Origin of the sequence: Schaalia vaccimaxillae DSM 15804 (genome assembly GCF_000420425.1) — a bacterium.
Taxonomy (GTDB): Bacteria; Actinomycetota; Actinomycetes; order Actinomycetales; family Actinomycetaceae; genus Pauljensenia; species Pauljensenia vaccimaxillae.
Window position 1 is genome coordinate 173,015 of sequence record NZ_ATUX01000005.1, and the last position, 57,671, is coordinate 230,685.

General features: G+C 58.8%; 51 protein-coding genes and 6 tRNA genes (1 of these 57 cut by a window edge). 38 read left to right on the forward strand and 19 right to left on the reverse strand.

Annotation, left to right across the window (positions count from 1 at the left end; genetic code table 11):
* The 13 genes from G439_RS0100810 to G439_RS0100870 all read left to right on the forward strand — a co-directional run.
* Positions 1-7: the 3' end of an AGE family epimerase/isomerase gene (locus G439_RS0100810; protein ID WP_022867294.1), read on the forward strand. Its footprint begins 1,331 nt before the window's first position; only the last 7 of its 1,338 coding nucleotides appear in the window; its start codon lies beyond the left edge, outside the window; it ends in the stop codon at positions 5-7.
* A 115-nt stretch (positions 8-122) separates the two neighbouring features.
* Positions 123-212: transfer RNA gene (locus G439_RS0100815), tRNA-Ser, on the forward strand.
* A 66-nt stretch (positions 213-278) separates the two neighbouring features.
* Positions 279-368, forward strand: a tRNA-Ser gene (locus tag G439_RS0100820).
* 151 nt (positions 369-519) lie between these two features.
* Entirely contained in the window at positions 520-1,551 is a 1,032-nt protein-coding gene (locus tag G439_RS0100825) for an iron-siderophore ABC transporter substrate-binding protein (RefSeq protein ID WP_022867295.1), read from the forward strand.
* Between the two features lie 5 nt (positions 1,552-1,556).
* Entirely contained in the window at positions 1,557-2,639 is a 1,083-nt protein-coding gene (locus G439_RS0100830; RefSeq protein WP_022867296.1) for a FecCD family ABC transporter permease, read from the forward strand.
* Positions 2,636-3,718 carry a FecCD family ABC transporter permease gene (locus G439_RS0100835; RefSeq protein ID WP_022867297.1) on the forward strand — a complete coding sequence of 361 codons (1,083 nt, stop codon included), beginning with the start codon at positions 2,636-2,638 and terminating at the stop codon, positions 3,716-3,718. The genes G439_RS0100830 and G439_RS0100835 overlap by 4 nt, the downstream gene beginning before the upstream one ends.
* The gene (locus tag G439_RS10630) at positions 3,715-4,593 is read left to right on the forward strand and encodes an ABC transporter ATP-binding protein (protein WP_022867298.1); all 879 of its coding nucleotides are present in this window, start codon (positions 3,715-3,717) and stop codon (positions 4,591-4,593) included. The genes G439_RS0100835 and G439_RS10630 overlap by 4 nt, the downstream gene beginning before the upstream one ends.
* Before the next feature lie 11 nt (positions 4,594-4,604).
* Positions 4,605-5,528, forward strand: a complete 924-nt coding sequence (locus G439_RS0100845; RefSeq protein WP_026459251.1) for a siderophore-interacting protein — start codon at positions 4,605-4,607, stop codon at positions 5,526-5,528.
* Between the two features lie 43 nt (positions 5,529-5,571).
* The gene (locus G439_RS0100850; protein WP_026459252.1) at positions 5,572-7,017 is read left to right on the forward strand and encodes a GuaB1 family IMP dehydrogenase-related protein; all 1,446 of its coding nucleotides are present in this window, start codon (positions 5,572-5,574) and stop codon (positions 7,015-7,017) included.
* Positions 7,018-7,136: 119 nt separating this feature from the next.
* Positions 7,137-9,995, forward strand: a complete 2,859-nt coding sequence (locus G439_RS0100855) for a DNA polymerase III subunit gamma and tau (protein ID WP_022867301.1) — start codon at positions 7,137-7,139, stop codon at positions 9,993-9,995.
* 3 nt (positions 9,996-9,998) lie between these two features.
* Positions 9,999-10,592, forward strand: coding sequence for a recombination mediator RecR (gene recR / locus G439_RS0100860; protein ID WP_022867302.1), 594 nt, complete (start codon positions 9,999-10,001; stop codon positions 10,590-10,592).
* A 126-nt stretch (positions 10,593-10,718) separates the two neighbouring features.
* Complete coding sequence (locus G439_RS0100865; protein ID WP_022867303.1) at positions 10,719-11,456, forward strand: response regulator transcription factor; 738 nt, start codon at positions 10,719-10,721, stop codon at positions 11,454-11,456.
* Positions 11,453-13,096, forward strand: a complete 1,644-nt coding sequence (locus G439_RS0100870) for a sensor histidine kinase (RefSeq protein WP_022867304.1) — start codon at positions 11,453-11,455, stop codon at positions 13,094-13,096. The genes G439_RS0100865 and G439_RS0100870 overlap by 4 nt, the downstream gene beginning before the upstream one ends.
* Before the next feature lie 209 nt (positions 13,097-13,305).
* Here G439_RS0100870 and G439_RS0100875 read toward each other — a convergent pair whose 3' ends face one another.
* From G439_RS0100875 to G439_RS0100890, 4 genes are all read right to left on the reverse strand, one after another.
* Positions 13,306-14,106 (reverse strand): ABC transporter ATP-binding protein, encoded by an 801-nt coding sequence (locus G439_RS0100875; RefSeq protein WP_022867305.1) that lies wholly within the window; start codon positions 14,104-14,106, stop codon positions 13,306-13,308.
* Positions 14,106-15,053 (reverse strand): ABC transporter permease, encoded by a 948-nt coding sequence (locus tag G439_RS0100880; RefSeq protein WP_022867306.1) that lies wholly within the window; start codon positions 15,051-15,053, stop codon positions 14,106-14,108. The genes G439_RS0100875 and G439_RS0100880 overlap by 1 nt, the downstream gene beginning before the upstream one ends.
* A gap of 106 nt (positions 15,054-15,159) precedes the next feature.
* Complete coding sequence (locus G439_RS0100885) at positions 15,160-16,167, reverse strand: ABC transporter substrate-binding protein (protein ID WP_022867307.1); 1,008 nt, start codon at positions 16,165-16,167, stop codon at positions 15,160-15,162.
* 172 nt (positions 16,168-16,339) lie between these two features.
* Positions 16,340-18,040 (reverse strand): phosphoenolpyruvate--protein phosphotransferase, encoded by a 1,701-nt coding sequence (locus G439_RS0100890; RefSeq protein WP_022867308.1) that lies wholly within the window; start codon positions 18,038-18,040, stop codon positions 16,340-16,342.
* Positions 18,041-18,381: 341 nt separating this feature from the next.
* Here G439_RS0100890 and G439_RS0100895 point away from each other — a divergent pair, with 341 nt between their 5' ends.
* From G439_RS0100895 to G439_RS10635, 3 genes are all read left to right on the forward strand, one after another.
* Entirely contained in the window at positions 18,382-19,698 is a 1,317-nt protein-coding gene (locus tag G439_RS0100895) for an aspartate kinase (protein WP_022867309.1), read from the forward strand.
* Positions 19,699-19,796: 98 nt separating this feature from the next.
* On the forward strand, positions 19,797-20,846 hold the full coding sequence (locus G439_RS0100900) for an aspartate-semialdehyde dehydrogenase (protein WP_022867310.1): 1,050 nt from the start codon (positions 19,797-19,799) through the stop codon (positions 20,844-20,846).
* A gap of 95 nt (positions 20,847-20,941) precedes the next feature.
* Positions 20,942-21,562 carry an HAD family hydrolase gene (locus G439_RS10635; protein ID WP_022867311.1) on the forward strand — a complete coding sequence of 207 codons (621 nt, stop codon included), beginning with the start codon at positions 20,942-20,944 and terminating at the stop codon, positions 21,560-21,562.
* A 90-nt stretch (positions 21,563-21,652) separates the two neighbouring features.
* Here the strand turns inward: G439_RS10635 and trxA are convergent, their stop codons facing one another.
* From trxA to G439_RS0100920, 3 genes are all read right to left on the reverse strand, one after another.
* The gene (gene trxA, locus G439_RS0100910) at positions 21,653-22,033 is read right to left on the reverse strand and encodes a thioredoxin (protein ID WP_022867312.1); all 381 of its coding nucleotides are present in this window, start codon (positions 22,031-22,033) and stop codon (positions 21,653-21,655) included.
* A gap of 142 nt (positions 22,034-22,175) precedes the next feature.
* Positions 22,176-22,901 (reverse strand): TetR/AcrR family transcriptional regulator, encoded by a 726-nt coding sequence (locus tag G439_RS0100915; RefSeq protein ID WP_022867313.1) that lies wholly within the window; start codon positions 22,899-22,901, stop codon positions 22,176-22,178.
* Positions 22,902-22,934: 33 nt separating this feature from the next.
* Positions 22,935-23,414 carry an NUDIX domain-containing protein gene (locus tag G439_RS0100920; protein ID WP_243442527.1) on the reverse strand — a complete coding sequence of 160 codons (480 nt, stop codon included), beginning with the start codon at positions 23,412-23,414 and terminating at the stop codon, positions 22,935-22,937.
* Between the two features lie 172 nt (positions 23,415-23,586).
* Between G439_RS0100920 and G439_RS0100925 the strand changes: the two genes are divergently transcribed.
* The 4 genes from G439_RS0100925 (at position 23,587) to G439_RS0100945 (ending at position 27,766) form a co-directional block, all read left to right on the forward strand.
* A tRNA-Gly gene (locus tag G439_RS0100925) sits at positions 23,587-23,657 on the forward strand.
* Positions 23,658-24,520: 863 nt separating this feature from the next.
* The gene (locus tag G439_RS10640; RefSeq protein ID WP_022867316.1) at positions 24,521-25,615 is read left to right on the forward strand and encodes an efflux RND transporter periplasmic adaptor subunit; all 1,095 of its coding nucleotides are present in this window, start codon (positions 24,521-24,523) and stop codon (positions 25,613-25,615) included.
* A gap of 1 nt (position 25,616) precedes the next feature.
* Positions 25,617-26,402, forward strand: a complete 786-nt coding sequence (locus G439_RS10645; RefSeq protein WP_022867317.1) for an ABC transporter ATP-binding protein — start codon at positions 25,617-25,619, stop codon at positions 26,400-26,402.
* Positions 26,399-27,766 carry an ABC transporter permease gene (locus G439_RS0100945; RefSeq protein ID WP_022867318.1) on the forward strand — a complete coding sequence of 456 codons (1,368 nt, stop codon included), beginning with the start codon at positions 26,399-26,401 and terminating at the stop codon, positions 27,764-27,766. The genes G439_RS10645 and G439_RS0100945 overlap by 4 nt, the downstream gene beginning before the upstream one ends.
* 19 nt (positions 27,767-27,785) lie before the next feature.
* Here the strand turns inward: G439_RS0100945 and G439_RS0100950 are convergent, their stop codons facing one another.
* The gene (locus G439_RS0100950) at positions 27,786-28,658 is read right to left on the reverse strand and encodes an HhH-GPD family protein (RefSeq protein WP_026459255.1); all 873 of its coding nucleotides are present in this window, start codon (positions 28,656-28,658) and stop codon (positions 27,786-27,788) included.
* 337 nt (positions 28,659-28,995) lie between these two features.
* Here G439_RS0100950 and G439_RS12080 point away from each other — a divergent pair, with 337 nt between their 5' ends.
* The 7 genes from G439_RS12080 to G439_RS0100985 all read left to right on the forward strand — a co-directional run bounded on the left by G439_RS12080 (position 28,996) and on the right by G439_RS0100985 (position 35,125).
* Positions 28,996-29,433 carry a TM2 domain-containing protein gene (locus tag G439_RS12080; RefSeq protein ID WP_022867320.1) on the forward strand — a complete coding sequence of 146 codons (438 nt, stop codon included), beginning with the start codon at positions 28,996-28,998 and terminating at the stop codon, positions 29,431-29,433.
* Positions 29,434-29,631: 198 nt separating this feature from the next.
* Positions 29,632-30,066 carry a TM2 domain-containing protein gene (locus G439_RS12085; RefSeq protein ID WP_022867321.1) on the forward strand — a complete coding sequence of 145 codons (435 nt, stop codon included), beginning with the start codon at positions 29,632-29,634 and terminating at the stop codon, positions 30,064-30,066.
* A gap of 91 nt (positions 30,067-30,157) precedes the next feature.
* Positions 30,158-30,739 (forward strand): dCTP deaminase, encoded by a 582-nt coding sequence (gene dcd, locus G439_RS0100965; RefSeq protein ID WP_022867322.1) that lies wholly within the window; start codon positions 30,158-30,160, stop codon positions 30,737-30,739.
* Between the two features lie 68 nt (positions 30,740-30,807).
* Positions 30,808-32,028 (forward strand): hypothetical protein, encoded by a 1,221-nt coding sequence (locus tag G439_RS0100970; RefSeq protein WP_243442528.1) that lies wholly within the window; start codon positions 30,808-30,810, stop codon positions 32,026-32,028.
* A gap of 312 nt (positions 32,029-32,340) precedes the next feature.
* Entirely contained in the window at positions 32,341-33,108 is a 768-nt protein-coding gene (locus tag G439_RS0100975; RefSeq protein ID WP_022867324.1) for a hypothetical protein, read from the forward strand.
* Between the two features lie 210 nt (positions 33,109-33,318).
* Positions 33,319-34,233, forward strand: coding sequence for an ABC transporter ATP-binding protein (locus tag G439_RS0100980; protein WP_022867325.1), 915 nt, complete (start codon positions 33,319-33,321; stop codon positions 34,231-34,233).
* A gap of 25 nt (positions 34,234-34,258) precedes the next feature.
* Positions 34,259-35,125: an ABC transporter permease subunit gene (locus G439_RS0100985; protein WP_022867326.1), complete on the forward strand. Its 867-nt coding sequence runs from the start codon at positions 34,259-34,261 to the stop codon at positions 35,123-35,125.
* 101 nt (positions 35,126-35,226) lie between these two features.
* On the opposite strand, the gene G439_RS0100990 is transcribed toward G439_RS0100985, so the two are convergent.
* Entirely contained in the window at positions 35,227-37,809 is a 2,583-nt protein-coding gene (locus tag G439_RS0100990) for a (Fe-S)-binding protein (RefSeq protein WP_022867327.1), read from the reverse strand.
* Between the two features lie 126 nt (positions 37,810-37,935).
* Here G439_RS0100990 and G439_RS10660 point away from each other — a divergent pair, with 126 nt between their 5' ends.
* From G439_RS10660 to purM, 8 genes are all read left to right on the forward strand, one after another.
* Positions 37,936-40,875: a Na+/H+ antiporter subunit A gene (locus G439_RS10660; RefSeq protein WP_022867328.1), complete on the forward strand. Its 2,940-nt coding sequence runs from the start codon at positions 37,936-37,938 to the stop codon at positions 40,873-40,875.
* Positions 40,872-41,348 (forward strand): Na(+)/H(+) antiporter subunit C, encoded by a 477-nt coding sequence (locus tag G439_RS0101000; protein WP_022867329.1) that lies wholly within the window; start codon positions 40,872-40,874, stop codon positions 41,346-41,348. The genes G439_RS10660 and G439_RS0101000 overlap by 4 nt, the downstream gene beginning before the upstream one ends.
* Positions 41,345-43,096 (forward strand): Na+/H+ antiporter subunit D, encoded by a 1,752-nt coding sequence (locus G439_RS10665; RefSeq protein WP_022867330.1) that lies wholly within the window; start codon positions 41,345-41,347, stop codon positions 43,094-43,096. Before G439_RS0101000 ends, G439_RS10665 begins: the two co-directional genes overlap by 4 nt.
* A complete protein-coding gene (locus tag G439_RS0101010; RefSeq protein ID WP_022867331.1) occupies positions 43,093-43,632 on the forward strand; it encodes a Na+/H+ antiporter subunit E in 540 nt (179 codons plus the stop codon). Before G439_RS10665 ends, G439_RS0101010 begins: the two co-directional genes overlap by 4 nt.
* The gene (locus tag G439_RS12090) at positions 43,629-44,015 is read left to right on the forward strand and encodes an MrpF/PhaF family protein (protein WP_022867332.1); all 387 of its coding nucleotides are present in this window, start codon (positions 43,629-43,631) and stop codon (positions 44,013-44,015) included. The genes G439_RS0101010 and G439_RS12090 overlap by 4 nt, the downstream gene beginning before the upstream one ends.
* On the forward strand, positions 44,008-44,376 hold the full coding sequence (mnhG, locus tag G439_RS0101020) for a monovalent cation/H(+) antiporter subunit G (RefSeq protein WP_022867333.1): 369 nt from the start codon (positions 44,008-44,010) through the stop codon (positions 44,374-44,376). Before G439_RS12090 ends, mnhG begins: the two co-directional genes overlap by 8 nt.
* Before the next feature lie 30 nt (positions 44,377-44,406).
* Positions 44,407-46,167 (forward strand): RNB domain-containing ribonuclease, encoded by a 1,761-nt coding sequence (locus tag G439_RS0101025; protein ID WP_022867334.1) that lies wholly within the window; start codon positions 44,407-44,409, stop codon positions 46,165-46,167.
* A 143-nt stretch (positions 46,168-46,310) separates the two neighbouring features.
* Complete coding sequence (gene purM, locus G439_RS0101030) at positions 46,311-47,519, forward strand: phosphoribosylformylglycinamidine cyclo-ligase (protein WP_022867335.1); 1,209 nt, start codon at positions 46,311-46,313, stop codon at positions 47,517-47,519.
* A gap of 126 nt (positions 47,520-47,645) precedes the next feature.
* Here the strand turns inward: purM and G439_RS0101035 are convergent, their stop codons facing one another.
* The 7 genes from G439_RS0101035 to G439_RS0101065 all read right to left on the reverse strand — a co-directional run bounded on the left by G439_RS0101035 (position 47,646) and on the right by G439_RS0101065 (position 50,593).
* Positions 47,646-47,900 (reverse strand): DUF3073 domain-containing protein, encoded by a 255-nt coding sequence (locus G439_RS0101035; RefSeq protein WP_022867336.1) that lies wholly within the window; start codon positions 47,898-47,900, stop codon positions 47,646-47,648.
* A 258-nt stretch (positions 47,901-48,158) separates the two neighbouring features.
* Positions 48,159-48,470: a DUF3618 domain-containing protein gene (locus G439_RS0101040; RefSeq protein WP_022867337.1), complete on the reverse strand. Its 312-nt coding sequence runs from the start codon at positions 48,468-48,470 to the stop codon at positions 48,159-48,161.
* Positions 48,467-48,922 carry a phage holin family protein gene (locus G439_RS0101045; RefSeq protein WP_022867338.1) on the reverse strand — a complete coding sequence of 152 codons (456 nt, stop codon included), beginning with the start codon at positions 48,920-48,922 and terminating at the stop codon, positions 48,467-48,469. The genes G439_RS0101040 and G439_RS0101045 overlap by 4 nt, the downstream gene beginning before the upstream one ends.
* Positions 48,923-49,031: 109 nt before the next feature.
* Positions 49,032-50,057, reverse strand: coding sequence for a hypothetical protein (locus tag G439_RS0101050; RefSeq protein ID WP_022867339.1), 1,026 nt, complete (start codon positions 50,055-50,057; stop codon positions 49,032-49,034).
* A gap of 219 nt (positions 50,058-50,276) precedes the next feature.
* Positions 50,277-50,352 (reverse strand) — tRNA-Phe (locus G439_RS0101055).
* Positions 50,353-50,379: 27 nt separating this feature from the next.
* Positions 50,380-50,453, reverse strand: a tRNA-Asp gene (locus G439_RS0101060).
* Between the two features lie 67 nt (positions 50,454-50,520).
* Positions 50,521-50,593, reverse strand: a tRNA-Glu gene (locus tag G439_RS0101065).
* A 147-nt stretch (positions 50,594-50,740) separates the two neighbouring features.
* On the opposite strand from G439_RS0101065, the gene G439_RS10675 reads away from it, so the two are divergent.
* The 3 genes from G439_RS10675 to G439_RS0101080 all read left to right on the forward strand — a co-directional run bounded on the left by G439_RS10675 (position 50,741) and on the right by G439_RS0101080 (position 53,848).
* On the forward strand, positions 50,741-52,417 hold the full coding sequence (locus G439_RS10675; protein WP_022867340.1) for a mechanosensitive ion channel family protein: 1,677 nt from the start codon (positions 50,741-50,743) through the stop codon (positions 52,415-52,417).
* Between the two features lie 97 nt (positions 52,418-52,514).
* The gene (gene msrB / locus G439_RS0101075) at positions 52,515-52,931 is read left to right on the forward strand and encodes a peptide-methionine (R)-S-oxide reductase MsrB (RefSeq protein ID WP_022867341.1); all 417 of its coding nucleotides are present in this window, start codon (positions 52,515-52,517) and stop codon (positions 52,929-52,931) included.
* Positions 52,932-52,987: 56 nt separating this feature from the next.
* Positions 52,988-53,848 (forward strand): EamA family transporter, encoded by an 861-nt coding sequence (locus tag G439_RS0101080; protein WP_022867342.1) that lies wholly within the window; start codon positions 52,988-52,990, stop codon positions 53,846-53,848.
* Here G439_RS0101080 and G439_RS0101085 read toward each other — a convergent pair.
* The 3 genes from G439_RS0101085 to G439_RS0101095 all read right to left on the reverse strand — a co-directional run bounded on the left by G439_RS0101085 (position 53,807) and on the right by G439_RS0101095 (position 57,657).
* Positions 53,807-54,262, reverse strand: a complete 456-nt coding sequence (locus G439_RS0101085) for a hypothetical protein (protein ID WP_022867343.1) — start codon at positions 54,260-54,262, stop codon at positions 53,807-53,809. The genes G439_RS0101080 and G439_RS0101085 overlap by 42 nt on opposite strands.
* Positions 54,263-54,367: 105 nt before the next feature.
* Positions 54,368-55,633, reverse strand: coding sequence for a multidrug effflux MFS transporter (locus G439_RS10680; RefSeq protein WP_022867344.1), 1,266 nt, complete (start codon positions 55,631-55,633; stop codon positions 54,368-54,370).
* Positions 55,630-57,657, reverse strand: coding sequence for a PfkB family carbohydrate kinase (locus tag G439_RS0101095; RefSeq protein ID WP_022867345.1), 2,028 nt, complete (start codon positions 57,655-57,657; stop codon positions 55,630-55,632). Before G439_RS0101095 ends, G439_RS10680 begins: the two co-directional genes overlap by 4 nt.
* Between the last annotated feature and the right edge of the window lie 14 nt (positions 57,658-57,671).

The following is a 57,671-nucleotide window of genomic DNA, read 5'->3' on the forward strand; positions in this document are numbered from 1 at the left end:
TCACTGAGGGTTGATGGCCGTCGCCGAAGTCCTGTGGAGCTAGCAGCAGACCATATTGAGATGGACTGCATTTTGTGTGGATGTGCCCACGGGGCGGTGATTCAGGTACCATCAGTGAGTCCGGAGGGCTGACCGAGTGGCCGAAGGTGGCGGTCTTGAAAACCGCTGTGTCAGCAATGGCACCGGGGGTTCGAATCCCTCGCCCTCCGCCAAGCCGGTCGAATGAGGCCTTAGTGTGTTTGGAACAACGCGCGAAGTACCTTATTCTGGGCGGCACTGGAGACGTCGCATAGTCCGGTCGAGTGCGCCTCCCTGCTAAGGAGGTAGGGGTGCATAGCCCCTCGCGGGTTCAAATCCCGCCGTCTCCGCATTGGGAACCCCGCCATCCTTGTGATGGCGGGGTTTTCTGTGTTTAACGGGGGCTCAGGTCAAAGTGAAAGATTTCGCACAGTGCAGGCAACCTAAATTAGGTTAGCCTATGCATTGTTAACACTTTCTTTTTGCGAAAGGCATGATCGAATGCGTCTCCGAAACACCATCGTGGCAGGCATTGCCACCCTCTCTGTTGTGATGCTGTCCGCCTGCTCTAGCGGTTCAGCCAATCAGAGTACCGAGTCCAGTGCCAGCCACGACACGGCGGTTGCCACCACCATTGAGCACGCATTCGGAACCACACAGATCCCAGAAAAAGTCGAACGAGTCGCTACCGTCAACTGGGCAAACCAAGATGTTCCCCTGGCCCTAGGCGTTATGCCCGTTGGCTTCGCAGCTCAAACATGGGGCGTCGAAGACGACTCGCAAATGCTCGAATGGACCAAGAAAGCCGTTGAAGAAATGGGGGCAGAAGAAGCCCCCGTCCTCTTCGATGAGACCGACGGAGTCAACTTCGAAGCAGTCGCAGCCACCAACCCCGACGTCATCCTTGCTTCATACTCTGGCCTGACCAAAGAGGACTACGACAAGCTCTCAGCTATCGCCCCGACCGTCGCCTACCCGACAGTGGCATGGGGGACCCCCTGGCGTGAAATGATCACCATGAACTCCAAGGCCATTAATAAGGTCGAAGAGGGCGACAAGCTTGTGGCCGACCTCGAAAAACAGATCGCTGACGAGGTCGCCAAGTACCCCGAACTTGAAGGCAAAACTGCAGCCTTCTTCTACGGATCTTCAGCAGACATGTCGCAGATCGGCTACTACACCACCACTGACCCGCGCACTGCATTCCTGGCAGACCTCGGCCTTGGTGTGCCCGAATCCGTCAAGACAGCTTCCGAGGCCGACCCCACCTCCTTCTATGTCCAGGTGTCAGCAGAGAACGTCGACCAGCTCAGCGATGTTGATGTCATCGTCATGTACGGCGAAGAATCCGAACTAGCCGCATATCAGGGAGACGCGCTGATCGGCACCGTTCCAGCCATTAAGAATGGCGCGGTCGTGTTCGTCGGAAATGGCGCATACGCAGCATCGACCAACCCCACCGCCTTGTCGATTCCGTGGGGAATCTCCACCTACGTCGCTGACATCGCCAAGGCAGCAGCCAAGGTCAAGTGAAGCCAATGGCAGCCGGTGAGCCGCCCTCGACCCGTATAGAAAATGTTGAGGGCGGTTTCGCCGCGCCCACAGGCGTGCTACCGCGGCAACCAAAGAGACGAGGGCAAGGCCAAGTAGGCGCCGTTGCTCTTCTCCTCCTAGTTCTGGCATCCGCGCTCGCTTCACTTGCATTCGGAGCCAGAACAGTGTCCGTAGGTGAACTTCTTGAAGGCCTGCGAGCCACCGGCTCTAGCATCGGTGCGTTGGCGGTTCAAGAACGCATCCCGCGCACCGCAATCTGTTTGACTTGCGGTCTGGCGCTAGGCATTTCGGGCGCATTGATGCAATCCATTACTCGTAACCCGGTAGCTGACCCCGGCATCCTGGGAATTAACACGGGGGCATCACTGGCCGTCGTTATCGGCATCGCCTTCTTTTCAGCCTCGGGCCTATTCACATTCTTGTGGTTGGCGCTCATTGGTGGGATTCTCACCGCGATCTTTGTTGAGTCCATTGGGTCGGCTGGGCCAGGTGGACAAACTCCCATCAAACTAGCTCTCGCGGGGGTTGCCACCACGGCAGCTTTGTCCAGCGTCGTCAGCGCAATAATGCTGCCTCGGGCGCAGAGCCTGGACGCGTTCCGTTTCTGGCAGGTGGGCTCACTTGGTCGAGGTACATGGGAATCTTTAGGAACGATTGGCCCCTTCGTCCTCGTGGGAGTGATGCTGGCAATGCTGGTTGCGCGTCCGCTTGACTCCCTTGCCTTAGGGGACGAGGCCGCGGTCGGCTTGGGAGTCAATGTTCCCCTTGTCAAAGGGATTGCTGCCCTTGCTGGCGTGCTTTTATGTGCAACGGTTACCGCAATCGCAGGGCCTATTGGTTTTGTTGGTCTTATGGTTCCTCACGCTGTGCGGATGCTAGTGGGCCCAGGACACGTGTGGCTGCTGGTGCTGTCGGGTTTGGGCGGGGCATTACTACTTACCGTCGCAGATGTCTTGGGGCGTGTCCTCATCGCCCCGTCGGAAATCCCTGTCGGGGTGATCACCGCTTTCGTGGGTGCCCCAATGCTCATCGCGATTGCTCGAGGAGCGAAGGTGAGGTCCCTATGACCATGCACTCACCTGTGTCGTTGTCAGCATCGCCGATAGGAACTCAGGCGCTGAAGCAAGGATTTACTGAGCCGGGGCGGCGCCGTCGGCGTATACGCCTGGCCTGCATTACGGGCGCCTTAATCGTGCTGGTCGTCGTCCTCTTCGGATTGGACGTGATGATCGGAGACACCTGGTACACGCCGACTCAAGTGTGGGCGGTCATCTTGGGCAGTGATGTACCGGGCGCGTCCTATGCAGTGGGGACATTGCGTCTACCCAGAGCAATTCTTGCGTTGCTTGCGGGCTTGGCTTTTGGCATCTCGGGTCGGGCTTGTCAGACCATGTTGCGAAACCAACTGGCCAGCCCTGACATTGTTGGAATCACCTCAGGTGCGTCTACTGCCGCCGTCGTCTGCATACTGATCTTCAACATGTCGGGAATGTCCGTCAATTTCATCGCACTGGCCGCAGGCTTAGCCACCGCTCTGGCAATTTTCTGGTTGTCAGGATCAGGCAATGCCCAAGGTGGCAGGCTCATTCTCATTGGTATTGGCGTATCCGCAATGTTTACTGCCGTGACCAACTACGTGCAATTACGCGCCTCAATTTATGACGTCACGGATGCGATGCGGTGGCTGTCAGGTTCGCTGTCGAGCGCCTCATGGCAACAGGTTCCCTTGCTTGGAGTAGCGGTTGTCCTCCTGGGGGGACTGCTGGTGTCTCGGGGGCGTGACTTGCGCATCCTCGTACTGGGAGACGAGGCCGCCGCCGGACTGGGAATCAATGTAGCGCGCACTAAACTTGTTGCTCTTTTAGCGTTGGTGGGGCTGTCAGCATTTGCCGCTGCGGCTACAGGGCCCATCGCTTTTGTGTCTTTCTTGGCGGGGCCTATTACGGCACGCGTTGTGGGGTCTACTGATTCGACACTGTTGGGACAGTCTGGCCTCATGGGCGCCATCCTCGTTCTTGGGGCTGACCTTGTGGGGCAACATGCTTTCTCAACGATGCTGCCCGTGGGTGTGGTCACGGGCATTGTTGGTGCCCCGTATCTTCTCTTCCAATTGTTCAAACTCAATCGTTCAGGAGCCACCGCATGAGTGCCACTATTCCTGCAGGCAATGCTCCCGCAGGTGTCGAGCTAGAGAGGGCAAAAGCCCGGACTCTTCAAGCCCGCCAACTTAGCGCCGGCTACGCGAATCGCACCGTTGTAGACAGGGTTGATCTACTCATTCCTCCGGGCAAAATCACTGTCATTATCGGTGCGAACGCATGCGGAAAGTCCACGACCTTAAAATCATTGGCCCGAGTCTTGGCACCTATGGATGGTCAAGTGCTTCTCGATGGTGTCGATATCCGCCAGATTGGGACGCGCCGAGTGGCCCGCAGGCTTGGTCTATTACCGCAACAACCTATTGCTCCGGAAGGAATCACTGTTGCTGATCTTGTAGCCAGGGGACGCCACCCGCACCTGGGGATGTTTAAACCCACGTCATCTACGGACCACCAGATCGTTGAAGAAGCGTTGATAGCTACCCGTACGGATCAACTTGCCGACCGTCCGATCGATGAGTTGTCAGGTGGACAGCGCCAGCGGGTGTGGATTGCAATGGCATTGGCTCAACGCACGGATGTGCTGCTTTTGGACGAACCAACAACATTCCTCGATCTTGCCAATCAGATTGAAGTACTTGATCTCTTGCGCGATCTCAACGAGCGTCGTGGAACAACTGTGGTGATCGTGCTCCATGACATTAACTTGGCGGCTCGATATGCGGACCACATTGTTGCGATGAAAAAGGGGCGCATTGTTGCGTCGGGAGCACCCACCGACATTGTCGATGAGGCGTTGATCCGCCAGGTGTTTGATCTTCAATCGCGTGTGATTGCTGATCCTGTGTCGCTTACGCCGCTGGTGGTTCCTGTGGGCCGCCACCATTCACGTGGTGGCTCTGAGACGGCAGGCCCGCGATGAGTAGTGTGGAAGTGGCCGAGACACAGCCTCAGCCTTTTGGTTTCTTCCATGTCAGCGTTGCAGGTATTTGTGACGTTACTGCGAGCATGCGCCGTGTGACTTTCACAGGCCAGTCCCTGGAGCATTGGGCTGATCCGGGATGGGATCAGCGTATTAAGTTGGTGTTACCTGCTGACGAGGGTGGCTATGCGCATTTGCCGATGGGTCCCAACTGGTATCGAGACTTTCAAGCCCTTCAACCCCGGCAGCGGTGCACGATTCGCACTTACACAACCCGGGCTGTGCGCCACGAAGCTGCCACCGGCCTGGTTGAAGTGGATGTCGACATGGTTCGTCACGGGATCGTAGGTCCGGCATCGCGGTGGATTGAATCAGCGCAAGCGGGCGACGAAGTGGTTCTGTTGGGGCCGGATTCTCGTTGGGAGGGGATTAGCGGGGGAATCGATTTTGTTCCGCCTGCTCGCACCGGGGCCTATCTCATTGGGGGTGATGAGACTGCTGCTCCTGCGATCGCGCGCATCCTTGAAGACCTTCCAGCCTCGGCCACCGGCATCGCGGTGGTTGAGATGCCTTCGCAGGCTGACGTTGCCTATCTGCCTTCCCACCCGGGCTTTGACGTCCGTGTCGTATGGCGTCGGTCAGAAGCAGAGCGTGGGCTGATGGTAGACGCGGTGATTGAAGCCGCTCAGGAATTGTGCTCGCACGGTATCCCCCAAGACCTGGAAGAAATTGATGTTGATCAGAGTCTTTTGTGGGAAGTGCCTCGTCATGCCAAAGGAGGAGCGGCTTTGAAATCTGCGAGCCACTACGCGTGGCTAGCAGGTGAGGCTGGTTCAGTTAAAGCGATCCGCCGCCACCTGGTCTCTGAGGTCGGATGGGATCGTCGGTGTGTGGCGTTCATGGGGTATTGGCGTATGGGGCGGGCCGAAAACTAAGACTGCTTGTGTGCGCTGGCGCACAGTCGCGTATGCTGTTCCAGTGAAATTCTTGAACGGTTTAATGCCCACCTTTGACCTGACCTATGACGACGTCTTCATGGTTCCATCGCGTTCTGCGGTTGGCTCTCGCAACGCCGTCGACCTGACAACGCAGGATGGCTCTGGGACCACAATCCCCCTGGTTGTCGCCAACATGACCGCCATTGCCGGCAAGCGCATGGCCGAAACGGTGGCGCGCCGCGGCGGTCTCGTCATCATCCCCCAGGACATCCCCGTCGACGTCGTGATCGAAACGGTCAACCAAGTCAAAGCCAGCCACCTCGTCTACGACACCCCCGTTGTGGTCAAACCTCACCACACCTGCGGCTACGCGCTGGGTCTGCTGCCCAAGCGCTCCCACGGTGCCGCCGTGGTGGTTGAACCAGAAACGGGCGTCCCGGTTGGCATGGTGAACGAAAAGGATGTGACCGGCGTTGACCGCTTCACTCAAGTCCGTGAAGTCATGTCCACCGAATTACTCACTCTGCCCGAAGGCATTGATCCGCGTGAAGCCTTCGACATTCTCAAAACCCATCACCGCCGCCTCGCTCCAGTTGTTGACGAGGACGGGCGCCTCGTTGGTCTGCTCACTCGCTCCGGTGCTGTGCGCTCCACTATCTATCGGCCGGCCGTTGATGCGAATGGGAAGCTGCGTATTGGTGCGGCTATCGGAATGAACGGCAATCCTGCGGATAAGGCCGCTCGTCTTGTTGGAGCAGGTGTCGACCTAATTGTCGTGGATACGGCTCACGGCCACCAGGACAAAATGATCGAAGCGGTGAAGTCTGTGCGCGCGGTGGTGCCGGAAGGCTTTCCGATTGTTGCGGGCAATGTTGTGGCGGCTGACGGAGTGCGCGACCTCGTCGAAGCTGGAGCGTCAATTGTCAAGGTTGGTGTGGGGCCGGGCGCGATGTGCACGACCCGCATGCAAACGGGTGTGGGCCGACCTCAGTTTTCTGCCGTTCTTGAATGCGCGCAAGAGGCTGCCAAGTATGGAGCGCACGTGTGGGCTGACGGGGGAGTGCGCCACCCGCGTGACGTCGCCCTGGCGTTGGCTGCTGGGGCGTCCAATGTCATGGTGGGTTCGTGGTTTGCTGGCACCTATGAATCGCCTGGTGACCTGCAATATGACGCCAATGGGCGTGCCTACAAGGAGTCCTTCGGTATGGCGTCGAAGAGGGCGGTGAGCCACCGAACCGCAGACGAATCGGCCTTTGACCGCGCCCGCAAAGCTCTCTTTGAAGAGGGAATTTCTGTGGCACGCATGTATATCGACCCGGAACGTCCCGGGGTTGAAGACCTGATTGATCAGATTGTGTCGGGTGTGCGTTCCTCCTTCACTTACGCGGGGGCGGCGTCGATTCCGCAGTTCCGTGAGCGGGCGATTGTTGGTTTGCAGTCCGCGTCGGGGTATCGCGAGGGCGCGCCCGTGCCGACATCTTGGTGAGGTTGCGCAGCTGACTTTGGCCCGTCCTCGTTCCTTATGACGAGGGCGGGCTGAAGTTTTGAACGTGATCTTGGAAGAACGGGTCCGCAAATGGGGGCGGGGCCACGTAGGGTAAGGGGGTGACGACAGCTCTTTACCGCAGGTACCGTCCCGACACCTTCGACCAGGTGATCGGGCAAGCTCACGTGACCGATCCTTTGAAGGCGGCTCTTCGCGCCAATCGGGTGACTCATGCGTACCTGTTCTCTGGGCCTCGCGGATGCGGTAAAACCACCTCAGCTCGCATCCTTGCACGCTGTTTGAATTGTGCGCAGGGGCCCACCGATACGCCGTGTGGCCAGTGCGATTCCTGCAAGGAATTAGCCACGGGCGGTTCAGGGTCTTTGGATGTGGTTGAGATTGACGCGGCGTCGCATGGCGGCGTTGATGATGCGCGTGACCTGCGTGAGCGCGCCACCTTTGCCCCGGTGCGTGACCGCTACAAAATCTTCATCATCGACGAAGCCCATATGGTGACGAACCAGGGCTTTAACGCGCTGCTCAAACTCGTTGAAGAACCCCCCGAACACGTCAAATTTGTTTTTGCCACAACTGAACCCGAACGCGTTATTGGCACGATCCGTTCGCGCACCCATCACTATCCTTTCCGACTCGTTCCCCCCGATGTTCTTGAGCCGTATTTACATGGCCTGTGCGATGAAGAATCTGTTGATGTTGGAGATGGCGTCCTCGGTTTGGTGATGCGCGCGGGCACAGGTTCTGTGCGTGACACTTTGTCTGTTTTGGACCAGCTGATGGCGGGGTCGGTTGATGGCCGCGTGGACTATCAGACCGCCGTGTCTTTGCTGGGCTACACGGACAATGCCTTGTTGGATCAGAGCGTTGATGCTTTGGCCGGTGGGGATGGAGCTGCCGCCTACAGGGTGGTTGAAAGAATGGTCGAATCCGGCCACGACCCGCGTCGTTTCGTTGAGGATCTTCTTCAACGGCTACGTGACCTGCTCATTATTGCTGTCGCCGGTGACGGTGCGAGTGAAGTTTTAGCTGGAACTCCGGTGGATCAATTTGAGCGCATGCAACATCAGGCGCGCAATTGGGGTCCCCGTGGGCTTTCGCGTGCGGCGGATCTGACTGATGAGGCTCTGCGCGCCATGACGGGAGCCACTTCGCCCAGGCTCCAACTTGAGTTGTTGATCGGGCGCATCCTTGTTCCCGCTGACGTAGCTGCACCTGCCCAAGCTGGTGGCCCGGCAGTTCAGAATGCTCCAATGCCTGGAGCGGTTGGAATGTCTGGAGGAGGGGCTCCCGAAGAGGGCCGTTTTGGCGCGAGGGAAGCTCGCGAGGCTCTCAAACGTCGTCGTGAATCGCAAAACTCGACCCAAGCACCAACGCGTCCGCAGGAGGGTACTTCTTCAGCGGCTTCGGCATCGGCCGGGGCACCTAGCCAGCCTGCTACGCCACCAGCTGGTGACACTGTTGGTCAGCGTCCGGAACAACCTGTGGCTCCGCGTCAAGAAACTTCCGTTCCTAGTGCAGACGCCGCGGCGCCGACCAACCAGGGGTGGCCCGAAGCGTCAATCCCCGGTAGGGCTGCATCTCAGCCGGATACGGCCTCCTCGCCATCGACTGATCAACAACCAGCAGTTGATACTGCCCAGGCTCCGGTGGCGCCCCCTGCCCCACCGGAAGTAGCTTCCCAGGACACTTCGGCTCCACCAGCTCAGGCGCAAGGCTCCGAACAGCCACAGACCGTGAGCGCTGCGGCCGTATCAGGCCGCGAAGCCGACATGATCCGAGGCCGTTGGAATGAGATCGTTGAAAGACTTTCCTCCATTAGTCGCGTGACCTGGTCCCTGGTGGGTGGCAACGCTCAACTCGGTGCTGTCGATGGAACCCAGGTTGTCCTGCTCTTCCCCGTTGACCATATGGCCGCTAACTTCGTGCGAGGCAATCGTGGCGCCGACGTTGAAAAAGCCATTCAGGAAACAACCGGTCTAGTAGTGCAAGTGAGTGCACAGGTAGGACAAGCCTCTGGCGGCAGCGCCGTCACCGCCCCTTCGGCTCCTGCATCCCAGCCGCAGGCTGCTGCGTCCTCGGCACCACAACCTGAACCGGCCGCCGCTCCCTCTGCCCCCGCGCAACACCCAGATCCCACACAAGGATGGGTTTCGGAGCCGCCCCCTTTTGAGCAAAGCGAGTATTCGCCTCGGCCAGAACCCGCCCCAGAATATGAGCGTGACAACCAGGGCGAAGCATCTGATTCACCTCAAGAAATTGAAGACACCAGCCTAGGCGTTGAACCCGAGGCTGTGGGCGGACAAGAAGAACCGAAAGCCCCGCAAGGTGAAGATGTGCGGCCAAGCGAGCCGGTTATTCATCGTTCAGGCTTTAGCGTCTTCACCTACCCAGGTGACGACGACAATCACGACAGTCAATCTCAATCAGACAACACGGCAGAAGTGGCAACGCAACAACACGCATCCGCTGTGGCTGAACCGGCAGCGCCAAGGCCCCCTGCCGTTGAGTTTGACGACGAACCCGAAGACGATGACACGGACGTGCCCGCCTACCAAAGCGATGACCCCACTGAATCAGATGCCACCGCATCAAGCGAACTGAACGCCAGCACAAATCTTTCAGGCTGGGATGTTCCCGTGGCAGTCCCCGGGGGCCAAAACTCTGTCACTTTCCAATCCGATCACAGTGACTGGTTCCAACCTGAGCCCGTTACTGAGCCAAGTGCTGTCCCCGAGGTTCCACGACCCTCCGGTCGTCTGGCTGCCATACAAGCCCTGCGTGAGCAACAACAGGACCATGCTCGTGACAATGCTGCCCCCCGTTCATCCGTCCTCGATGATGACACCGCCAGTATTGATGACGAAGACATTGAAAACTCCGCCTTTTTTGGCCTGCCAGCAGTCCTGGAGATTCTCGGAGGTAAAGTTATCGAAGAAAAGTTTGACGAAGGAAACCGCTGACCCGTGTACGAAGGCGCCCTACAAGACCTCATAGACGAATTCGGCCAACTCCCCGGAATCGGACCTAAATCGGCCCAACGCATGGCCATGCACGTCCTCGACTCCGAACACGAAGACGTTGCGCGACTCGTCGATGCCATCAACGCCGTGCGTCACCGCGTCAAACACTGCGAAATCTGCGGCAACCTCACCGAAGACACCACCTGCACCATCTGCCAAGATGTCCGCAGGGATGACACTGTGATCTGCGTGGTCCAAGAACCCAAAGATATCCAAGCCATTGAAGGGGCGCGGGTATTCCGCGGCCGCTACCACGTCCTCGGCGGTGTTATCGACCCCATCCACGGGATCGGGCCAGAACAGCTGCGCATCAGCCAACTGATGAGTCGCCTTGGAAACGGGCAGATCAACGAAGTCATCCTGGCAACCAACCCCAATGTTGAAGGCGAAGCTACCGCCGCCTACCTGGCGCGAATGCTCGGCACGATTGGAGTTGCCACCTCGCGCCTCGCTATGGGTTTGCCTATGGGCGGAGACCTCGAATATGCCGACTCCGTGACATTGGGGCGAGCCCTCGAAGGCCGTCGCCAAATGTAAAGCGGGTTTCGCACTAGGCCGATCCCTCCGTGGAGGTGATTGGGGACCACCTGGCGGCGAACATCCACAGTAAACCCACAGCCCCCAGACGGTGACCCGGCCACGTCCTCGTGGCAGAATCACTATGTGAACTCAGCAGCCCACGCCACCTTCGTCCGCGCCGACGGCACACCCGCACGCATCCTCGTGGTTGATGACGAGGCCGTCCTCGCCGAACTTCTTGCCGCCTCGCTGCGCCACCAAGGATGGGACACGAAAACTGCGGGAAACGGTTGGGAAGGTCTCGACCTAGCAGACGACTTCGACCCCGATATTGTCGTCCTAGACATTCAGATGCCCGGACTTGACGGCATGGAAACCCTGAGTCGCCTACGCAAGAAGAACCCGCACCTGCCCGTCCTTTTCCTCACAGCGCGCGACGCCGTGGCAGACCGTGTGGCAGGCCTGCGAGCAGGCGCCGATGACTACGTCACCAAACCTTTCGACCTTGACGAAGTGACCGCCCGAATTGATGCGCTCCTACGCAGGTCCGGCATGGCCTCGGCTACCGTCTCCCACGTGCTGACCGTGGGCGACCTCGTCCTGGACGAAGACTCGCACGACGTCACTCGGGACGGCGAACCCGTGTCGCTGACCAACACCGAGTTTGAACTGCTGCGCTACCTCATGGAAAATCCCAACGTCGTTTTGTCGAAGTCTCAGATCCTCGACCGCGTCTGGTCCTACGACTTCGGTGGACAAGCCAATGTTGTCGAACTCTATATTTCCTACCTGCGCAAGAAACTTGAAACGGATCGGACTCCGATGATTCACACCGTACGCGGGGCAGGCTACATCCTGCGACCCGGCGAGGACATCAGGTGAGACGCACCAGTCGAGGTTGCGTTCGACGCAAACCACTATCAACGCGTGTCAGCGTATTCCTGGCAATCATCGTCACTTTGGCACTGCTAGCGATGGTAGCCAGCTCGGGTTTCGCGATGCGTACCTGGATGACCAACCAGGTCGAACACAGCCTGATCGACAGCCTTCGGCGTGCAACCCAGGACAAGAGCAGTACCGATCAGGTTGCGCCCCTGACTCAAGCAGCCCAATCAGGAAGCCAACTTGGAGCCAACAAGCTCGACGAGGATCACGGGCCGGGCGCAAACGGCAAGGGTGTCCCGGAAGGGCTCAACGGCCCCGGACTGGCGGAAGGATCTCTGCGCGCCTCCGAAATCAACGGGCAGTTAACTGGCGGGGTGATCCATGACTTCGACATCGTCGCACTGTCAGACCGAGCCCTCCAAGAACTCACTGAACTGCCAGACGGCAAGCGACCACACACCGTGGATATTGACGGCTTGGGTTCTTTCCTTGTGCGTGTCGGCCAGGACACCAATGGTCAGCGCGTCATTGTTGGCCAGTCAACCGCCCAGATTGACACGACAACACTGGCTCTTATGGCGGTTGAATCTGCGCTCGCCCTCGTCATCATTGTTGCGGCGTCGATTATTGGTAGACGCTGGGTGGTTCGCGAAATGCGTCCGCTTGGTTCTGTTGCCGCCACTGCCCGCCACATTGGCGCTCGCGATCTTGCCTCTGAAAAGGTTGAGCCTTTCGACCGTGTCCCCGCCGACGTGGCGGTACCTGGAAGCGAAGTTGGCGATGTTGGCCAGGCTTTGAACTCCATGATCGACAACGTTGAAGGAGCTTTGCAGGCCAGAGCCGAGTCGGAGCAGAAATTGCGCCAATTCGTTGCCGACGCATCTCACGAGTTGCGCACGCCATTGGCTTCCATCCAGGGGTACACCCAGTTGTTGCAAAAGGACTCCATCGAGGAAGAACTTGCGCTGTCGCGTATTGCTTCCGAGTCGAAGCGTATGTCGGGGTTAGTTGAGGACTTGCTGCTCTTGGCCAGGCTTGACGCTGGACGTGAGCTGGTCAGCGTACCAGTAGATGTTCTGCCCTTGGTGTTGGATGCGTTGTCCGACGGGCACGCGGCTGGCGGAGACCACGAGTGGAGTCTGGATATCGACGAAGATATTGCAGACGAGGGAGGGTCTTTCATCGTCATGGGTGACGAGGCTGGCCTGCGTCAGATCCTGGCAAATCTTGTGACGAATGCGCGGGTGCATACCCCTGCAGGAACTCGCGTCACAGTGGGAGTCCGGGCGATTCCTGTTGGCGAGGGCGATGTGGTTGCTGATGCTGGATCCAAACGACACGCGTGGAGGCCTGGGGCAGGCCCGGCAGGCTCGATTCGACTCAGTGTTGCCGATTCTGGCCCCGGAATCCCCGAACATCTGCGATCCACGGTGTTCGACCGATTTGTTCGTGGAGACTCGTCGCGCACGCGTAGTTCCCAGGCGGGCGTAACCGCCACAGGTTCGTCAGGTTTAGGCCTGTCGATTGTGGCGTCTCTTGCCCAAGCTTTGGGCGGGCGAGTAGATATGACGACATCTTCAGACGGGACAACTTTCGAGGTCTACCTGCCCCGTGCGGTGACAGACGCTGATAGCTGATTGAGGATCCAGCGTCGCGGCTGGCTATGGCTTTTGCGAGTTGTACGCCCGGATCCGCCGTTGTGCGCGGAGCCCCACCGTTATACGTCGGTGCCTGTTCGTAGACGAGCCGACGTCGGTGCATAACGGTGGGTTTCGGCGAACGACTGTGGGTCTCGGCGAGGGCGGGTGGCCGAGACCGAAGCTCAAGCAACGGTTCCAGTGCGCGTCTACGCCAGCAGAGACCGATCGGACAATCCTGCGCCCAGCCCCCCTCGCAGACGGTCAAACTCAGAGAGCAGAGAGTCAACCGTTGCGGCGGCTTTTGCGAGTCCCGATAGTTCGAACATAATGCGGCCTTCATGCATCATGATGAGCCGATTACCCATTTGGAGTGCCTGCTCCATGTTGTGCGTGACCATCATGGCTGTCAGGTTCTTCGATGACACGGCCTGATCTGTCAGCCTGGTAATTAAATTCGCGCGTGCCGGGTCCAACGCAGCCGTGTGCTCATCCAGCAAGAGCACCTTCGGGTTTGAGAAGGTTGCCATTGTTAACGACAGCGCCTGGCGCTGACCGCCGGATAGCAGCCCAACCTTGGTGGTCAGACGATTTTCTAGCCCCTGTTCAAGGGGAGCCAGAACCTCGCGGAAGAGCTGACGTTTCTTGTGAGTCAGAGCCAGGCCGAGGGTGCGCTTACGACCTCGTGAATAGGCTAAGGCCAGATTTTCCTCAATAGACAGGTGGGGTGCAGTGCCCGCCATCGGGTCTTGAAACACCCGGGCCACCAGGTTGGATGTCTTGTGCTCGGGCAGCCTCGTGGTGTCTTGTCCGTCGATGGTGATACGACCAACGTCGGCCTGGTAGCGACCCGACACAATATTGAGCAGCGTCGACTTTCCGGCTCCATTCGAACCGATGATGGTAACGAAGTCGCCCTCGTTCAAAGACAGGGAAACGTTGGATAGGGCGACACGTTCGTTGACGGTGCCTCGGAAGAAGGTCTTAGTGACGGCTTCAATCTCAAGCATCAGAGCACCACCTTTTCGTTGTCGCGTTCTTCGGGCGAATGGGTGATGTCCGGTTCGGGCACCAGGGTTCGGGCGCGACGTTTGGCTCGGATGTCAGCAAAAATCGACACTCGGGGCAGCATGAGTGCCGCGAACACGATGATCGCGGAAATGAGTTTCATGTCGTTGGCTTCCAGGAAGTCCACACCGAGTGCAAGCTGAATGATGACGCGGTAGATCACTGATCCGAGCACCACGAACAGGGATGTGACCCAGACTCCCCGCGAGCCAATGAGCGCGGTTCCGATAATGACGGACGCCAGACCGGCAACGATCAGGCCAATACCCATCGAAATATCTGCAAACCCTTGGTATTGGGCGACGAGGGCGCCCGAGGCGGCAACCAAACCGTTGGACAGCGCCAGACCAAAGATTTTGTTATTACCTGTGCCGACGCCCTGAGCGCGAGCCATGCCCTCATTGTCACCAGTGGCCCTCATGCCCAGACCGATCTGGGTGGACAGGAACCAGTTAAAGCAGGTGGTGACCACGGCGACGAGAACGGCGAAGATTCCAACGGACACCCACGAGCCGAGCAACCCCTCCGCGCGCAATGGGCTCAGTGTTGTATCGACACCACGCAGTAAAGGCACATTGGCTTTGCCGAGGATTCGTAGGTTGATCGAGTACAGACCAATCTGGGTGAGGATGCCCGCCAGCAGCGGGTGGATGCCCGCCAGAACGTGCAGAGCTCCGGTAATGAGGCCGGCGACACAGCCTGCGAGGAAGCCACATGCGGTCGCAAGGAAGGGGTTTTGTCCGGCTGTGATCATGACGGCGGCCACGGCTGCGCCCGTGGTGAAGGACGAGTCGACGGTGAGGTCGGCGATGTCGAGGATTCTGAAGGTCAGGTAGACCCCCAGTGCCATCAGTCCGTAGATCAGACCGAGGTCGAGAGCAGTGAGCACGGATTGTCCTTGCGTGTTGACGGGGTGTCGGGTGTGACGAGTTGTCGCGGTATGGCGAAGTGCCTGGGTGCGACAGGTTGCCGAGTAGAGGGCCGGGGTCTGGCTCTTACTCGATGGTGATGGCTTGGGCGAGGAGGTCCTCAGGGATGGTCAGACCGATGACGGCGGCGGTGGAGGTGTTGATGGTCAGCTGGTATTCGTTTTGGGTTTCCACGGGCAAGGTGGCGGGGTCGGCACCTTCGGTGAGGATCTTGATAGCCATTTCGCCGGTCTGGTAGCCCAGGGTGGAGTAGTCGATGGCGTAGGTGGCGAGTCCGCCGTTGGCAACGGAGTCGGATTCTCCGACGACGAGTGGAATCTTGGCGTCTTCGGCGGCCTGGACGACTGATGTGAGCGCGGAGACGACAGTGTTGTCGGTGGGCGCATAAATGGCATCGACAGACCCTGCCAGGGACTGGGCGGCCTGCTGAACTTCAGCGGAGTTGGTGACGGTCTTTTCAACGACGGTCAAGCCTTCGGCCTCGGCTGTTTCTTTGGCAATCTTGACCTGGACTTCGGAGTTGACTTCGCCCGAGGAGTAAATGATTCCAACGGTCTTGGCTTCAGCATCAAGTTGCTTAATGAGTTTGATCTGGTCTGCGACGGGGTTCATATCCGAGGTCCCCGTGATATTTGATCCGGGTGCTTCCAGGGAATCGACGAGCTGAGCAGAAACTGGGTCGGTGACGGCGGTGAAGAGGACGGGCGTATCGACGATGGCTTGGGCTACGGCCTGGGCCGAGGGGGTAGCAACAGCGAGGACGAGGTCGAGGTCGCCCTCGGCGAACTTGGAGGCGATAGATGTGGCGGTGGCCTGATCGCCTTGGGCGTTTTGTTCATCGAATTCGACGTTGATTCCGGCGTCTTCGAAGGCTTTCTTGAATCCTTCGCGCGCGGCGTCCAAAGATGTGTGGGTGGTGATCTGGGTGATGCCGATCCTGTAGGTGTCACCTGAACCCGCGTTTGTCGTGTCGCTGGAGGTGCCCGTGGCGTCCGTTGAGGATCCGGAGCATCCAGCCAGGACGAGGGCGGCCGCTGTGGCGGCGGTTGCGACAAGGGTAGTTCTGCGGGTCATGGCGGAGCCTTTACGTGTTGACGTCGATATTCCTGAGGCGAAGCGTGGTGTGGCGCTTCGCCCGATTGGTTTCGACGCTAACGGTCAAAGACTGCGTTGAGTTGAGGGTGTTCACTTGGTGAACAATCTGCGGACTATTTTCTTCCGCTATCTGAGATGGAGAGGGGTTGCTTTAACCTCGCGCCGAGAGTAATCCCAAGGCCACGCGTACGCGGTAGCGCGCGTCCGCGCCATCGTGGGCACCAATAACAGCGTCGGCGCCAGTGCGGCACTCATCCAGCGTGTGATCGGCGAGCAACGCGCCGACGCCAGCAATGGCTCCCGATGCCATCGACAAAGACGTCACTCCCATGCCAACAAGAACCGCCGCCAAGAGGGGATCGGCTGCAGCCTCACCGCACACGCCCACAGGCTTACCTGCCCGGACACCAGCCTGAGCGATATGCTTGATGAGGGCTAAAGGAGCTGGCTGCCACGGATCGGAATACTCAGCTAGATCAGCTGACTCGCGGTCAGTGGCCATCGTGTACTGGGTGAGATCATTGGTGCCGATGGACACAAAGTCGACGACCTCAAGGAATTGATCAATGAGGATTGCCGTGGCAGGCACCTCGATCATGATGCCGGCTTTCAACGACACCCCAAAAGTCTCATTGCGTTCGGCCACCAAAGATACGAACCATTCGGCTTCGGACAAAGTGGATACCATCGGCGCCATCACCCACACGTCGACCTCGGGCGACGCCATTGCTGCCACAGCAATCGCATCCAACTGATTCGGCAACACCTTCGGGAAAGGCCCCGTGGTGCGAATCCCGCGCACGCCCAAAGCGGGGTTGGGCTCATCGCGCAAAGTCGCATAGGGCACTGGCTTGTCAGAACCCGCATCCAGTGTCCGGATGACCACTTTGTGGCCCGCCCACGGCTCCAACGCCTCCACATAAATGCGCGTCTGTTCATCAACGCTGGGCTCAACTGAAGTTTTGAGGAAAGCTAACTCGGTTCGAAGCAGCCCCACGCCCTTGGCTAAGCCGGCATCGTGTGCCCGGTGTGATGACTGGGGGTCTGCGACATTGGCGAGAAGATCAATATTGACCCCGTCCGCTGTGCGCGCGGGACCGGACCACTGACTGACCTTCGTCGCCCGATCACGATCCAGTCGGACGCGCTCGGCGGCCTCGTCCTCGTCAATACCCGTAGAGATCGTGCCCTGCGTGGCATCAAGGAGAACTGCTTGCCCATTGTGGACTTCGCCCAGGCCGCGCGCAGCAACAATGCACGGGATACCGAGTTGGCGCGAAATGATCGAGGTGTGAGAGGTTGGCCCACCAAACTTCGTCGCAATACCCAAGCAAGTAGCGGGGTCCAAGCCTGCCGTATCGGCAGGGGATAGGTCGTCAGCCAAAAGGATGAAAGGAGTATCTAGATCGGGAATACCCGGCTCGGGAATCCCTTGTAGCCGTGCCAGGACACGATCTCGGACATCACGCAGATCCGTGACCCTCTCAGCCATGAGCCCACCAGCAGTTTCAAATTGGATGACGAAACGTTCAGTCGCCGCCATCACAGCCTGCAAAGCTGGGATTCCCGAACGGATACGAGTCGAAACATCCTTCGTCCATGCACGGTCAGTGGCCATCGACGCAGTCATTATGAGGACCTCAGCCGCCTCACCGTCAGTGTGCGAAGCCTTCTCGAAGAGACCATTGGCCACCGCGTCGCTGGCTTCCAGGAAACGACCAACCTCGTCCTCGCGCACATGGTCGGGCAAATAGGGAGCTGATTCGGGAGGAAGCGCAGGCCGGTTGATCCACGCGGAGGTGCCATACGCCACTCCCTGAACGACAGGGGTTCCGTAGATCTTCGCTGACATGTGGGCCTCCTCCTGTGCGAGAGCTTGTGCCCTGCGTGCAATAACGATGAATGCCTTGCGTTCATAGCAAACGACTCAGCCGTGCGCTGTGGATCGGGTGGATCACACGGGAACAGAGTATCCCCCAGGCCTGGCCGATGATTGCGAACGGAAAACCATGCCGCAATATTGATCTCAGCCGCCCTGCGAGGGCATCTGCCAGCCGGCGTGTGGTGTTGAATATGACCGTATGCCGGGCGCCGCCAATCTTGGCGCTCCCTTTACTTAGGATGGCAAGTGGATGCGGCTTCAGCCGCCCACCCCGCAAGAAGCCGTTGAACCGGCAGAAATGAGTAGAACCTGTGGCGCTGATCGTCCAAAAGTACGGCGGCTCATCCGTGTCCGACGCGGAGGCCATGAAACGTGTAGCCAAACGCGTGGCCGAAACCCACGAGGCCGGACACCAGGTTGTCGTCGTCGTATCGGCGATGGGCGATACTACTGACGACCTGCTCGATACAGCCGCAGAGATCACCAAAAACGCTCCCGAACGCGAAATGGACATCCTTTTGTCAGCTGGAGAACGCATCTCAATGGCTTTGCTGTCCATGGCTGTCAACGAGCTTGGAGTTCCCGCCACCGCCTACACCGGCGCCCAGGCCGGCATCCGTACAAACTCAAACTTTGGTCGCGCCCAGATCATCGGCATGGTCCCTGAACGCATTGCTCGCGCCATCAAGGACGGCCAGGTTGCGATCGTCGCAGGTTTCCAGGGCGTATCCAAGGACGAGGACGTAACCACCTTGGGACGCGGCGGATCCGATACGACGGCTGTTGCACTCGCCGCGGCACTCAATGCTGACGTGTGTGAGATTTACACCGACGTTGACGGCTTGTTCTCAGCTGATCCCAGGATTGTTCCCAAAGCTCATCGCCTGCGCACCCTGACCCAGGAGGAAACCCTGGAGATGGCTGCTCACGGCGCTAAGATTCTGCACTTGCGTGCCGTTGAATTCGCGCGACGCTACGGCGTTCCTCTGCACGTGCGCTCCTCCTTCTCTGAGAAGAACGGCACGTGGATCTCTGATACTCCTGCAAATCCCCAGCTCAAGGGCATGGTGCCCGCCGCGGCCCTGGCCAACCCCGAGGAAGAACACATGGAACAGCCCGTTATCTCAGGAATTGCGCACGATCGTTCCCAGGACAAGATCACCGTGACGAACTTGCCGAATACTCCCGGCCAGGCTGCGCGCATCTTCGAAATCTGCGCTGAGGTCGGCGCCAACGTCGACATGATCGTTCAGAACGTGCCGGTCTCAGACCCCACGAAAGCCAATATCACTTTCACCCTGCCCGAGGGGGATGCGAAGAAGACGCTGGCAGCCTTGGAAGCTCATCGAGCAGAGATCCAATTCGATGATCTGCGCTACAACCCGAATATCGGCAAGCTGTCACTCATTGGTGCGGGGATGCGAACCAACCCGGGTGTATCTGCCAGGCTCTTCAAGGCCTTGTCTGAAGCCAATATCAATATGGATCTGATCTCGACTTCAGAGATCCGCATTTCCGTGGTCACTAAGCTCGACGATCTTGATCGTGCCGTTCAGGCGGTCCACACGGCTTTCGGCCTCGATGCCACCGAGTCTGAGGCTGTCGTCTACGGCGGCACTGGCCGCTGATCTTTGGTCGCTTTCACGGCCAAACCCTACTTCTACCCAGGCCTCGCGGCCACACATAGCGCTTGCCCCAATAAGTGGGGCCCACTGAAGGAGAACTCATGAGCGGACTGAACGTTGCGGTTGTTGGAGCCACCGGCCAGGTGGGGCGTGTGATGCGCACACTGCTGGAAGAACGTGACTTTCCTGTTGCTTCTATTCGTTTCTTCTCGTCCGCACGTAGTGCGGGCACAACCTTGACTTTCAAGGGTCAAGATATTGTGGTCGAGGATGTTGCTACGTCTGACTTCTCCGGCATTGATATCGCGGTGTTTTCTGCGGGTGCTACTGCGTCGCGTCAGTACGCTCCGAAGTTTGCCGAGGCCGGCGCTGTCGTGGTGGATAACTCGTCGGCGTGGCGCAAGGACCAGGATGTCCCGTTGATCGTGTCTGAGGTTAATCCCGAGGACGCGTCGAATCGTCCCAAGGGCATTATTGCGAATCCGAATTGCACCACGATGGCTGCCATGCCTGTGCTTCGCCCGCTGGTTGATGCTGCGGGTGGGTTGGAACGCCTGTTCGTGTCGTCCTACCAGGCGGTGTCTGGTTCGGGTGTTAAGGGTGTGCAGGAGTTAGTGCGTCAGACTCAAGCGGGTGTGACCCAGGATCTGTCGGCCTTGGCCTTGGATGGGCGTGCGGTGACTTTGCCTGATCCTGAGGTGTATGTGGCTCCTATTGCTTTTGACGTGGTTCCCCTTGCGGGCGCCATTGTTGATGACGGCTCTCTGGAGACAGATGAGGAGCAGAAACTGCGCAACGAGTCGCGTCGCATCCTGCACATTGAGGACTTGAAGGTGTCGGGTACTTGCGTGCGTGTCCCCGTGTTCACAGGCCACACTTTGACGATCCACGCGGAGTTTTCAGGTCAGATCACGCCTGATCAGGCTCGCGAGATTTTGGAGTCTGCTGCGGGTGTGCGCGTTGTGGATGTGCCGACTCCCCTGGAGGCTGCTGGCCGCGACGAGGTGTTGGTGGGTCGCATCCGCCAGGACCAGGCGGTCGATGGTGGCCGAGGACTGGTCATGGTGGTGTCAGGTGACAATCTGCGTAAGGGTGCGGCCCTTAATGCCGTCCAGGTTGCCGAGGTCGTTGCCGCCGAGCTCCTCGCCTGACTACTCCCTCTTCTTCTTTCCGCGAGGGACGCCCAAAACTCCCGCGAGGGACGCCCATCTATCCCAACGAGAGCTGATTCGGATAGGGTCAGACTATGACCACCACGCGGATGCCCGCTGCAATTCTGTGGGACATGGACGGCACCCTTGTTGACACCGAAGCCGTGTGGTCTGCGTCCTCGGACTATGTCTTCGGCCTCCACGGGCGCGCGCTTTCGGACGAAGACCGGATGCTTTTGCACGGCTCCTCTGCCGACCATGCCGTCGAAGTCTTCCGGCGAGCCATCCCAGAGGTCGACCCACGCGTCCTCTTTGACGAGGGCGAAGCCTACGTCCTTAATCGGATCACCCAAGATCTGACCGTCATGCCGGGTGCTATGGAACTGGTGGACGAGTTCGCTGGCTGGGGCATCCCTCAAGGCGTGGTGACTGCATCGAATACCGTCATCGTCGACCTTGTTTTTGAACGTCTGAATACGACGGCTTTCGGTGCCCGAGTCACAGGAGATTCCGGGGTGGCTCAAAAACCTTCACCCGAGCCATATGAGTTTTGTGCCAAACTGCTGGGCGTCGACATCAAGGACTGCTTGATCTTTGAGGATTCGCCCTTTGGTCTACGCGGTGCCAGAGCTTCAGGTGCCCGAGTTTGGGATGTCACTGAGCGGCCTCTTGAAGGAATCACTGTCGACAATATCCTTGAGGCTTTAATTCTATGAAAACAGTTCGAGGCAAAACTCTTGTGAGCTTCTGCCTCGAACTGTTAGCAATGAGCGATTGACCTCTTCCAGATCAACCAAGCGGCAAGATCAGGCCTGTTCGCCGGACTTCTTTTCTGCCGCGGCAATGTCGGCGCGGACCTTGTCCATGTCGAGTTCTTCAATCTGGCTGATGAGATCTTCTAGGGCGGGTCCGGGAAGTGCGCCAGACTGACGGAAGATTGCCACTCCGTCGCGGAAAGCCATGAGGGTGGGGATCGACGAGATCTGGGCGGCGGCAGCGATCTGCTGCTCAGCGTCGGTGTCGATCTTGCCGAAGACAATGTTCGGGTGCTTCTCAGAAGACTCTTCGAATACGGGGCCGAATTGGCGGCACGGGCCACACCATGAAGCCCAAAAGTCGACCAGGACAATGTCGTTGTCGGCGACGGTTTTTTCGAAGTTGTCGTTGGTCAGGTTGACGGTAGCCATTGTTCTCCTTGAGTCTTCCGGTTTTGCCGGTGAAGTTCTGAGTCGAGGACTTTCTCCCCGTTCACTAGCCTCAACGATGCCCGATGTGTTTCTATTCCGCGCGATGAAGCACATTCGTTGTAAATCGGCACTGTTGTTCTGGTCAGTGGTGCATGGGGCAGCGCATCGCAGCAGCATCACGCTCTGCGTCGCTGCGGCGCGCGTCCTCGGCCCGCAACTCCGTGACCAGGGCGGCGGCCTCGCCCTCGTCAGTGAGTGCTGTCGCCGCAACCTTCTCTGGGCAGACCCCGATACCACGCAAAATGAAGGTTTCAACTTGAACCAGTGAAGCTTCACGTTCTTTGGGATCGAGTGGCAGGCGTTGTCCAGCCAAGGATGAGTGGATGAGCGAAACGAGGGCGAGTGGATTCTGACGTGGAATTGCGCCAGTGCGCATCGCGGCGTCGAGGATGTGGAGTAGGACGTGCCCGATGATTCCGGCATGATCGGCGAGGTGCTCAGAGTTCTCACGCGACATCTGCCTGCGTAGGTTCATGGAGGATGCGACATGGTATCGCGCTGTTATTTCCAGGTGCGATCGCAGGTAGATCCGCAGCTGTTCGATCGGATCGTTTTCGCCCTCGAGGGCTTCTTGAAGAACTTCAGTAAATTCGGAGGTCACTTGGCGCATGTAAGCCAGCAGCAGAACTTCTTTGTCGGCGAAGTGGTTGTAGACGGCGGTGCGTCCAACTTCGGCTCGTTCAGCGATCTGGGACATGGTGATGGTGTCAAAAGACTGTTCGGCGAGGAGGTCGCCGAGCGCCTCGAAGAGGCGACGCCGTGTCAGACTACGATGGTCGGCCAGGCTTTCCCCGATGATTTTTGGCATAGAAACATTCTGACAGATTTGGGTGAATTGTCGTTAACCTAGGTGACGTATTCGCGCGCACTGATTGGCAACCGCCAGAGCAATGAGGAGGTCGTGGCCGATCCAGTCGAGGTCTACGATCTCAGCTAGGTTCATCCATCGCAGTTCAAGATGGGACTCTTTGCAAGTGGGTGCAGGCGAATGTGAGGGCACTTCACACAGCCACACGCCCATGCGTCGTCCCTGCAGGATTGGCCACCACCCGTCCTCGGGCCCGTGCACTTGAGGGCCGACTGTGACCTGGCAGTCCAGCTCCTCTCGGATTTCGCGTACGAGGGCGTCCGTGGGTTGTTCGCCGTGCTCGATTTTGCCGCCGGGTAGTTCGAATCGCCCTCGCAGGTCTTGCGGGTAGGCGCGTGCGGCGCACAGCAGGCGGGTGGGATGTGACAGCGAGTCGACGATCGCAGCGGCGGCAACGGGGCGAGGTGTTGGTGTGGTCGCAGAAGGCGACGAGGGCGGGTCTGGGTGAGTCACGTTCACCACCATAAGTGCGAGGGTGTGAGTGTGGGGTGCGTGGCGAACTCCCGATTACAAATATCACCCGCGAGGGACGCCCAAGTTTTGGGTCCTATGGATGAGATTGTTTGGCTAGCGCGGTGACTGCCCGATATGATTGCCTCCGTTCCAACATGTTGAGAATGAACATGCGGGCGTAGTTCATCGGTAGAACGAAAGCTTCCCAAGCTTTAGAGGCGGGTTCGACTCCCGTCGCCCGCTCAGGTATACCTCCTCTTGTCAACTTTGGTGGATCGACCCTCAACATTTATCCGGTGTGTGGTGTGGTCAGATCTGCGTGTTTCAGGTGTTGTGTAAGGCTAAGTGGTCGAACGCTTTGTCGAGGTTCATTGCGAAATTTGCTGCCGCTAGTGAGTTCGAATTGGCAGCTTTTCTCTCGGGGGTCGTTGGGCGTCGCATGCTTGCCAGATGGCAAGCGGGATACGTTGAGCTTCCAGATTTCTTTACGAGACAAAGTGAGCATTTCAATCATTCGGGAGGTGTCAAGAGAACTGAGAGAAGGCCGTGGGGTGAGACCGGCCTTTAGTTTATTTATGATCTTTATATCTTCTAGAAGAATGCGAAGAAAGCCGCTTCGGTGACAGTGACGGCAATCGTTCCTGATGAGTCTCAGTACAAGTTCGCCGAAGGTACTAAAACCTCGTGAAAGTTTGAGGCCAAGGCTGAGACAAAGTGCTGTGGTTGGCAAAAACCAACCGATCCGCACCCGTGGCCGGTTCATCCATTGTCACAAAGATCATTGTGGCGACAGGGTCCTTTGTGGGCTTGGGCTGCACAGCAATGTACGCCTTGCGTGCCTTCGGATGTGTCGATCTGCGACCAGATTCATGGCGGGTGGACAGAACCAATTCTGCGTAATTGTCGACCTTGAACAGGTGACAGATTTCCCCCAGGGCTTACCGCTACCAAAACCCTTATGAGCTGGCATGGTTGTGAGCCGTTTGAACCCTGAAGAGCCCCTGATTCTACCCTGATTCTTCCAATCTTGGCGGCTAATCAAGCTTTTGGGTGCTTAGGCTCTGTCTATCAACTCGACTATCCACACTTTACTTCCTGGAGGAAATATGCCCACCAAGGTGCGCTCAGCTCAGGTGTTCAACGTTCTCAAAGTTCTTATCTGGGTTGTTATAGCCATTGCCCTGGTGAAATTCGCCTTCTTTCCTGGCGTAGCCGCAAAAGATGTAGCTCAATCCCTTGATCCTTCTGCTGACTACGGGCAGATAACGGTTGCTCCCACGCGCGGTGACATTACGAACTCTTTGTCTCTACAAGGGACGATTGAGGCTGATGAAGCTGCTCCGGTCAAAGCGACTCTTGATGGGGAAGTCAGCTATCTATACGTCAGTGATGGTGCTGCGGTTAATGTTGGTGATCCGATCATTGAGATCCGTAAGAAAATGCCTGGTGAAGACACCCAGGTTCAGGATGAGGAAGGGAATGTCACGACTGTTCCCGGAGAATCCTGGTACAAATACGCTACAGTTCGTGCTTCTGCCGCAGGAACATTGCGTATGAATGCCCTGTTGGGGCAGCAGTTTGCCATTGGAGATACCGTCGCTACGGTCGCACCGTCTAGCTATTCAGCAGTTGCTAACCTGACCTCCGATCAGATGTATCGCATTCAGGATGTGCCAGCGTCGGCGACCATCAGCATCAAGAACGGTCCTGCTCCCTTTGAATGCACAGGCGTGACCATAGTCACTCCAAAACAGGCTGCGGCACCCAACCCAAAGGAGTCGACGGATTCGTCGTCATCTTCGTCATCATCTTCTACCTCGATCCGAGCAAAATGTTCTATCCCAGCAGATCAGAAAGTCTTTCCAGGATTGCAGGTCAAGATGGATCTTGTAGCTGGCCAAGCTACCGGAGTCCTTCTCGTTCCCGCTTCCGCTGTGGAAGGTCGCTACCAGTCCGGCTTCGTTTATGTACCTGGTGATGATCCTCAAAACCCGGTCAAGACGCCCGTAGAACTGGGACTGACTGACGGTAAAAATGTTGAGGTGAAATCTGGTATCGATGAGAGCACGCAGATTCTTGAATACACGCCAAATGCGCAGGCGGAGAAGGATAAGGAAGCCTCAAATGGACCGTCTGAAGGATCTGGGGAAATGACGGGCTCGGCTGACGAGGGCGCTACCGGCGCTGGATCGGCGCAGTGATATGCCACTGATTCATCTAGCGGGGGTTACCCGCAGCGTCGTTCTACCTGATGGGCAAGACTTACATATCCTGCGTGGAGTCAATCTTGATGTCCGTGAAGGCGAACATGTGTCAATTGTTGGTCGATCCGGTACCGGAAAATCGACAATGCTCAACATTATCGGAATGCTCGACAAACCAACGAGTGGCGAATACACGATCAATGGTGAGGATGCAGTGCACCTGACCGAGGCGCGTCGTGCGAGAATGCGCGGAGACTCATTCGGCTTCGTCTTCCAGCAATTCAATATCTTCCCGGCCAGGACCGCTCTGGAGAATGTTGAAGTGCCGCTTCTATACACCGCGGGCGCTGACTTTTGGCGGCGCAAGCAATTGTCACAGCAAATGCTTGAACGCGTCGGATTAGGAGATCGAATCAACTCCTATCCAACGCAGATGTCCGGAGGCGAGCAACAACGCATTGCTATCGCCCGTGCGCTTGTGCGCGCTCCGAAAATCATTTTGGCTGATGAGCCAACCGGCGCTCTAGACCCGGGTACCGGACGTGTAGTCATGGAACTCTTGGAGACGGTGGCTCAAGAGAACAACGCAGCACTCATCGTCATCACCCATGACTCTGCTGTCGCAGCTCGAGCGGATCGTGTACTCCAGCTCGGTGACGGTCATCTGACTGATATCACAGGGAACAGCCGAGAACATCTTCCTTCTAGGGACGAGGATTCTTCGACCGCGAATGCGCCTTCGGATTCCAGTGGTGCAGCGATCACTCAGGAGGTTACAGCGTGAAGATGCTCAACCAGTTGATTGGTGCTCTTGTTGAAGCATGGGGCGAAGTTAAGGGTCAGAAGAGTCGAGTCATCCTTTCCCTGGTGGGTGTCGTTGCAGCGGTGGCTGCAATGTCTACGGTCATCGCATTGGGAGATCTTATGGTCCAATCCAGTAAGGAAATGTTGGAGTCATCTTCCGGTCGAGCGACGACACTGCACGTCACGGTATCGAAGGAGAGCTCATCCTCGTCTGGAGAGTCTGCTTCAGACGCCGGAGCCTCGGCACCGGGAACGGCAGGAGACGAAGGTAACGAGGGATGGTCGAGTGCTGCCACCGGTGTCGTCAATGACCCGATCGGTAAGGCGATGCTGACCGTCGCCGAACGCCTCAAAATTCCCTATTGGTCTCGAATGGAATCGGCGCCTATTGAGCTGACTGAGATTATTCAGGCGCAGAATTCTGGTCTTTTTCAAGGGCGGGCTGTTGCTCAGCCCGAGTTCGGTTGGCAAGGGGTGAGCGTCAAAGCCGTGGATCCGAATTATTCGGTGATTTTCAGAATCAAGCCGCAGGTGGGTCGATGGATTGACGACGCTGACATTGATCAGAGGGTCACCCCGATCGTTATCAATTCGATTCTATGGGATTACATGGGGCGTTTCCCCATTGATGGTTCTCAGCCAATTCTGTTAACAGCTAATGACGGAAGCGGTGCCCGTTTCCGAGTCGTGGGCGTTGTCCAGTCGCCTTCACAATGGGACAGCCCTACCGCCTATATGAACTACGACGCATGGCAGTTACTAAAAACACCTGATAAGACAGGTCAGGGAGGTGCCAATACGGAGATGCTCGTATGGGCGGGTGCTGATCAAGCAGATCAGGCGCGCAAGATTCTGCCGAAGGCGGTCGCTGCCGTTATGGGGCAGGGGTGGTCTGGCAAAGTTCAAGGTGGAGAGACTCTGGATGCAGGCCAGTCTCAGATCAATTCGATTCAGAGGGGCATTATGGTCGTTGGCGGTATCGTCATTTTCTTGGGAGCCTTGGGGTTGCTCAACGTTGCGATTGTGACGGTGCGTCAAAGGGTACGAGAAATTGGTATTCGTCGCGCAATGGGGGCTTCTGCGATGCGCGTGTTCTTTGCGGTATTCCTTGAATCTGTGGTCGCAACTTTCGTCGCAGGCGTGCTGGGTGTGGCCTTAGCCGTGATCATCGTTCGTTTCATGCCCCTAGAATCCCTGTACATAACCCTGCAAGAGCGTCCGTCGTTCCCGGTGAGTGCGGCGGTTGTCGGAGTCTCAATTTCCACTGCCATCGGTGCTTTATGTGGCATCATTCCGGCCTTTGCGGCGATCAAGGTCAAGCCCATCGACGCAATCCGCTATTGAAAAGCCGTAACGCATAAGTTCAGCGTGGCAAAGTAACCGCGTTCGTTTCAGAGTCGTAAGAGATGAGTCCATCGGCAAGCAGACCGTTGATCACACGCTGTGCTTGATTGATGGACCCTCCGGGTAGAGTTGCTGTTGCGAGGGCCTCTTGCAACGTCAACGACTCGACAGAAGGGAGTGCCGTTGATGGAGCCAGGTCCTGGTCCTTGCCAACGTGCAGTGCGCGCAGGGCCGCCATGATCTTACCGCGTGCCTGACGGTCAGTGCCCTTCCATGCTTGCCCCTTGGGTCGTACCTCGGATCGGGGAAAGCCCGCCCTCGCCCACGCGCAGTCGCCCACCAGCGGGCACGTTGGGCACGAGGGTGAACGCTGGGTGCAATGCAACGCACCGAACTCCATGAGTGCAACGTTCCACTGGGCGGCCTCGACACCCAGCTCTGGCAAGAGACTCGTTGCGTGGACAATCTCTTGTCTGCTAGGAGAGGCCTTTGGGGCAAACTCCTTGCCCTTGAAGATACGTGTAATGACACGGCGAACATTCGTATCGAGGACGGGTAAACGTGCGTGAAACTGGAAGGACGCTAACGCCGAAGCCGTGTAGGGGCCAATACCAGGCAAAGCAAGAAGTTCATCCATAGAGGCAGGCACCTGGCCGCCGGGGCGTCGCGTAATGGCGATAGCACACTCGCGCAGCCGCAAAGCGCGCGACGGATACCCTAAATGTTTCCACTCGACGAGAACGTCGGCGGCAGACGCCACTGCTAAATCAGAAGGGGTTGGCCACAGCTGCATCCAACGCAACCAGATCGGTTCGACACGCGGGATTGGTGTTTGTTGGCTCATTACCTCGAACACCAGGGTTGCCCAAGGAGACACGTCAACGCGCCGCATAGGTAGATCGCGACCGTAAGTGGCATACCAATCCAGTAGGCGCGAACGGATAGTGGTCAGCACGTCGCTATCGGAGGCTAACTCTTTGGTCATGGGGACAGGGTATCGCCAGAACTAAAGGCGGCAGATTTGATTGAAGGATGTGGCGATGTTGGTCAAGGTCAGGTTTACCTCAAGAAGCTGGAGAACGGCAGTTGTGTCTTAACAGGGATTGAGCGCGTCAATTATTGGAAAAGAGGGGTCTTCTTATAGACTGCCAATCTGGATGGGACGTGTGTCCTGACCAACGCGGCCCCTATTCTGCGACCGCGATCAATACAGTAATAGGAGTCATTCGATGACTAACCCCACTCCGCAAGATCCGAACTCGCCCTACGGCGCTCCGCAGGGACAACCCCAGTATTCGCAGCCTTCCTACGGCCAGCAGCCTGTCGGCACCCCCACTGGAGCAGCCAAGTCCTTCGTCGTTGCCATCCTCCTGTCGATCTTCCTCGGTGGTATCGGTGCCGTTGACTTCTACATGGGCCATAAGAAGACCGGTATCTACAAGCTCGTCCTCACCGGGGTCGCAACCTTGCTCTACATGATCGGTTTTAGTATGAGCTTGACAGCAGTTGCAAATTACAGCGAGCCCAGCGGCATGGGCGTTACGCTCATCAGCGTGGGTGGCCTGCTTTACTTGGCGATGAGCGCCTGGGCCCTCGTCACCATCATCTGCGTCATCGCGCGCAAGTGGATGTATGCCACCGACTCTAACGGAGTTCCGCTGGCCTGACCCGGTTCAAAGCATCTCGCTAGGCGAGCGTCGCGCGGAACGATTCTGCGCGGCGCTCGACTTTTATTCAACCTACATGTCGGGGCAAATCCCGGGGTGATTCAGGGCCCTCCCCGATGGGGAGAGTGAGAGGGGAAACGCTACAGTGAAAGCGTTACGCCTAGCGCGCCCTCGTACAAGAACAGACAAGGTACACAGATGACAACGCCCGATCCTCAAGATCCCACCTACGGTCAGGCTCTCGATACGACCTCTACCTCTTTTGATGCCAACGTCGGCCAACACGATTCATACGGCCAACAGGGCTACCAGCAGCAAGGCACCTACAATCAAGCACCCTACGGTCAAGCTCCCTATGGCCAGGCCGCTTACGGACAGCCACAACCGGCTTACACCGCTCCGGTTGAGCAAAAACCCATGATTGTGGCGGCCCTGCTCGCCTTCTTCCTTGGATACCTCGGAGTCCACAATTTCTACCTGGGCCACGTCAGCAGAGGAGTCATCCAACTCATCCTCACGCTGACCATCATCGGGTCTTTTGTCTCAGCCATCTGGGCATTCGTTGAATTCATCCTCATCCTCATGCGCTCAGGCTCCTACGCCTACGATGCTAGGGGAGTGCCGCTGTCCTGAACCACGAGACCCGCATCGTTGACCATGCCGCCCTCGTTCCATGTTGACGAGGGCGGCTCTATAACTCACTTTGATATGGAAGAATCGGACCATGCTGCTCAGTGATCGCGATATTAAAGCCAGCCTGGACTCCGGGCGTATTCAGCTCGACCCGCTCGATCGCGGACTCGTCCAACCGGCATCCATAGACGTGCGCCTCGACAGGCTCTTCCGTCTCTTCGACAACCACCGCTACTCGGTCATCGACCCAGCAGCCGACCAATCAGACCTCACACACCAGGTCGACGTTGGCCCAGACGAACCCTTCGTCCTGCACCCTGGCGAATTCGTTCTAGGAGCCACCTACGAACTCGTTACCCTCGGCGACGACATCGCCGCCCGCCTCGAAGGCAAATCCTCCCTCGGGCGCCTTGGCCTGCTGACCCACTCCACTGCAGGATTCATCGACCCAGGATTCTCCGGCCACGTCACCCTCGAACTGTCCAACACTGCAACCATGCCCATCAAGCTCTACCCCGGCATGAAAATCGGACAACTGTGCTTCTTTAACCTGTCCTCACCCGCTGAACATCCCTACGGCTCAGGCCCCCTCGGTTCGCACTACCAAGGTCAGCGCGGTCCCACGCCCTCGCGCACCCACGAGCGTTTCAACAGGACACGCATCGAACGCTGAAATTGCCCATGCCCGACCAATCTTCACAGCCTCCACCTGTACCGCAGCGCAGGTCTCTGCGTGAGCGAATGACTGACGCTCAAGCGATGCGTCAGCAAAATGCCCACAACCAGGCCATTGAGAAAACAACCAACGTTGGGCACCTGCTCACTCAAACAGCAATCACCGGGATCGGGGGACTTGACGACCTCGACACCGCGTTCAGCATTGACGAAACTGGACTTGTTGAAAAAATCCCTTCCGCTGCGCCCATTGCCGCAACATACGATGTGCAAGGTGAAGCCGGATACATCGACCTCGACTTAGCGCAGAGCCACCACCTGTTGCTCACCACTGATGAGGTCGACCCCAGTGAGCTGGAAGCGCTCGCGGTCTCCGTGTGGGACGACGCTGGATGGGTGAGCGCCGGCGACCTGCGCCTGACCTCCGACGCGCGGCTGTTGGGCCCCTGGCGAATTGACCAAAAAACTCGGAGTGCATTGACTACCCCAGCCAACCTCACCAACGCCTGGGTCGTGCACTGCCCCCAAACCCGCGGGTCAGCCCCGGAAGAGGCGCTCGTGGCATCCGACAACCTCGCGCAAGCATTCCCCGAAGGCATGCCCGTCGGCCTCGAGTACCGGGTGCTCCTCACATTGACTCGCATGGCGCGCAGACTCGCAGCCGGAATCCGAATCTCCGGATCAGGACACTTCATTGAACCCGACCCGGACTCGGCAGTTTCGCTCAATGTCTACACGCCTCGTTGGATCGCGCCGGTAGATCTCATCCAGGCTCTCAAAAACGCCTTTGCGGATGTGCGTGACGTGCGCGACGTAGCGCCCCCACCTGTGCCTGCTAAAGCTAAACGCGCCGACGTCCAGAAGATTGAAAAACTTCGCGCAGACCTGGGACCCGTCCGCCACGACATTGCCACGAAGATCGCTAAAGCCCGTGCAGAAACTGAACGAAGGGCTCAATCGGCTCAACCGCAAGTGGTCGACGGGTACGCGGTGATCGCCAAGGTCGGAAACCGCTCCGACATGATGATCGAAGTACGCACTGTACCCAGGCCGCCGCGCGTGCTGCGCTGGGAGTCGTGGACCACTGGGACCATCGTGGAATATCAGCTGCGGTGGTTACCGGGGGGCACCATGGATATTCCTGTTACCGGATTGAGCCGCACTGCGCGCTTGGAGCGTATGCGTTCCACTGAGAGCATCGAGAAGGCCGCTGGCATCGTTGTTTCGTTGGTTGGTGGTTCGGTCGTTGACGAGGACGGGTTTCTCGTCGGCCTCGAACAGAACTGATCTGGCTGGGGCACTGGGTGCTCTCCGATCGCGAGCCAGCCCGCCCGCTCGCCGATGTCGCTGTGCGAATCGGCTCGAAGCCCGACCAGGCCCCGCTGACTCACGATCGGATCGCCGCTTCCTGCGCGAGCCAGCCCGCCCGCTCGCCGACCTCCACTGCTGTGCGTCGACGCCTGCTCGTAGACGAACCGGCATCACTGCATAACGGTGGACCTCGGCGAAATCCATTTCCTTTGCCGAAGCACAGGTTGTCTTCAGGGTCTTCTCAGCCGAGTTCGATCAAATGGACTCATCAATGAAGGAGGCCCAACAATGGAGCAGAATCAAACGATTCGCGAGGTCGAACTCATCTTCGACGACGACACCGCGCAGCAGCCCCGATCCACTGCAGAAACGCCCGGAGGCCTGGGCGGACATCGACTTGCAGGCGGCCGAGTCCCCACCAAAGCCCTCCTAACAACCATGGGTGTCACCGGAATTGGCGGGATCATTGCTGCCAACATGGGAACGGCAGGATTTGCTGGACTGACCTCCACATACGCAGCTGCCACTTCAGGGGCCCCCGCTTCTGCAAGCAGCATCGCGTCATCCCTGCTCGGGCCGATTGGAGCAACCGCCCTGGTTCTCGGATCCTGGTTCATCATGCGGCGCAAAGGCCTGCACTCCCAGGCATCAGCCCTTCTTGTCACCATGTGGAGCTCCCTGCTGATCTCAGGGGTTGTCTCCGCCTTCACGATCGGAGCCACCCCCTTCCTGGTGAGTGCCATTGCTTTTGCTGCGGCAGCCACTACCGCAGCCACAGCCTTGCTTGGACGATCCGGCCGCGGCGTCATTGGAACTAGTGCAGCCGCAGCGCTCACCGCTGGAGTGTTAGTGATCGGTGGGCTGAGCGGTCTTCTGATCGCTTCCGGTGGAGCGACCGTTGTGGGCGCCATCGGCTCGGCAGTCGTCGGAGTCTGCGGAGCACTCTTGGGTGTCAAAGCCTGGAACCGCTGGTGGGCGCCGGTAGTTGAATACCGCGAGAGGGTCTCCTCCTACGTCAACGCAATGTTCGCCGCAACATCGGCAAGCGTCTACTGACGCGCCCCAGCCTCGGCTACTTTAGAAACGGCCACGGGCCCTGTTCATCAGGGAGAACCCCGTGGCCGTTTCGCTGTCCCCTCCTCAGTTCGTCAGGGAACAATCGGGGGAAATCCCAATTGAGCAGGTAGGACACCGATTATTAACGTTGAAGTGTCTCGAGGGGCTCGCCCTCGTCAATCCTGACAGCACCAGAAACGAGGAACTTCCGTGATCGAAGCAGTCGGTCTAACGAAGAAATACGGCGACAAGATTGCCGTCAACAACATCACCTTCAGCGTTGCTCCTGGAACCGTCACAGGCTTCCTTGGACCCAACGGCGCAGGAAAGTCCACCACTATGCGCATGATCATGGGCCTGGACACCCCAACCGCCGGAACTGTCACCGTCAACGGACGTGCATACAAAGACCTGGCCGCGCCACTGTGCGAGGTCGGTGCGCTCTTGGACGCTAAAGGCCTACACGGATCACGCTCTGCTCGCGCCCACCTGACGCAACTAGCCATCTCGAACGGCATCCCGACCAGCCGGGTCGACGAAGTCCTTGACCTGACAGGCTTGACCGCTGTCGCTAAGAAAAAGGTCAAAGGATTCTCGCTCGGTATGGGCCAGCGCCTCGGAATTGCCGCGGCCCTGCTCGGCGACCCAAAGATCCTGATCTTCGACGAACCCGTCAATGGGCTAGACCCCGAAGGCGTCAAATGGGTGCGCGAAACCTGCCGACGCCTCGCCTTCGAGGGACGCACAGTGTTCATCTCGTCGCACCTGATGAGTGAAATGTCCCTGACCGCCGACCATCTCCTCGTCATTGGGCGAGGACGAATCCTGGCTGAAGGGCCTGTCGACGAGATCATCGCTTCGGCCACCTCCGACCTCGTCAAAGTGACTAGCCCAAACGCCGACGCCCTCGCCAATGCAATGAGCGCCCTCGGTTTTGCGTCGCAGATGACCAGTCCAACCACGCTGACCACAACCGCAGCCGACGCGCCGCAGGTTGGCCAAATCGCGGCAGCTAACGGGATTGTGTTGCACGAGCTCGTCGCCCAACACGCCTCCCTCGAAGAGGCCTATCTGGAATTGACCGGCGGCGAAGTCGAATATGCGACCGGACAGCCCACGGCCTGAGACTGCACAAGGGAAGAACTTAGCAATGAGCACCAACACCATCACACCGGACTCAACCGTCCCAACCGTTCCATCACGCAGCCAGCGCAACGCCGTGAGTTTCAACGGAAAACAAACCCTGATGCGGGCCATCCGGGCCGAATGGGCAAAAATGGCGACTCTCATGTCCACGTGGATCACCAGCGTCATCGCTATTGCTCTGACAGCAGGCTTGGGCGCGGCCATTGTCATCATGACCGCCAACGAACCTGAACTCGCGGAGGGCGCGTCATCAAACATTATTGTTGCCGTCCAATTTGGCCAAGTCGTGGTCGCCGTTTTGGGTGCCCTGGCGATTACAGGCGAGTACTCTTTGGGACAGATTCGGTCGTCTTTGGCCGCGGTTCCTAAACGCAGCCGACTCTTCTTCGCCAAGGCTGTCGTTGTTGTAGGCTTTGGTTTTGTCTTAGGTTTCGTATCAATGTTTGTTGCCTGGACGATTGCCGCGATCTTTGTGGGAAATAAAGCTGGTTCGCTCACCGACCTGGAGTTCCTCGGATACTTCTGGGGCACTGGCCTGACCTACGCGGGAACAGCCTTGTTGGCATTGGCATTCGGATTCTTGCTGCGCTCGACGGCAGGCGCGATCACCACGATCATGACGCTGCTTTTCGTGGTGTCGATTCCTCTGTCATTGATGGGGATCAAGTGGGAGTGGATGTACAAGGTGCGTGCCTTTGAGCCGCTGAACCTGGCGTCCTCTGTCTACGATCCCTTCGAGACGATGATGGAGTGGGGAGTGGCCGATACGACTCAATTCCTGACCCACACGCAGGCAGTGCTGGGCTTTGTGGGATGGTCGGTCATTCCGCTGGCTATTGCCTGGGTGGTGTTCTCTAAGCGCGACGCTTAATTCCCGCTCCTTCCCCCGCCGAGAGCAGACTTTGTGGTCATTTTCAGGCGATTTTTCGCTGATTTTTGACCATAAGGTCTGCTCTCGGCGGGGAGGGGTAGTTAGTTGGAGCGGCGGATCGACTCTAGGAGCATGACGGCGACGTCCTTGACTTCGGGAAGTCTAGTAGTGCTCGCCGACGAGGATGCGTCTGGCAATGCTGTCTCTGACGAGGCCAAATCCAAAGGCGCTGCGTCAGAAGCAGGTGCATCGCCAGGAGCCTGCGCAATGAATCCAGCTGAAGCTCCCGAGGCACCCCCGAGCATTTGCGAACAGAATGGGCAGGCTGTGGCTACAACATCGGCGCCAGTTGAAGCAGCTTCAACAATGCGAGCATCGGCAACGCGAGTCCCGCGAGTCTCCTCAAACCAGGCGTGAGCTCCTCCCGCGCCGCAACACATTGCCCGATCCCGATTACGAGGCATCTCAACAACCTCAACACCGGGAATAGAAGAGACCAGCTCTCGCGGTGGCTCGTACACCTGATTGTGGCGGCCCAGGTAGCAGGCATCGTGGTAGGTGACGCGCACCGGCAGTTCCCTTGGGCTTTCGGGTGTAGACGAGGACGAGGCCGAGCCCTGCGACGCGGTATCCGCCGAGGCCTCGGCTCGTTTCGCCGGCTTCAAACGGCCTTCGCACACCAGGCGATTAAGCAGCTGCGTGTGGTGGACAACCTCGAAAGAACCACCCAGTTCTGGGAATTCTCCGGCAATCGTATTGAAGCAATGCGCGCACGAGACCACGATCTTTTGGGCCTTGGCTTCATGCAATGTGTCAATCGCTTGGGCCGCGAGCATTTGGAAAAGCACCTCGTTGCCGGCCCGGCGAGCTGGATCTCCCGTGCAAGATTCACCTGAACCCAGTACAGCGAAGGACACGCCGGCAACGTGGAGCAGCTCGGCGATGGCAGCGGATGTTTGCTTGGCTTTGTCGTCGTAGGCTCCGGCGCACCCCACCCAGAACAGGTAGTCGACTTCTTGAGCTGAGGCCACGTCCTCGCCAATGACCGGAACCTCAAAGTCGAGGTTTTTCGCCCAATCCATACGCTTGCGAGCCGGCTGATTGTAAGGGTTGGCCTTGGTTTCCATGCCCCTAAAGGCTCGCGACAACTCGCGTGGGAACGCTGACTCCATGAGGACCTGGTGGCGGCGCAAGTCAAGAATGTGGTCTATGTGCTCAATGTCGACAGGGCACTGTTCAACGCAGGCCCCACACATTGTGCAATCCCAGAGCACCTCTTCAGATACCACGCCCGGCACGAGCGGCCCAGCCACATCCAAGACGCCGGTGGGTCCGGTGGCTCCTGACACAGACAGAGCAGACAGCACGTCGAAGGTGTGGGGGACAGGTTCAACGCCCTTATCCAGCAGCATGTGGTCTTCGGCCTCTAAGGCAGCCAGACCACCACCTCCGGGAACATTGGCGTCTACGACTTGCTGGGTTGCAATCTCTTTCTTTGATGCAGACTCCATGTGGTCGCGCAAACCCATGACGAAAAGTTTGGGAGACAGCGGCTTTTGCGTGTTCCACGCGGGGCATAATTCCTGGCAGCGCCCACATTCGGTGCAGGCATACAGGTCCAGTCGTGCCTTCCACGAAAAGTCCTCGACCGTGCCAATGCCGAGGGTGACGTCCTCGTCGACCTCATCGAAGTCGTCGGGAGAGGTGACCGGCTTACCGTCGATGAGCATGTGGTCGGCTGGTCCCAGGGACTTCGAGCCGTCGGCGTTGCGGCGCGCATACAGGTTGATGACGGCGACGAAGCGGTGCCAGGCCACCCCCATTCCGGTTTGGACTCCCAACACCATCATCCACACCATGGACACAACGATTTTGATCGCCGAGAACACGACAATACCATTGGCCAACTCAACCGATGAACCCAAGACCTGGCCGGCCAAGGCGCCTACCCATGCGGTCAGCGGGAAGTGCCAGGCGGTGGCATGGGCGCCGTGCTCAGGCAACCCAGACATGAGCCCATATTCGAGGCCGCGCAAGACGATCACGCAGATGCAGACCATCAAAATGACAAGCTCAACGAAAAGCGCCTGCCACCTGGTCGAACCCAGGAAACGCGACGCCAGGCCTTGCGCGGAACCGTCGCGCGGATGGGGGCGTGTCAGGGACGAGGGCGAGGCCGCGTCCTTGATCCCAGCGTCTTGGGCAGCTTGAGCTGCAGCCGCGTCAGGGTCGTCGTTTGACAGTGCGGCTTCTGCCGGTGTGCCGGCCCCGGCGCGGAATCGAACCACCATGAGGTAGATGATCCCGATGAGCCCACCCCAGGCGAATACCTCGGTTAGCCATTCCCACGCGAAGAAATGTCCCAGCACTGGCAGCGACCACGTCTGGTCGCGCAACTGCATGTAGCCCGACACCAGAGTGAAGAAAAGAATCGGGAAAGACAGCATGACCAGCCAGTGGGAAGCTTTCACCCACGGCCTGCCTTTGAACTCTCGGTGAGTGAGCATTGCCGACACAACGCCCCAAGTGCGAACACTAATAGGACGCAGACGGCCCGGATCCGCGGTTCCTGCGGCCACCTGACGCCACATGTGCCCCAGGCCCCGTAAGAAGGAAAGCACCCCAAAGAGGGTCGCGAAGAGCGCAAAAACCCAGCAGACAACGCTGAGGGTGGGGGACGCCATGTGTCTCTCCTTTCACGAGGGCGGGCAGCTAGCCTCCATATTGTCGCACTGTGCGCCAACCTTCGAAGGGCGAGATTGCTTGAGTGCCGATAAAATCGAAGTCCGCTCACACAGAGGAGTCTGCGCATGCTCGTCCTGATCGCCGTGCACCTGTGCGCTGCGATCCTGGCGGCTCCCCTCGTGGCCAAGTTGGGGCGACGTAGCCTCGCGCTCCTAGCTGTCGCGCCGGCAGCCGCCGTCGTATATACGCTGACCCAGGCTCCGATGATTTTGTCTGGCGAGGCGATTACTCGAAGCGTGCCATGGGTGCCGGGCCTGGACCTATCGATCACCATGCGCATGGACTCTTTGTCGTGGGTGATGACCCTCATTGTTGGCGGCGTTGGGGCCGCGGTGTTGGTGTACGCCTCGCGCTACTTCACTGACTCCTCGCAAGGTTTACGCAGATTCGCCGCGGTCTTCACAGCCTTCGTCGCAGCCATGCTGGGCCTGGTCAACGTCGACCATTCAATGGGCCTCTACGTATTTTGGGAAGCGACCTCTATTTTGTCCTTCCTGCTGATCGGCCACCACTACGACCGCAGGCCGGCGCGTCTGGCGGCCCGCCAAGCCCTGTTGGTGACCTCATCGGGATCCCTGGCAATGTTCGCCGGATTCGTCATGCTGGCCCATGCTCCCGGCGGATCCTACAGTCTGTCCGAACTGGTCGAATCGGCGGCAATTGGCGGCCTCGCAGTTGGATCCGCCCAGGTCATTGTCGGTGCCCTACTCGTCTTGGCGGGAGCCTTCTCCAAGTCAGCGTTGGTTCCCACCCATTTTTGGCTCCCAGGTGCAATGGCCGCACCAACCCCCGTTTCTGCCTACCTTCACGCAGCAGCCATGGTCAAAGCCGGCGTGTACCTGGTGGCACGCCTGACTCCCGGGCTGACCAACATCGATGCCTGGTCTCCCGTCATCGTCATATTCGGCTTGACGACGATGATTGTGGGCGGCTGGAGGGCCCTTAAACAATTCGACCTCAAACTCGTCCTCGCCTATGGCACTGTTTCCCAGCTTGGCCTCATTACTGCAGCTGTTGGTTACGGCAGCGCATCCGTGGCGGCAGCGGGTATCACCATGCTGGTCGCCCACGCTTTCTTCAAATCGACCCTGTTCCTCATCGTCGGAGCCGTCGAATCAGCCACCGGAACTCGTGATCTCAGGCGCCTATCGGGCCTTGGTAAACGCAAGCCCGTACTCGCTGGGGCGGGGACGCTCGCGGCCGCATCGATGGCGGGCATTCCGCTGACTACCGGATACCTCGGTAAGGAAGCCTTCATTACAGCGCTGCTGCACGGAAGCGAAGCCGCGTGGTCTTCCCACACACTCGACCTACTCATCTTGGCGGTGTTGGCCGTCGGATCGGTGCTGACGTCCGCCTACTCATGGCGAGCATGGTGGGGAGCTTTCGGGGTTCGTGATGTCCCAGCGGATCCAGAATCAGCCAACGAGGACGAGGGCGAGCACACCCAGGAAACGACCCACTGCCTGCCTACTCCACCCATGATGACTGTTTCGATTGGCATCCTGAGCTTGGGCGCCTTGGCCGGTTTGGCTCCGGCATTCCTGGAGAAGATCATCGTCCCAATTGGTGGCTCTACGCCAGGCACTGCCCACTTGGCGTGGTGGTCGGGGTGGGGGCCTGCCTCGGTAACCGGCGCAATCTTGGCAGTTGCTGCGGTGCTGGCTTGGCGAGCCAAAGGCGTTGAATCCTGGCAGCTCAAACACACCGTCCCGCTTCGCGCCACCGAGATCTACGCGTGGAGTCTACGCGAAATTGAGATTGTGTCGGCGAGTATTACTCACCGGATTCAACGCGGTTCCCTCCCGTGGGACCTTTCAACGATTTTTGTCACCTTCGTAGCCCTCGTTGGTTCTGCCTTAGTCCTGCACACACCCAGTAATTTGACCATCCGCTGGGCGGACTCTTGGGTGCAAATCGTCCTTGCCCTTGTCATCATCGTGGCTGCCGTGGGTACTGTGCGTTCGCGAGGGCGCCTGCGAGCCGTTGTTGCGCTCGGTGCTGTCGGTTTGGGGGTCGCGGTGCTTTTTGCTTCCCAAGGGGCTCCTGATCTGGCAATCACCCAGGTCGTGGTCGAGGCCGTATCCATCATTGTCTTTGTCCTGGTTCTACGCCGGCTGCCCCGATTCTTCTCTGACCGACCACTGGCAAGAAGCCGCTGGTGGCGCCTGGTTGTGGCTGTCGCAGTGGGCAGCACAGTGGTCATCGCTGGGCTTTTTGCCTCCTCGTCCAGGATCCACAATCCCGTCTCTGAAATCATGCCCAATGAAGCCAAAGAGTTCGGGCACGGTCTCAATATTGTCAATGTCATCCTGGTTGATATTCGAGCGTGGGATACCGTTGGGGAACTCTCAGTGCTGTTAGTGATCGCAACGGGCGTTGCTTCTCTGCTGTATGTGCGTGCACGCTCAGGCAGGATCGAGAGGGCACCGTCTGCTCCCAACGGACATGAGGCATCCGGTGGTCAAACTCCGCGGGCATTCCTACGAGGCGTGATTGCCCTAGAGCAGCAAGACCGTTCCATCGTCCTCGAAGTTGTCACGCGTCTGCTCTTCCCCACGATGCTCGTCATTTCTGTGTGGCTGCTGATGATCGGCCACAATAACCCCGGTGGAGGCTTTGCCGGCGGAGTTGTTGCAGGCCTGGCCTTCGTTCTGCGCTACCTGGCCGGTGGACGCCACGAACTGGGCGAAGCTATGCCGATCCCCGCTGGACGCATCCTTGGCCTCGGCCTCTTCATTGCCGGAGCCTCAGCCATGGCACCCCTGCTCTTTGGGAACGCAGTCCTCGAATCCGTGGCGGTCGACCTCGACCTCGGACTGCTCGGCCACCTGCACTTCACCACCGCGATGGTCCTCGATGTCGGCGTCTATGTCCTAGTGGTCGGGCTGATCCTTGACCTCATTAGCGCTACCGGCTCCCAGATTGACCGCGACCCGGAAGAACCAGATGGCACCGAGGGCCTGCGAGATGAGGCAGTGACGCAGAAAGCAGGTGTCCAATGAACGGACCATCTGTTGTCCTCATCCTCGTCGCGGGGGTTCTAGCTGGCGCCGGCGTCTATTTGATTCTTGAGCGAAGCTTGTCCCGGATCTTTATCGGATTGGGGCTACTGACTCATGGCGTCAATGTGCTTCTTCTGGCTGGTGGGGGAGCGGCGGGACGCCCACCTCTATTGGGGAGCGAGGACGAGGCTGCTATTGCTGATCCTCTTCCTCAAGCCATGATGCTCACCGCCATTGTCCTATCCCTTGGAACAACAGCTTTCGGGTTGGCCTTGGCGTATCGTCAGTGGCGACTGACTGGCCACGATGAAGTCGTTGATGACATTGAAGATCGGCTCCTGGCCGAACGTAGCCTCGACGATTTCGCCAACGATGAGGAAACGACCGGAGACGAGGACGCCGACATTAACTACGACCGCGATGAAGAAGACGCCCCCGACGCGCAGGACTGGAAGCAGGAGGAGACGCGATGAGCCAATTCTCCTGGTTACTGCCCGTACCCGTTCTCCTGCCGCTGCTGGCGGCAGGCCTCGCCCTCGTGCTTGGACGTTGGCCGCGAGCCCAAAAGACCATCGCTTTGGTTGCCCTCACGATCACCACTATCGTCTCGGCGGTGCTGGCAGCCGCAGCCAACGAAGGCCCAGTGGTCCTCGATGTTGGCAACTGGGCGGCGCCCATTGGCATCACACTGGTAGCTGACAGACTTGCGGCCACAATGCTTCTGGTCAGTCAGATTGTCACCCTGGCGGTCCTCATCTATTCGATGGCGCAGTCAGTCATTGACGAGAACCCTCAAACGCCTGTTGCCATCTACTTTCCGACCTTCCTCATACTGTCAGCTGGGGTAGCCAATGCGTTCCTGACCGGAGACCTCTTCAATCTCTACGTCGGTTTTGAGATCCTCCTAGCAGCATCCTTCGTTCTCATCACCTTGGGAGCCACACGAGGGAGAATCCGAGCTGGCACGGTTTATGTTGTTGTCTCCCTGGTGTCGTCCGCAATTTTCTTAGCTGGCGTTGCTTTAACCTATGCCGCTACGGGCACTATCAATATGGCGCAGCTTGCCCAGCGCCTACCCGAAATTGACCCGGGTACATCGCTGATGATCCAGGTTGTGCTCTTGACAGCCTTCGGGATTAAAGCCGCGATTTTTCCTCTCCACGCGTGGCTACCTGACTCCTACCCGACTGCGCCAGCACCGGTGACCGCAGTGTTCGCGGGCCTCATGACGAAAGTCGGTGTCTACGGGCTGATCCGACTTCAAGTCCTACTCTTCCCCGAGGGCCGTCTGACCACGCTGTTGACCATTATCGGAATTGCCACCATGCTGCTGGGAATTGTCGGAGCCGTAGCCCAGGACGACATCAAGCGACTCCTGTCCTTCACTCTTGTTAGCCACATCGGCTTCATGATCTGGGGCCTAGCCCTCGTAGACGAGGTCGGGTTGGCGTCAACCATCTACTACGCCGCCCACCACATCCTGGTCCAGACGACGCTCTTCCTCATCGCTGGGCTGATTGAACGCAAAACAGGGACCACGTCGCTGGCCCGTTTGTTCGGCTTGTATCGCACAACGCCGGTGATTGCCGTGCTCTTCCTGATCGCCGGCATCAACTTGATAGGCATCCCACCCTTGACGGGATTCATTGGCAAACTTGGGCTGGCACGCGCCTCAGTCGAAGCAGCAACACTGCAAGCGTGGCTGCTACTGGGCGCAGGAATGGTCACTTCCTTCCTCACCCTCTATGCCGTCATTAAGTGGTGGAACCTGGCGTTTTGGCAGTCCGACGAAGACTCGCAGTCCTACCTGAGCAACACGAATGTGCGCCCAGATGCCACCGATCGAGTCAAGCGGCGAGCCGAAAAGCAACTGGAGCGAGCACGCCAAGCTCACCGCTCAGTGGCTGCACCCTCGCAATCCGCTTCGGTTCTGTCACGAACAGAAGCAGAAATGGGTCAGTCAACGAACTCGCGAATTATGTACGGCGTGGTCATTGGGCTCATCGGTGTTCAAGCCGCCATGGCGATCTGGTCGGGCTCCGTGTGGGATTACGTAGAACGTGCAGCTCAAGATCAGCGAGCAGGCACTCCCTATGTGACCGCTGTTTTGGGTGAGGACGGACGAGGCTCAGGTAACTCGGATGAAAAGTCCGGAGGTACCAAGACCACGGAAGGTGCACCAGATCCGACCGCACCCCAATCTGAGGGAGGAGCGCGATGAATGTTCGACAGCGAGTCCGCTCCGTGTCACCCATGATGACCCTGTGGCTGACCCTGGTGTGGCTGGCTCTTTTCAGTAGCGTTGAACCCCTCATTGTGATCGCCGGTGTCCTGGTGGCGATTGCCATCCAGTGGTTCCTCCCGATGCCTCGCACGGCCACCAGGTGGCGGCCACGCCCCCTGGCCCTTATTCGCCTCATGGTGGTTTTTGTCCGAGACGTCATCGTCTCTGGCCTACAGGTCACGTGGATCATCTTGTCGGGACGCAAGGTCGACAACGGCATCGTCAGGGTGGACTTAAGATCCTCCGACCCTGTTCACTTAACAATCCTGTCAGCTATGACGTCACTGGTGCCCGGGTCCATTGTGATTCGCATTGAATCGGAAGCTCCGCGACTCTATCTGCACATCCTCGATATGGAACGTCAAGGCGGGGCGGACAATGTGCGTCGCAGGACCCTGGCTCAAGAGGAACGCATCTTGCGGGCCATCGCCCCGCCTGAACTGTTCGAACCGGCACTCAAGGAGGACCGATGAGCGTCTTAGATGTCGTGCACGCTCTCGCCCTTGCCATGGCAGCCACGGCCGCCCTGCTGACATTGGTGCGTATTAGCCGCGGGCCCACACTTTTGGATCGAGCCATTGCCAATGATGTGCTCGCTGCTTCGGGTATCGCCATTCTCGCTGTCATGGTCGTGACCTGGGCGCGCGACGAATTGGCGATGGTCATGCTCCTATTCGCGATCACAGGATTCTTCGGGTCAATCGTCATTGCCCGTTTCGTCAGGCCCGAAAGCGCCGATGAGCGACGAATCCTCACGCCTGAGGAAGCAGCCGAACAGATACGCGTGAGAGAAGAAGAAGCACTCCAAGCAGAGTTGGATGAAGCCAAAGACGCTGAGGAGGCAGCCCATGAATGATCTGACCTCGTGGATTGGTGCACTCCTGATCCTCATTGGTGTGGGCTTCACCCTGGTCGCCGCTATTGGCTTAGTTCGGATGAATGACCCGTGGACCCGAATGCATGCTGCATCGAAACCTCAACTGCTCGGACTAATGCTGGTGTGCGCCGGAATTGTCATTGAACGGTGGAGCCTGACCTGGCTTGTCCTTTCAACCGTTATCGTGATCTTGCAGGTCATCACCGCGCCGGTTGGATCCCACCTGATTGCGTGCGCTGCGGAAAAGACCGGCACCGGTCACTCGCACTCCGGCGACGACCTGGTTGAAAATGATCTGAGTGCTGACCGGCCGAACTACGAACGGCCAAACAACCGGTGAACGAGGCCGGCCCACCCGAGAGGCAATGACATGGTTCAACTCCACCGACTCCGACTCAGCATCGATGATTCCTCCCTCATACCGGTTCTCAACTCGATCCGTGCCGAACTTGAGTTACCCGAATCCTTTCCGCCTGATGTATTGGCCCAGGCCGAACGGGCATGCGAGCAATGGGAACAATTCCTCGAGGCAGTTGGTAGAACCAACCCACTCTCCTTGGATGACGACTCATCGGAGCGCCAGCTGTCCTACGCCCAGCTCGTCACCTTCAAAGACGTGGCATTGCCTGCTCACGCCGGCGTCTTCCCTGACCTCGACCCGCAGGCCCTACCTCGTTTGGACGCGACTCACATCCCGTTCGTCACCATCGACCCGGAGGGCTCGCGCGACCTGGACCAAGCTGTCCACTTCCATCGGATCCGCCCCGATGATGCCACTGCCCCTGAAGGTGGGGCCGTCCTCATCACCTACGCAATCGCATCCTTGGCAACTTTCGTGCCCGCCGGATCTGCCCTTGACCAGGAGGTTCGCTCGCGTGGCCTGACCGTATACCTGCCCGACGAATCTACGCCCCTGCATCCGCCGGTACTGTCCGAGGACGCGGCCTCGCTTCTACCCGGACAAGTAGCTCCGGCTTGCGTATGGCAGATCGTCCTCGACGAGGACGGCCGCCACCTGTCCGCAACCGTACGCAGGGCCTTGGCTCGCTCACGCTCTCAGCTCACCTACGAACAGGTTCACGAGAGTTGGCGACGCTCAACGCCATTGCCTAATACTCCGGCTGACATGGTTGAACTACTCCAAGAAGTTGGCAACCAACGTCGCAGGATCGAAACGGAGCGCGGCGGAGTGTCCTCGCCAACCCCCGAACAAGAGATTGTGCGACACAAGGACACGGACGGTTCGAGCCGCTATCGCTTGGAGTTTCGAGCAAATACTCCCGCGGAGGAATGGAATGCGCAGATCAGTTTGCTCACCGGAATATGTGCTGCTGAAAAAATGCGGGCTGCTGGCCTAGCGATCTTGCGAACAGTGCCGGCTGCCGACGATTTTTCTTTCAGGCGTCTTCGCTCAGTGGCTAGGCTTTTACATGTGGAATGGCCGTCGAAGATGCCGTACTCGGACTTGGTTCCCACACTAGATCCGCGCGATTCTCAGCATGCATCTTTCCTTCTTCAGGCGATGAGTCTGTACAGGGGTGCCGCCTACCAGGTGTTTGCTCGCCATCCGAAAGAAGGGCAAGCGGCTTTTCCCGCTCCAGGAGACGCCCAGTCTCAGCATGCTGCGATTGCCGCCGAATACGGGCATGCAACGGCTCCGCTGCGCCGCCTCGTGGATCGGTGGACTTCGGAGATATGCCTGAGCTACGACCAGGGTGTGCCCATCCCAACGTGGTTGGGTGACTCCATTGACGACATTCCTGGGCTTATGGCCGAGGCCGGACAGCGGGCCTCCGCTGCTGAACGGGCAGCCGTTGCGGCGACCAGCGCCAAGATTTTATCCGGACACGAAGGGGAACTTTTCCACGGCGTTATTACGGAAAGGCGCGGGCAGGAGCGAGGGCGTGACCACGGACCGCGCTCCGAACGACCCACAGGTGAGGAACGCCAGGACGAAGAGCAGGGGGAACGAGGAAAAGTCATGGTCGTTGAACCGGCTGTCATGGCCACGGTGGTTGCGCTGCAGGTTGACGACAACCTGCCGCTTGGGGAAGAAACCGATGTGCGCCTGGACTTGGCTGATGTGACTCAACGTAAGGTCCGATTTACCTGGACCGAAGGCATGGAGTGATGGAATTGGGGCCCAAGGTAGCCTGACTCACGTTGAAGGACCTGACCAGACCAGTCCGGCGTATGGCAAAGTTGACGTAGGACCCGCCGCACCCAACAACGGAAGGTGCGCGGCCTAGCCCTCGTCATGAATCAGGAGCCCCGATGAGTCAGACCACCCCCCTCGACTACGCGTCCTCCGGCGTCGACACCGCTGCCGGTGACCGAGCCGTCGAACTGATGAAGACAGCGGTTTCGCGAACCCACGATTCCACTGTCCTGGGCGCCACCGGTGGCTTTGCAGGAATGGTCGACGCGTCGGCTCTGCTGGGTATGGAAAAGCCCCTGCTCGCGACCTCTACTGACGGTGTGGGCACAAAAATTGCTATCGCCCAGGCCATGGATATTCACGATACTATTGGCCAAGACCTGGTGGGAATGGTTGTTGACGACATTGTCGTCATCGGTGCTCGCCCCGTCCTGATGACCGACTACATTGCGTGCGGGCGCGTCATCCCCGAGCGTATCGCTGCGATTGTGACGGGTATTGCGCGGGCCTGCGAAGCAACTGGAACCCCTCTGATCGGTGGAGAAACAGCCGAACATCCCGGAGTAATGGATCCTGACGATTACGACATTGCCGGAGCTGCAACCGGAGTCGTGGATGCTTCAAAGGTGCTGGGCCCCGAGCGGGTTCGCGGCGGCGACGTCCTCATTGGCATGGCGTCTTCGGGCCTACATTCCAACGGTTACTCGCTCGTGCGTTCCGTGGTGTCGCGCGTAGGACAGTCACTGGAAGCCCACATTGACGAGTTTGGGCGCACCCTCGGTGAGGAATTGTTAGAGCCGACCCGCCTGTACACGAAGCTTTGTTTGGATCTCATCGACCGATTCGGTGTCGGAGCGGGCGCGGAGGGCGCCGGGCAGGCTGATATTACTGGCAGGGCTGAGGCTGGTGAAACAACCGGCATCCACGCCCTGTCTCACGTCACTGGCGGCGGCTTAGGCGCAAACCTATCTCGAGTCCTGCCTGTCGGAGCTGTTGCTGACGTGGACCGCTCATCTTGGGCAGTGCCGCCGGTGTTCGACTGGGTCCGCCGAGGTGGCGACGTCACCTGGCAGGGTATGGAAGACTCCCTCAACCTGGGTGTTGGCATGGTGGGCGTTGTTGGCGCTGATTGTGCAGACGCTGTTGTTGACGCTATTCGCGCAGCCGGAACCGATGCGTGGATTCTTGGCTCAGTGTCTATGGACCAGTCCGTTGCGGGAACGCCCAGCGGCGCAGTTGCTTCAGATGGGTCGCGAGTGATCTCGGGAACCAAGGGAGTCAACGCTGGTGCTGTTCGCCTGCATGGAAACTACCGCCTGGCTTGACTGCCGCCCCTTTGTCCGTCGAGAGCAGACTTTGTGGTCAAAATCAGCCCTTCTAGGAGGTTTTTTGACCACAAAGTCTGCTTTCGGCGTGAAGCGTGAAAGGCGAGTCTTAGAGGCGGGGCTGCGTCACTTAGACGAGCCGGTCCAGAAATCCTCGTCGAGGACGGGATCGTCGTCCTCATCTTCAGCATAGTCGGCGTACTTTGCGTACAGATCGTCCGTATCCTCGTCGTCCTGCTCGTCATCGTCAGCCGCGTAAGCGGCATACGGGTCCGACGTTGCAAGCTCGCGCTGAAGAGCATCGAGGTCGGTATCAGGGCTGAAATACTTCAGCTTACGTGCGACTTTCGTCTGCTTAGCCTTTTGACGGCCGCGCCCCATGGGGTCGACCCCCTCCGCATAGTTCGGGTCCGCTCTGGGCGGTGCCCTGGGTGATCAAAATGTGTCGTGGGACCATCATAGCCATAGGAACGGTCATCTCTCTTACACAGAAGCCCCTGTGTGCCCCGGCTCATGTTCAAAAGCGAATTAATTGAACCTCAAAAGAGGACCAAGTTCACGAATCCACCACAACCGAACGCCGGCAAAGCAGACCGCAACAGCACCTGTGCCGCCGGGCCAGAGTCCCAAATACCGTTCCTAGCGGCGCCTGCGAGCCAGACGCAATCCAATGAGAGCGACTAAAGCAACTCCGCAGCCCACCGCGATGCCGACCTTCTTCAACGCTTCTTGGTCACCTGCGCGCGCCTCATCAATCGTTTGGGCGACGAATGCTTTTGTCTGGGCGACCTTCTCTTGAGCCGTAACCTTGGCCTGACCCATGAGATAGTCGGGTTGGAAACGCTCAACCAACGCGTCAACCGTTGCGCTCATTTCGGCACGGGTCGCAGCCAATTCAGCTTGGATCTGTTCCTCGCTGCGAGGCTGCGGTGTTGAATCGAAGTCTTTCACTTGCCCAGTCCCTTCTTGATCGCATCCACGTCTTTGGTTAAACCGGCTTTGGGATCGGGCTTATGTTCGCTGCTCTTCTTGAGCATCGAAGCCCCGATCGCAGCAAAAATGACAACGATCAGTAGAAGGATTCCAGCGGTGATGAGTGAGGCCGCCCACGCGGGAAGAACAATTGCGATAGCCAGCTCGATGGAACGGAAAATCCAGCCGAGCAAGTAAAGCGCGAATACGGCAGCTATGGCCAATAGCGCGCCGGCAGTTCCAGCCTTCTTGATCAGCGCAGTGGCTTTAACCTTCGTCAGCTCGATCTCTCCGCTAATGAGCGTGGAAACTTGCGCTGAGAGGGCGGCGAAGAGTTCACCAATGGTTGCCGGCCGAGCTGAATCCGTTGCCAGCGAAACAGGGTCAGGAACCGGGGTGCCCGGAACAGGAGGCTGATCAGGTGTCGTCATCTCTTGCGCTCTCTTCCTCAGACGCCTGCGTCTGATCCGTGTGTAGCACCTAGTTTCTCACGACCAGCATGCAACGTGCAGGTCCAGGAAGCAGACGAAGTTTTGGTGTCTAGTCTTCAGGCACCACGGGACCGGGCAGATCGGAGAGGATCTTGCGGGCCTGGCCGATGACCTCGTCGACCTCAGGATCAACTGCTTGGGCTATTGGACGGCCAATGAGTTCGGCGCGAAGAGGATCAGGATCTGATATTGCTTCGACGGAATCCGGCTCCCTTGGCGCATGGGCATCCTCGGCTATGTCTTCTTGGGTGCCGGGTTCTGCGTCGGGTGGGGTTTCTTCGGTCGAGATTGCCTCAATCGCGGCAGGCAGAGAGGCGGCCATGACGCGGGCCAAAGACTGCGAATCGGCAGGCGAAAGGTCAGCGGCTACTGTGCCATTGACGAGGACGACCGTGCGATCACACAGCGAAGCGACCTCTGTGCTCATGGTGGCAACGACAACAGCAGCGCCCTTTGCCGCCACAGCCGACAGGATAGAAAAAAGCTCAGTTGAGTCAGCCGGTACATCCGACGGGTACTCCACGAGGAAAGTTTGCGCCCCGCAAGCTAGCCCGGCTGCGATCTGAACCTTGATGCGTGAAAAATCGTCGAGGGCCCCAATCGCGGTGTCCTTGTGGGCGCGCAAACCCGTCAGATCGATGGCTTCTTCAAGGTCGTTCCATTCAGCTACAACCCCGGTGGACGCCAAAGGTTTGACCAGGCATTGCCGCACAGTTAGGGATGTATCCAGCGCCCCGCCCTCGTAGATATGGGCGATGGGTGCGATTCTGCCGCCGGTGCGCATCCGCCAACTACGAGGCCGAGCTGCTATGACGTGTCCTTGCGTCGGATCAGCTAAACCTGCCAGGAGGAGGAGCAGGGAGTCAGATGCGGCGCCGTCCTCGTCCACGAGTGCCGTCACGGTGTGGCTTCGAAAGCCGACAGTCACATTGGCCAGCAGTGGCTGATCTTCGGCCTCGTCCCAGTAGGACAGGTCGCACACGTGCAGGACGACGCGGCGTCCGGGGCCTGGCGCAAAGTGTTTCTTGGTTGAGCGCCACCACGGCTTCTTCCCTGGCAGATCGGTGGTCGACATGGGTCTTATTGTTCCAGTCGAATCGGAAAAATCCGACCGCGAAGCGGCGAGTGTGCTGATCTCTACTAAGGTTTGCGGCTTTCACGATTGCGTGACCCCCACAATTCCTCTTCTGGGTAGACGCATCGAATTGTCGTACCCGTGACAGCGAGGAACATCTTTTGGTGGTTACAGGTACGCAAGAACCCCGAGTTCGTAGTGAACCTCGGGGTTTAATGCTGGTGGCTCCGACCGGCGTCGATCCGGTGACCTTTCGATTTTCAGTCGAACGCTCTACCAACTGAGCTACAGAGCCAGTGACCGGACCAACTGGTCTAGTCGGCGACCCCGACGGGACTTGAACCCGCGACCTCCGCCGTGACAGGGCGGCGCGCTAACCAACTGCGCTACGGGGCCTCACAACAGGTGTAAGACCTATTGAATTATTCTTCACGTTTCGACAAAAGCCGACACCGCTGAAGAGTACCCCCAACGGGATTCGAACCCGTGTCGCCGCCGTGAAAGGGCGGTGTCCTAGGCCACTAGACGATGGGGGCCTATCGGCCTCCGGACTCGCGTCCGAGGACGGGTAGAAGCATAAGCAGAAGATGGTCCTGAACGCAAAACGCACAGATGTGAAGCGAGACACTCCCCTCACAGGGGATACACAGACCCCAGACATCTAAGCCCGATAGGCTGGTCTCATGCTCAGCTTCGCCACAGCATTCATGCCGCTAGAAACCGGAGATCAACCCCAGTCCGGGGTCGCTGAAGAAACCGTTCGCAACGCCCTCGACATCGCCTCCCTACTGGTGGGCGTCGTCACTGGAATCGTTGCGGGATTCTTGGCAGCCGCGATTCTCTCCGGCTTCTTCAAACGTGTCCTGCGGCGCAGCCCCGCCGGTTCAGCCCTGGTTAAGCGCGTTCGGACGCCCCTGTATTGGACGGCAATGTTCTGGGGTGCGTGGATTGGCCTGCAGGTCACGCTCTTGGACACTGACTTGGCTAACTGGTCGAACGGGGCGCTGGTGGGCACGGTGTCTCACGGCATTTTGATCCTGGCAATCTTTGGGATCACGTGGATCGGCTACGCGGCCGCGTGGGTGTTCGAGGACGCCGCTAAAGTCCGCCAAAACATCGACCAAGGGCGTGCCAGGCGCTTCGAAACCCAAGCCCAGGTGGTGCGACGCCTCACCCAAGTGGTGGTCGCTATCATTGGTATTTGCGTAATTTTGGGCACTTTCGAGGCCGCGCGCCAGGCAATGACCACATTGCTGGCTTCTGCGGGTCTGATCTCGGTGATCGCAGGTCTGGCAGCTCAACAAACTTTGAGCAATGTGTTCGCTGGAATCCAACTGGCATTTACTGATGCAATCCGCGTGGGCGACGTGGTGGTAGCCAATGACAAGAATGAATCCGGAGCCATCGAAGAGATCACCCTGAGCTACATCGTGGTGCGCCTGTGGGATGAACGTCGCCTCATCATTCCGTCGACGTACTTCACATCCACCACTTTTGAAAACTGGACGCGCAGGGCTTCAGCGCAGCTCGGAACCGTCCTCATCCAGCTCGATTGGGCGGCACCTATGACGCTGGTACGCGCCAAGGTCGAACAGATTCTGTCGGCCACTGACCTGTGGGATGGACGCACCTGGGCGGTCCAACTCACTGACGTGGATGCCTCCACCATCACCGTGCGCGTCCTGGTCTCTGCAGAAAACTCTGGAAATCTGTGGGACTTGCGTTGCCACATCCGCGAAGAGCTCGTGTCATGGATTGTTAATGAAGAACCGTGGGCCAGGCCCTCGACTCGCATCCAACCAATGCAGACCATCTCGGTTGAGGCAGACAAATCCAGGGAAAAGATGGCGGCGTTGGCGGCGGAACTGTCCACTATTGCCGAGGACGAGGTTGGCCCGACCGACACGGTCACCCGCGGTTCAGCTGTGGTGGCTGCCGCTGCGGCCAGCGCCGCAGCCGATGATGATCCGCAAGAGGCAACTCATGCTGCGCGCCTGTTCGCAGCCCGACGCAAATACAAGCGAGCTCGCCGCAGAGCCATGGCCGACCGCCAACGAGACCTCGCTGAGGGAGTGGCCCTCGAGCCGGGCACGGAAACGAAGGTCATGAGCGCTACCGCTTTGCAGCAGGCTCTGGCTGCCCGCAGCAGTGACGGTGAACTGACCCAGACAAGTTCTGGGCGTGGAGAAAGGCTTTTCTCTGGTTCTCCTGACGCCGAGGAACGCTCAGAGATCTATGCGGGTCCCGGTGAAGAAGCATTGGCTGAGCGTGAAGCTGTAGCGCAGCGGCGCAAGCGTGAAGCCATGGGTGGCGATCAGGCAGAAAACCACGACGAGGATCAACGCGACAAGCTGAACTAGGTTGCCCGTTTCGCCACGATCGCGGCGCATAGGCTTAAAGCCCTCCCGCCCTCGTCCTCGTGTGGCGCGCTCAGCCTCAGCCGCCGACAATGGAAGCATGACGGACTTTCCTAGCCTTGACGCAGCAGCCACCCGCACTGACGAAGAATGGCGGCGCATCCTCAGTCCCATGCAGTACCACGTGCTGCGCGAAGCTGGCACAGAACGTCCTTTCACCGGCGAACTCCTCAACGAATTCCGCCAGGGTTCTTACCATTGCGCAGCGTGTGACGCCGAACTGTTTGACGGCGACACGAAATTCGAATCAGGCTGCGGATGGCCCAGCTTCTACCAGTCGAAAGACAATGCGACCACCGACTTGGAAGATCGATCCCACGGCATGGTGCGCACCGAAGTGCGGTGCACGAATTGCGGATCCCACCTGGGACATGTGTTTCCCGATGCCCCGAATCAACCCACAGGTTTGCGCTACTGCATGAACTCTGCGGCCCTGGTTTTTGTTCCGGCTGAGTGAGGACCGCCTTCTGACCCGTTTGCGCACGGTCATTGTGGCCGTGGCATCCTAAACGGGTGTCATCGACCGCCCTCGTTCAACGCGTCCCCGCCCAGCTTTTCATCGTCGGTTCCGCCCTCGTCCAATATGTAGGGGCCGCGATCGCGGTGGGTGCTTTCGCGCAGATTCCTCCGGCATCGGTCGCCTGGTGGCGGGTGACAACGGGTGCGATCATTTTGTTGGCGTGGCGCAGACCCTGGCGCGATGGGCTGACTCGAAAGGACCTATTTCGGTCCCTTGTTTTCGGCGTGATTCTCACACTTCTCAATACGACTTTCTACGAGGCAATCGCTCGCATCCCCATGGGTGCAGCAGTATCCTTAGAGTTCCTTGGACCCGTGGCGGTCGCCGTGGTGCGAGGGCGAGGCTGGGCGCCAAGGATTGCGGCGGTCCTGGCTTTTGCAGGGGTGGCCTCCATTGGGGGCTTTGGGCTCGACCTGTCCGACCGCAACACCCTCATTGGAGTGGCGTGGATTTTGGCGGCCGCAGCCATGTGGGCCGGATACATTGTCCTGGGCCAAAAAATTGCGTCTCAAAGGTCTGGCATTACCAACTTGGTGCTGGGCTGTGCTTTCGGGTCGTTGGTTTTTGCCCCGATTACGGGCAGGGCAGGCATCCCCGTCCTCTTCGATCCACACCTGCTGCTCATTGTGGGCGCTGTGGGACTGCTGTCCACGGTCTTGCCCTACACGCTGGAGGCGATGGCAATGTCTCGTCTGAGCGCCGCAACATTTGCTTTATTTACAGCGATGCTGCCGGCGACGTCAGCCATCGTAGGTGCGGTGATGTTGCGTCAGTCGCCGGCAGCGGGTGAGGTTATTGGTCTGGTGCTGATCTCAATTGCCGTGTGGATTGCTTCGCGGCCAGAAAGTCGATGAGCATAGATCCTGGGATGGGTCTTGGGGCAATTGCGTTGTTGGAGCCTCGGATTGAGTTGGCTGAGCCGCGTCTTGCGTTGTTGCTGGGGTCACGGGCGCTGGCGTGGCTGCTGGCGCAGCATGTGAGCCAGTCTGGCCGTGAATAATCTGGGCGCGCAGGCGTGCGTGGGTGTCAGGATCAATGTGGCCTTCGGCCAGACGCATGTCGAGGATGGTCAAAGGGTTTCGAGGTGTCGGCGCGTAGCGGCGCACAGCCCACACTCCCACGGCAATGAGAGCGGCCACCACGAGCGCAGCGAAAACCAGCCACGCAATATCGAGGTTGTCAACGCCGTGACCACCTGGGCCCTGAAAAACTTGTCCAGTTTGGCCACCGGTGGTTCCGCTGCCGTTTCCGGGAGGGGTTTGATCCATTGATTCTTCTCCTATTCGAAGTGATGTACGAACAGGAAGGATCCTGTAGGCGCAGGCTATTTGGAGCCTTAGATCAAGCTGTGCGCCAGATGTGAAATCTGAGCCTCATGGTTGGGGTGAGTCAAGATGCCGGATAGAGGGAGCGTTGCCTCCCCGAGCAATCGTCCAAAAAACCAGCCAAGACATTAGGGAACCGGTGATCATCACCAGGATCATGGGGGTGGCGCTGTCGCCTCCACCGGAGGTCGCCAAAGGGGAGGCCACCCCGTTGGCAATGGACTGCATGAGGCCTTGAACAGCCGAGGCTGTGCCCGCATGTTCGCGGGCGTGGCCCAGTGCCAGGGCTGAGGCGTTGCCGAAGATGAAAGCGTTGGCACTCATGAGGACAGCAAAACCAATGCATGTGGGAATGAGCGGCAGACCCCACGCGAAGTTTGACAGCGCCAGGATGACGACGCCTGCTCCGGCGAGGCACAGTCCGAAGAAAATCAAATGCTTGGGTTGGAAGAAACCAATGAGTCTGACGTTGACTAACGCCAGCGCAGACGACAGCAGGGCGTTGCCCGCAAACACCCAGGAGAAGGCAATGGGGGACAAGCCCAGCTGTTCTTGGAGCACATAGGTTGAGTTTGAGATATAGCCGAACATGCAGAAGCTTGAGAACACCGACGTCAGCATGAGTCCGACGAACATGCGGATGCGCAGGACCTGACCCACTCCCGTAAAGAATCTGGAAATGCCACCACTGCGCCGTTTGTTAGCGGGTAGAGACTCTGGCGCCCACCTCCAAGCCGTTGCAGCCATCAGCAAAGTGAAGAGGGCGAGAACCACGAATACGACGCGCCACGGAGCATAGGTGACGATCAACCCACCCACCACGGGCGCAATCATGGGGGCTAGGCCGCCGATTGCTTGAAGGAGCGACATGGTGCGTGCCAGCAGATGTCCGTGGGCAACATCAACGAGGATGGCTCGCCCCACGGCAGCGGCGGCACCGCCGCCGAAACCTTGAAGGAAACGCCCAACCAATAGCACCCAAATGTTCGGTGAAATGATGCAGATGAGCGAGCCCACCAAGGCAACCAGACCACCCGTAATCATGGGTTTACGTCGCCCAATCTGGTCAGAGAGTGCCCCGCCGACGATCTGACCCGCTCCAAACCCCAGGAAGAATGCGGTCAGAGTCAGTCCCACCATCGTTGAGGTGGTCGCCAGGTCCGAAGTGATCTGCGGGAAGGACGGCGCATACATGTCTGTGGCCAGCGGAGGAACCGCGTTTTGCAGAGCCAAAGTGACCAGCAGGGAGACGGTCACTGCACCGCCGATGAGGCCGGAGCCGCCCTCGTTGTCGTCGGTCGTGCCCTTGCTCAACTCATCCTCTTTTCTTCAGTGCCGCTGTTCAAGCGTGCTGCCGCGGCGGCCACCTCATCCCTGGAGGGACAGGTCGCCGGACCCACCCGGGTGGCGGCCAATGCTCCCGCACAATTTGCCAGGAGTAGCGCCCGCTCGATGGGCATGTCCTCAACCATGCACGCAGCTAGTACACCCGAATGAGCATCGCCTGCGCCGTTGGTGTCCACCGGCGTGATCAATGGCGTCGGGATGTGCGTGGGTTCGCCCGATGCCGCGTCGCAATACCAGGCTCCGTCGGCTCCGCAGCGGACGAGGACCGGCGAAGTAAGAGCGCGGGAAAGCCAGTGCGCGGCCTGCGCGGGGCCGACTGGCACGGATTCGGTGTTGAGGCAGGCTTCGTCGCAGAGCCTATCGGCCAGAATCTGGGATTCTCGTTCATTCATTGACCACAGCGGATGCAAGGCTTTCAAAGCCAGCAGGTCCTCAAGGTTCACTTCTCCAACCATGGGGGACACATCTACGAGGACGCGCAGGTCGTGCGGTGCGGCGTCGACAAAAGCGCGCAGGGCGTGAGCATTGTCGACGTGAGCCAGGGCGTAGCCGTCAACATGGATGACATCACCTGGGTGTAGGCCGTTGCGAGCAAAATCTGCCCACGCGTCGGCGGGGACAAAACATTCGGCACCCCTGGTGGAAATGAAAGTGCGTTCGCTCGATGCATCCGTTAACGCCACGCAATAGCCGGTGTCCATGCCCGGGACTCGCGGGCCCAGCGCCTCCACGCCAATGTCGGCCAGAGCGCGATCAACGATGGACGCGAACCCGCCCTCGCCAATTCCAGACAGGCTGATGGCCGCAATGTCCATCTGCCGGGCCGCATACAGGGCGTTGAAGCCGCCGCCCGCGTGCATGCCGGCGTCATCGGCAAAAACGTCGCCTCCGGGTTCGGGGATGGCATCCGTGCGCAGGGCCAGGTCAACGATTACCTGGCCGAGTTGAACCACCCTGCCCTTCCGCGGTGCGGATTCCAGCCGCAGGTTGACCAGAGCTTCAGCCGTGGAGCGCAAATCGATTCCGCTGGTCGATTCGATCAATGCCACATCGACGTCGGCGAAAGCAGCCGGGCCCAAGCAAGCGCCCAAAATCGCGCCCGTAATGGCTCCAATGGTGTCGGTATCTCCGCCAAGATTTGCCGCAGCCAACACCGCCTGCATGGGGTCATCGGCGTATTTGCGAGCCAAAGCGAAAGCCGCAGGAATGGACTCAGTTGCCTCTACCGACGTGCCAATATGTGCACGGATCATCTCAATGAAAGGCTGCGAATCTGAAGGAGCCTGCGCTAACTCCAGGGCTGTGCGGGTCCGTGCAAGAACATCAGCATGCTCATTCCACGCGCCCTCGTCGCCTCGTTTTGATACCAACTCGACTGCGCCAGACAGAGCCTGGGCAACGGAGCATCCATCCACTCCTAAGGACACCGCGGCCGCAACCAGCGCGGCGGATTGGAAGCCCTGACGGGTTGCATGGGTGACTTGGCAGGAATCCCAGACGCGGGTGAAGAACAGATCAGTCGTAGTGGTGGGGGAGGCAATGCCAATGGGGGTAACTCGCATGGCCGCGCCGTTGGTGGCTCCCGTGGTGCCAGTGGTGGTGGGGTCGGCGCCCGCGCGAACCGCTTCAAGCGCGGCCTTTGTGGAAGGGCCGAGCAGGTCGAGGCTGCCGCGACGAATCATATCGTCTTCCCAGGCCAGCAGCGTCTGAGCGAATTGATTGGGATCAATGCGCCCGCCGCCTGCCACCAGAAGATCGGCTACGAGCAGGGCTTGTTCGGTATCGTCGGTGACGGAGCCCGCGGGCATGTTTGGAGCGTAAGGCTGGTCGGGTGACGCAGAGGTCAGGCCGGTGATGGCGCCATAGTGTGTGCGAATCCACTCTGGAGACATGGCTTGCGTGGGCATTCCGAGGGCGTCACCAACCGCAAGGCCGGTCAAAGCGCCCAAGGCCCGGTCGCGAATCGATAGCTGAGAAGGCACGATAGTCATGGCGGCTCCTTAGA

Coding starts and splice junctions, on each gene's coding strand:
- G439_RS0100825 (WP_022867295.1), top strand. CDS start 520: ATGCGTCTCCGAAACACCATCGTGGCAGGCATTGCCACCCTCTCTGTT.
- G439_RS0100830 (WP_022867296.1), top strand. CDS start 1,557: ATGGCAGCCGGTGAGCCGCCCTCGACCCGTATAGAAAATGTTGAGGGC.
- G439_RS0100835 (WP_022867297.1), top strand. CDS start 2,636: ATGACCATGCACTCACCTGTGTCGTTGTCAGCATCGCCGATAGGAACT.
- G439_RS10630 (WP_022867298.1), top strand. CDS start 3,715: ATGAGTGCCACTATTCCTGCAGGCAATGCTCCCGCAGGTGTCGAGCTA.
- G439_RS0100875 (WP_022867305.1), bottom strand. CDS start 14,106: ATGCTTGAGATTGAAGCCGTCACTAAGACCTTCTTCCGAGGCACCGTC.
- G439_RS0100885 (WP_022867307.1), bottom strand. CDS start 16,167: ATGACCCGCAGAACTACCCTTGTCGCAACCGCCGCCACAGCGGCCGCC.
- G439_RS0100890 (WP_022867308.1), bottom strand. CDS start 18,040: ATGTCAGCGAAGATCTACGGAACCCCTGTCGTTCAGGGAGTGGCGTAT.
- G439_RS0100900 (WP_022867310.1), top strand. CDS start 19,797: ATGAGCGGACTGAACGTTGCGGTTGTTGGAGCCACCGGCCAGGTGGGG.
- G439_RS10635 (WP_022867311.1), top strand. CDS start 20,942: ATGACCACCACGCGGATGCCCGCTGCAATTCTGTGGGACATGGACGGC.
- trxA (WP_022867312.1), bottom strand. CDS start 22,033: ATGGCTACCGTCAACCTGACCAACGACAACTTCGAAAAAACCGTCGCC.
- G439_RS0100915 (WP_022867313.1), bottom strand. CDS start 22,901: ATGCCAAAAATCATCGGGGAAAGCCTGGCCGACCATCGTAGTCTGACA.
- G439_RS10640 (WP_022867316.1), top strand. CDS start 24,521: ATGCCCACCAAGGTGCGCTCAGCTCAGGTGTTCAACGTTCTCAAAGTT.
- G439_RS10645 (WP_022867317.1), top strand. CDS start 25,617: ATGCCACTGATTCATCTAGCGGGGGTTACCCGCAGCGTCGTTCTACCT.
- G439_RS0100950 (WP_026459255.1), bottom strand. CDS start 28,658: ATGCGGCGCGTTGACGTGTCTCCTTGGGCAACCCTGGTGTTCGAGGTA.
- G439_RS12080 (WP_022867320.1), top strand. CDS start 28,996: ATGACTAACCCCACTCCGCAAGATCCGAACTCGCCCTACGGCGCTCCG.
- G439_RS12085 (WP_022867321.1), top strand. CDS start 29,632: ATGACAACGCCCGATCCTCAAGATCCCACCTACGGTCAGGCTCTCGAT.
- dcd (WP_022867322.1), top strand. CDS start 30,158: ATGCTGCTCAGTGATCGCGATATTAAAGCCAGCCTGGACTCCGGGCGT.
- G439_RS0100970 (WP_243442528.1), top strand. CDS start 30,808: ATGACTGACGCTCAAGCGATGCGTCAGCAAAATGCCCACAACCAGGCC.
- G439_RS0100975 (WP_022867324.1), top strand. CDS start 32,341: ATGGAGCAGAATCAAACGATTCGCGAGGTCGAACTCATCTTCGACGAC.
- G439_RS0100985 (WP_022867326.1), top strand. CDS start 34,259: ATGAGCACCAACACCATCACACCGGACTCAACCGTCCCAACCGTTCCA.
- G439_RS0100990 (WP_022867327.1), bottom strand. CDS start 37,809: ATGGCGTCCCCCACCCTCAGCGTTGTCTGCTGGGTTTTTGCGCTCTTC.
- G439_RS10660 (WP_022867328.1), top strand. CDS start 37,936: ATGCTCGTCCTGATCGCCGTGCACCTGTGCGCTGCGATCCTGGCGGCT.
- G439_RS0101000 (WP_022867329.1), top strand. CDS start 40,872: ATGAACGGACCATCTGTTGTCCTCATCCTCGTCGCGGGGGTTCTAGCT.
- G439_RS10665 (WP_022867330.1), top strand. CDS start 41,345: ATGAGCCAATTCTCCTGGTTACTGCCCGTACCCGTTCTCCTGCCGCTG.
- G439_RS0101010 (WP_022867331.1), top strand. CDS start 43,093: ATGAATGTTCGACAGCGAGTCCGCTCCGTGTCACCCATGATGACCCTG.
- G439_RS12090 (WP_022867332.1), top strand. CDS start 43,629: ATGAGCGTCTTAGATGTCGTGCACGCTCTCGCCCTTGCCATGGCAGCC.
- mnhG (WP_022867333.1), top strand. CDS start 44,008: ATGAATGATCTGACCTCGTGGATTGGTGCACTCCTGATCCTCATTGGT.
- G439_RS0101025 (WP_022867334.1), top strand. CDS start 44,407: ATGGTTCAACTCCACCGACTCCGACTCAGCATCGATGATTCCTCCCTC.
- purM (WP_022867335.1), top strand. CDS start 46,311: ATGAGTCAGACCACCCCCCTCGACTACGCGTCCTCCGGCGTCGACACC.
- G439_RS0101035 (WP_022867336.1), bottom strand. CDS start 47,900: ATGGGGCGCGGCCGTCAAAAGGCTAAGCAGACGAAAGTCGCACGTAAG.
- G439_RS0101045 (WP_022867338.1), bottom strand. CDS start 48,922: ATGACGACACCTGATCAGCCTCCTGTTCCGGGCACCCCGGTTCCTGAC.
- G439_RS0101050 (WP_022867339.1), bottom strand. CDS start 50,057: ATGTCGACCACCGATCTGCCAGGGAAGAAGCCGTGGTGGCGCTCAACC.
- G439_RS10675 (WP_022867340.1), top strand. CDS start 50,741: ATGCTCAGCTTCGCCACAGCATTCATGCCGCTAGAAACCGGAGATCAA.
- msrB (WP_022867341.1), top strand. CDS start 52,515: ATGACGGACTTTCCTAGCCTTGACGCAGCAGCCACCCGCACTGACGAA.
- G439_RS0101085 (WP_022867343.1), bottom strand. CDS start 54,262: ATGGATCAAACCCCTCCCGGAAACGGCAGCGGAACCACCGGTGGCCAA.
- G439_RS0101095 (WP_022867345.1), bottom strand. CDS start 57,657: ATGACTATCGTGCCTTCTCAGCTATCGATTCGCGACCGGGCCTTGGGC.